Raw genomic sequence first — 57,282 nt, 5'->3', positions numbered from 1 at the left:
ATCCGGGCGATCATGATGTCCACGATCGAGAGGATCTCGCTCTGGCGCAGCTGGTGGAAGACGATGGTGTCGTCGATCCGGTTCAGGAACTCAGGCCGGAAGTGCTGCTTGAGCTCGTCGTTGACCTTCTGCTTCATCCGGTCGTAGTTCGACTCGGAGTCCTCAGAGGCCTGGAAGCCCAGCGACACCGCCTTGGCGACGTCACGGGTACCGAGGTTGGTGGTCAGGATGATGACCGTGTTCTTGAAGTCCACGATCCGACCCTGACCGTCGGTGAGCCGACCGTCCTCCAGGATCTGGAGCAGCGTGTTGAACACGTCCGGGTGGGCCTTCTCGATCTCGTCGAAGAGGACCACCGAGAACGGCCGACGCCGCACCTTCTCGGTCAGCTGACCACCCTCGTCGTACCCGACGTAGCCGGGAGGGGCACCCACCAGCCGGGAGACCGTGTAGCGGTCGTGGAACTCGGACATGTCCAGCTGGATGAGGGCGTCCTCGCTGCCGAACAGGAACTCGGCCAGCGCCTTGGAGAGCTCGGTCTTACCCACGCCGGACGGGCCGGCGAAGATGAACGAACCGGACGGACGCTTCGGGTCCTTCAGGCCGGCCCGGGTACGCCGGATCGCCTTCGAGACCGCCTTGACCGCGTCCTCCTGGCCGATGACGCGCTTGTGCAGCTCGTCCTCCATGCGCAGCAGGCGCGAGGTCTCCTCCTCGGTCAGCTTGTAGACCGGGATACCGGTCCAGTTGCCGAGCACCTCGGCGATCTGCTCGTCGTCCACCTCGCTGACGACGTCCAGGTCACCGGCCTTCCACTCCTTCTCCCGCTGCGCCTTCTGACCGAGGAGCTGCTTCTCCTTGTCACGCAGCTGGGCGGCGCGCTCGAAGTCCTGCGCGTCGATCGCGGACTCCTTGTCGCGGCGCACCTGGGCGATGCGCTCGTCGAAGTCGCGCAGGTCTGGCGGCGCGGTCATCCGACGGATCCGCATCCGGGCACCGGCCTCGTCGATCAGGTCGATCGCCTTGTCCGGCAGGAAGCGGTCCGAGATGTACCTATCGGCCAGGGTCGCGGCGGCCACCAGGGCGGCGTCGGTGATGCTCACCCGGTGGTGCGCCTCGTACCGGTCGCGCAGCCCCTTGAGGATCTCGATGGTGTGGGCCAGCGACGGCTCACCCACCTGGATCGGCTGGAAGCGGCGCTCGAGAGCGGCATCCTTCTCCAGGTGCTTGCGGTACTCGTCGAGAGTGGTCGCGCCGATGGTCTGCAGCTCGCCACGGGCCAGCATCGGCTTGAGGATGCTCGCCGCGTCGATCGCGCCCTCGGCGGCACCCGCACCCACCAGGGTGTGGATCTCGTCGATGAACAGGATGATGTCGCCGCGGGTGCGGATCTCCTTGAGCACCTTCTTGAGGCGCTCCTCGAAGTCACCGCGGTAGCGGGAACCGGCGACCAGGGCGCCGAGGTCCAGCGTGTAGAGCTGCTTGTCCTTGAGCGTCTCGGGCACCTCGCCCTTGATGATCTTCTGGGACAGCCCCTCCACCACGGCGGTCTTGCCGACGCCGGGCTCACCGATCAGGACCGGGTTGTTCTTGGTACGGCGGGAGAGCACCTGCATGACCCGCTCGATTTCCTTCTCGCGCCCGATCACCGGGTCGAGCTTGCCCTCGCGGGCGGCCTGGGTCAGGTTGCGGCCGAACTGGTCCAGCACGAGGCTGGTCGACGGCGCGGCCTCACCCGGCGCGGCGCCCGCCGCGGCCGGCTCCTTGCCCTGGTAGCCAGAGAGCAGCTGGATCACCTGCTGGCGGACCCGGTTGAGGTCCGCGCCGAGCTTGACCAGCACCTGGGCGGCGACGCCCTCACCCTCGCGGATCAGACCGAGCAGGATGTGCTCCGTGCCGATGTAGTTGTGGCCGAGCTGCAGCGCCTCGCGCAGCGACAGCTCCAGCACCTTCTTGGCCCGCGGCGTGAACGGGATGTGCCCGCTCGGCGCCTGCTGGCCCTGGCCGATGATCTCCTCGACCTGCTGGCGGACGCCCTCGAGGGAGATGCCGAGGCTCTCCAGGGCCTTTGCCGCGACGCCTTCACCCTCGTGGATGAGGCCCAGCAGGATGTGTTCCGTACCGATGTAGTTGTGGTTGAGCATCCGGGCCTCTTCTTGGGCCAGGACGACAACCCGTCGCGCTCGGTCGGTGAACCGCTCGAACATGCCCTCGTGCTCCTCACGTGCCGTGCGCCTTGATGTTCAAGATCTTGGCGGGGCCGGTGCGCGGACGTCCGGGACGGGCGTCCGTGCCTCCTTACTCTATCGCCGCCGACCGACTCCGCTGAGGTCGTGTGTCCCCGCGATGAGCCGTTCTGACGTCGTTTTGACCAACCATCCGCGCTCAGGAGGTGTTCCGGGACCCCGACCTGTACGCGCAGAGCGAAATTCGCCCCGGGTGCGGAAAGCTCCCCGGCGGACCGGTGGCTCGTCCACAGGTTGTGGACAGATCTTCCACCGCCTGTGGACAACGCCGCCCCCGGCGGGAATCTTCCCGCCGGCCCCGGCGCCGCCGCCCGGCGCCGCACGAGCAACTCCGGACCGCCGAGCCCCGTTCGTCACAGCGAGCACACTGACCCCACGGCAGTCACAGCGAGCACACCGGCCCCACCGCACCAAGGGCCGGGAAAACGGCGACGCCGGCCCGGAGTGGTGCTCCGGCCCGGCGTCGTGTCGCCCCTGGCGCTGGCGTCAGTGACCCGCCTTGGAGTGGTACTCGTCGACGATCTCCTGCGGGATGCGACCCCGGTCGGAGATCTCCTTGCCGGCCTTCTTGGCCCAGGCCCGGATCGCCTTGTTCTGCTCGCGGTCGGCCGTGGCGCCGCCCCGGCCCCGCGCCGCCCGGCCACCCACGACCACGCCGCCCCGACCGACCCGGGTGCCCGCCGCCACGTACGGCGCGAATACGTCGCGCAATTTCTCGGCGTTGGAGTTCGACAGGTCGATCTCGTACTGAACGCCGTCGAGGGCGAACTTGACGGTCTCGTCCGCGTCCCCGCCGTCCAGGTCATCGACCAGCTTGTGAATGATCTGCTTGGCCACGTCCCACATTCCTTTCGAGCAGGGTGCTCCTGCAATAGGAGCACAATAACCCGCGTGGCGCTCGACGCGTCAATAGGATGCGGTAACGAGCCGGAGAAGCTTCCGACTCACTCCGGGCGGACCAACGGGAAGAGGATGGTCTCCCGAATTCCGAGACCGGTCAGCGCCATCAGAAGCCGGTCGATTCCCATTCCCATACCGCCGGCCGGCGGCATTCCGTACTCCATCGCGCGCAGAAAGTCCTCGTCCAGCCGCATGGCCTCGTCGTCGCCGCGGGCGGCCAACTGCGCCTGGGCGACCAGCCGCTCCCGCTGCACCACCGGGTCCACCAGCTCGGAGTACGCGGTGCCCAGCTCGAAGCCGAGGACGTAGAGGTCCCACTTCTCGGCCAGCCCCGGCTCGCTGCGGTGCGCCCGGGTCAGCGGGCTGGTCTCCTCCGGGTAGTCGCGCACGAAGGTGGGGGCCTGCAGGCCCGGCACGACCAGCTCCTCGAACAGTTCCTCGGCCAGCTTGCCCGGGCCCCACTTCGGGTCCACGGCGAGCCCCACCTTGTCGGCGTAGTCGACCAGGCGGGACCGTTCGGTGCGAACCGTGACCTCCTCGCCGAGCGCCTCGGAAAGCACGCCGAACAGCGTCACCGAGCGCCACTCGCCACCCAGGTCGAACTCGCGGCCGTCGGCGTGGGTCACCACGGTCGAGCCGCTGACCGCGATCGCCGCCTGCTGCACCAGATTGCGGGTCAGCTCGGCCATCGTGTCGTAGTCGCCGTACGCCTGGTAGGTCTCCAGCATCGCGAACTCCGGCGAGTGCGAAGAGTCGACGCCCTCATTACGGAAGTTGCGGTTGATCTCGAAGACCCGGTCGACGCCGCCGACCACGGCCCGCTTGAGAAACAGTTCCGGCGCGATTCGCAGATACAGATCGGTGCTCAACGCATTGCTGTGGGTCACGAATGGGCGGGCCGCCGCCCCGCCGTGCAGCAACTGCAGCATCGGGGTCTCGACCTCGATGAATCCCTGCCCGTGCAGCGAATCGCGCAGGCTGCGCACCGCCGCCGCCCGGGTACGCACCATCTGCCGCGCCTGCGGGCGGACGACCAGGTCGACGTAGCGCTGGCGGACCCGGGCCTCCTCGCTCAGCGGCTTGTGCGCCACCGGCAGCGGGCGCAGCGCCTTGGCGGTGACCGCCCACTCCTGGGCCAGCACGGACAGCTCGCCCCGGCGGCTGGTGATCACCTCACCGGTCACCCCGACGTGGTCGCCGAGGTCGACCAGGCGCTTCCAGTCCTCCAGCCGCTCGGCGCCCACCCGGTCCAGGGAGAACATGGCCTGGAGCTCGGTGCCGTCGCCGTCGCGCAGCGTCGCGAAGCAGAGCTTGCCGGTGTTCCGTACGAAGATCACCCGGCCGGTGACCGAGACCTGGTCGCCGGTCGCGGTGTCGGTGGGCAGCTCGGCGTACTTCGCGCGGACCTCGGCCAGCGTGCTGGTCCGGGGGAAACCGACCGGGTACGGCTCGATGCCCTCGGCGAGCATCCGGTCCCGCTTCTCCCGGCGGACCTTCATCTGCTCGGGAAGGTCGTCGGCGGGATCCACTGGCACGGCGTTCTGCTCGGTCACGGCACTGTCCTCAGAAAGGAGATATCGGCGGGGTCAGCCCCCGAGCGTACTCAAGCGCCCAGGTCGCCGTTACGGGATAACCTGCCGCCCATGACCGACCCCACTCCCGCGCTGTCCTTCGGGGCGGCCGCCACCGACTACGACCGGTTCCGGCCCCGCTATCCGCAGGCCGCCGTCCGCTGGGCCCTGGCGAGCGTCGAGGCGCCGGCCCGGGTGGTCGACCTCGGCGCCGGCACCGGCATCCTCAGCCGCGCGATCCTCGACCTGGGCCACGAGGTGCTGCCGGTGGAGCCCGATCCGGGGATGCGGGCCCAGTTGGCCGCCGCCACGCCGGGCAGCACCGCCCTGGCCGGCAGCGCCGAGGCGGTGCCGCTGCCGGACGGGACGGCCGACGCGGTCCTGGTGGGGCAGGCCTACCACTGGTTCGACAAGGAGCGGGCGCACACCGAGATCGCCCGGGTGCTCCGGGCCGGCGGGACGTTCGCCCCGATCTGGAACACCCGGGACGGGAGCGTCGGCTGGGTGGCCGAGCTGGACCGGATCGCCGAGACCCACGACGACGCCGGCGACCTGACCGAGAAGATCACCGATTTCGGCCCGGCCTTCGGCCCGGTCGAGCTGGGCGAGTTCGCCCACCGGGCCACGCTGACCCCGGACGAGGTGGTCGGCATGCTGCGTACCCGCTCGCACTGGCTGACCGCCACGCCGCGGCAACGGCAGCGGGTCGACTCGGAGCTGCGGGAGCTGTTCGCCACCCACCCCGACCTGGCCGGGCGGGAGACGGTCGAGCTGCCGTACCGGACGCTCGTCTTCCGGGCCCGGCGGCGCTGAGCCCCGGGCGGCGCCTGACCCCGGCGGCCGGGGTCAGGTGTTGCGCTCGTAGACCATCCGCAGGCCGATCAGGGTGATCATCGGCTCGTGGTGGGTGATGGTGCGGCACTCGCCGATCACCACCGAGGCCAGCCCGCCGGTGGCGATCACCGCCTTCACCTCGCCCAGCTCCTCGGTCATCCGCTCGACGATCCGGTCGACCTGCCCGGCGAAGCCGAAGTAGAGGCCGGACTGGAGGCATTCGACGGTGTTCTTGCCGATCACCGACCGGGGCTTGGTCGCCTCCACCTTGCGCAGCTGGGCGGCCCGGGCGGCCAGGGCGTCGAACGAGATCTCGATGCCCGGGGCGAAGGCGCCGCCGAGGAACTCCCCCCGGCCGCTGATCACGTCGAAGTTCGTGGTGGTGCCGAAGTCGACCACGATCGACGGACCGCCGTAGAGGGTGTACGCGGCGAGGGTGTTGACCACCCGGTCCGAGCCGACCTCCTTGGGGTTGTCGATCGCGAGCTGGACGCCGGTGCGCACCCCCGGCTCGACGATCACGCTGGGCAGGTCGGCGTAGTAGCGGGCCAGCATGGACCGCAGCGAGCGCAGCGCCGCCGGAACCGTGGAGCAGGCCGCCACCCCGGTGATCTCCACCGCGTCACCGGCGAGCAGCCCGCGGAACATCAGACCCAGCTCGTCCGCCGTGGACCGGGCGTCGGTCTTGATCCGCCAGGAGTGCACCAGCTTGTCGCCGTCGAAGGTCGCCAGCACGGTGTTGGTGTTTCCGATGTCGATGCAGAGCAGCACACGCGCAGCCTAGACGCCGCCCGGCGGGTCGAACCCGCCGAGCCGCCGGCCGGCCGGCCCGGCCCGCCGCGCCGGACCCACCGCGCCCGGGCTCACCGCGTCCGCAGGTCCAGCGCGATGTCCAGGATCGGCGAGGAGTGGGTCAGCGCGCCCACCGACAGGAAGTCCACACCGGTGGCCGCGTACTCGGCCGCCACCGCGAGGGTGAGCCCGCCGGTCGCCTCCAGCTCCGCCCGGTCGCCCACCCGGGCGACCACCTCCCGCAGCGTCTCCGGGGTCATGTTGTCCAGCAGCAGGAAGTCCGCGCCGGCCTCGACCGCCTCCACCGCCTCGGCGACGGTGTCGACCTCCACCTGCACCGGCACGTCGGGGAACGCCTCCCGCACCCGGCGGAAGGCGGGCGCGATACCGCCCGCGGCGAACTTGTGGTTGTCCTTGATCATGGCGACGTCGTGCAGACCCATCCGCTTGTTCGTGCCGCCGCCGGCACGCACCGCGTACTTCTCCAGGGCGCGCAGGCCCGGGGTGGTCTTGCGGGTGTCCAGCACCATCGCCTTCGTACCGGCCAGGGCGTCGGCCCAGGCCCGGGTGTGGGTGGCCACCCCGGACATCCGGCTGAGCAGGTTGAGCGCCGTGCGCTCGGCGGTGAGCAGCAGCCGGGTCGGGCCGGTCACCGTGGCCAGCACGTCGCCGCGCGCCACCCGCTGCCCGTCCCGGGCCACCAGCGACACCTCGACGGTACGGCCCGCGCCGGTCACCTCGCCGACCAGCTCGAAGGCTGCGGCGGCCACGGCCAGCCCGGCCACCACCCCGTCGGCGCGGGCGACCACGTCGGCGGTGTCGGTCTGCGTGTCGGGGATGGTGGCCACGCTGGTCACGTCGAGGAACTCCGGCCCCAGGTCCTCGGCGAGCGCCCCCACGACGACCGCCCGCACCTGCGCCGGGTCCAGGCCACCGGCCCGCAACGCCTGCTGCGTCGACTCCCTCACGCGGCCACCTCACTCCTCGCGCTCATGCCAACTCCTCCCACCGGGACGTCAACCGACCCTGCGCACCGACCGCACCGAGCAGATGGCCCCGCCACCGCTCGTCGGCGGCCGGGAAGTCCTCCCGCCAGTGGCACCCCCGGGTCTCCTGCCGGGCGTACGCGGCGGCGACCAGGGTCGACGCCACGGTGAGCAGGTTCGTCGCCTCCCAGTCGGCGGTACGCGGAGTGCCCCGGCCCAGGCCCAGCTCGCCCAGAACGGCGGCGGTCCCGGTCAGCGTGGCGGCCGACCGCAGCACCCCGGCACCCCGGGTCATCGCCCGCTGGAGCGCCGACGTGCCCTCGGCCGGCACCACCCAGCCCTCGCCGCCCACCCACGCGCCCGTCTCCGCCGGCCGGGCCTGCTCGGGCAGCCCGGCGGCGATGTCCTCGGCGATCCGGCGGGAGAAGACCAGCCCTTCCAGCAGCGAGTTGCTGGCCAGCCGGTTGGCGCCGTGCACGCCGGTGCAGGCGACCTCGCCGCAGGCGTACAGGCCGGGGATGGAGGTGCGGCCGTGCAGGTCGGTACGGACGCCGCCGGAGGCGTAGTGGGCGGCCGGGGCTACCGGGATCAGGTCGGTGGCCGGGTCCACGCCGATGGCCAGGCAGGAGGCGACGATGGTGGGGAACCGCCCGGCCAGGAAGTCGCCGCCCAGGTGCCGGGCGTCCAGCCAGACGTGGTCCGCGCCGGTGGCCAGCAGCACCCGGTGGATGCCCTTGGCCACCACGTCCCGGGGGGCCAGTTCGGCCAGCTCGTGCTGGCCGACCATGAACCGCTTGCCGTCACCGTCGACCAGGTGGGCGCCCTCACCGCGCAGCGCCTCGGAGACCAACGGCTGCTGGGCGAGGCCGGCACCGGGCACCCGGGCCGCCTGCGGCACGATCAGCGCGGTCGGGTGGAACTGGACGAACTCCACGTCGGTGACCGCCGCGCCGGCCCGCATGGCCAGGGCCACCCCGTCGCCGGTGGAGACGGCCGGGTTGGTGGTCGCCGCGAAGACCTGTCCCATCCCGCCGGTGGCCAGCACCACCGCCCGGGCCAGCAGCGCGCCGACGCCGTCCTCGCTGCCCTCGCCGAGCACGTGCAGGGTGATGCCGCAGGCCGGGCCGAGGCCGTCCGGGCCGTCGCCGGGGGCGCGCAGCAGGTCCAGCACCAGGGCGTGCTCGACCAGACGGATCCACGGGTCGCGGCGGACCGCCGCGTGCAGCGCGCGCTGCACCTCGGCGCCGGTGGCGTCGCCGCCGGCGTGCACGATCCGGTCCGCCCGGTGCCCGCCCTCCCGGGTGAGCATCAGCGACCCGTCCGGGTTGCGGTCGAACTCCGCGCCGATGCGCATCAGCTCGCGGAGCCGGGTCGGCCCCTCCTCCACCAGCACCCGCACGGCCGCCGGGTCGCAGAGCCCGACGCCGGCGATCTCGGTGTCGTGGGCGTGCGCGCCCGGGGTGTCCGTCGGGTCGAGCACCGCCGCGATGCCGCCCTGCGCCCACCGGGTGGAGCCCTCGTCGATGTTGACCTTGGTGACCACCGTGACGTGCAGCCCGGCCTCGCGCAGGTGCAGCGCGGCGGTGAGCCCGGCGACCCCGGAACCGACCACGATCACGTCGGTGGTCTCCACCCAGCCGGGCGCGGGCGCGGCCAGCAGTCTGGGCAGGGCCGGCAGCTCGACGGTCGGAAGGTCCATGAGCACAGTCAACCCGAACGCCCCTCATCCCGGGCGGCGGGGGCACGACGAGTGGTTTGGACTACGGCGTCCGCTACTTCGTCCGGACGGGCAGCCCGGCCGGGCCGGCGCCCTTGAGCGAGGCGGTCACCGTCCGGTCGCTGAGCCACAGGTGGCAGCGCACACCCCGGTCACCCGCCCGCCAGCGGCCGGCCCCGGGCGGGCGGACCACCACGCCGCTGCGGAAGCGCAGGTCGGCGTCGTCCGGCACGCCGACGTACCGGGCGAGGACGCTCCGGCAGCCGGCGTAGAGCGGGAGCCAGTCGGCGTCCCGGGTCGGGTACGGCCGGTCGGGTGCCTTCCACACGCCGACGAACTCGGCGTCGTGGGCGGTGGCGCACTCCGCCGGGAGCAGCACCTGCACGCCCCGGCCGGTGCCGGTGCGGGTGCGCTGGCAGCCCAGGCGCAGCGCCGACGGGCCCTTCAGGGCGTCCCGCAGGCTGCCGGTACGGGTCACCACGGCGGCCGCCGCCTCGACGGTGGTCAACTCGCTGAGGTCGCAGCGGTACCAGCGGGAGCCGGCCGCCCAGCCGGGACGGGTGGGCAGCGCCACGGCCAGCCGCAGCCGGCCGGCGCGCCAGTCGTCGCCGACGTACCCGGTGGCACGCGCGTCGCACTCGGCGAAGGCGCCACGCAGGTCGGGCGAGCCGGTGGCGGGCGGGTCCGCCCGGCCGGCCGGGAAGGCCCCCACGTGCACCGTCTCCACCCGGTGCGCCGCGGCGCAGTCCACCGGCGCGTACGCGTCCAGCGCGACCGTGTCGGTGAAGTCGCCGACCTGGCAGACGCCGGCCTCGGGGGTGAACGGCCCGGCGGCCGCCGGGGCGGCCCAGTCGTCGGTGAGGTCCCCGTCGACCCCGGCGGTGGCGGCGCACCCGGTCAGCAGGGCCCCGGCGATCAACGCGGCGACCGGTCTCGTCATCGCACGGCGCATCGCGGCCTCCCCCGCCGACGACCGTCAAACCCGACGGTCCGCCCAGGGTAACCAACAATGACCTTCCGGTGACAGACCGGAAGTGCGCTCAGCCCACCACGGCCAGCGGGCTGGGGGTGGGGGCGCCGGCGGTGCCGGGAGCCACGGCGGCCGGGTCGGCGCCCAGGTCGACGACCTTGTTGTCGGCGTCGACGTGCACCACCCGGGGCCGGTACGAGCGCGCCTCGGCGTCGTCCATCTGACCGTACGAGATGAGGATGACCAGATCGCCGGGGTGCACCAGGTGCGCGGCCGCGCCGTTGATGCCGATCACCCCGCTGCCCCGCTCACCGGGGATGACGTACGTCTCCAGCCGGGCCCCGTTGGTCACGTCCACGATCGCCACCTGCTCGCCGGGGAGCAGGTCGGCGGCGTCGAGCAGATCCTGGTCCACGGTCACCGAGCCGACGTAGTGCAGGTCGGCCTGGGTCACCGTCGCCCGGTGGATCTTCGACTTGAGCATGGTCCGGAACATCGGTCGCCTCTCAGCGGGTGTGGTGGTCAGGTGGTCAGGAACGGCGGGGCGAGTCGGATCGCCAGGTTGTCGATCAGGCGGGTGTCGCCCACCCAGGCCGCGACCAGCAGCCGGGCCGGCCCGGCCACCGGACCCGGTTCCAGGTCCGGGTCGGTGAGCACCAGGTAGTCCAGCCGGGCGTCGGCGCCCACCGCGGCGAACGTCCGGTGCGCGGCGGCCAGCACCTCCCCGGCGTCCCGGCCCTGCTCGGCGGCGGTCGCCCCGGCCCGCAGCGCGGCCGACAGGCTCAGCGCGGTCTGCCGCTGCTCGGGCGAGAGGTAGCGGTTACGGCTGGACAGGGCCAGCCCGTCCGGTTCGCGGACGGTCGGCACGCCGACCACCTCCACCGGGACGTCCAGGTCGCGGGCCATCCGGCGGACCAGGGTGAGCTGCTGGTAGTCCTTCTCGCCGAAGAAGGCGAGATCGGGGCGGGTGAGCTGGAGCAGCTTCATGACCACGGTCAGCACCCCGTGGAAGAAGCCGGGTCGGCTCTGCCCCTCCAGGTCCTCGCCGAGCTGCCCCGGGTTCACCCGGACCACCGGCTGCCCGTCCGGGTACATGTCCGACACGGCGGGGGCGAACACCACGTCGGCCCCGGCCCGGCGGCAAATCTCCAGGTCGGCGTCGAGGGTGCGCGGGTAGCGGTCGAAGTCCTCGTTCGGCCCGAACTGCAGCGGGTTGACGAAGATCGTGACGAGCACGTGGTCCGCCCGCTCCCGGGCCGCCCGCAGCAGCGTCTCGTGCCCCGAGTGCAGGGCACCCATGGTCATCACCACGCCGACGGTGCCCTTGAGTCCGTCCCGCGCCTTCGCCAGCTCGGCCCGGCTGTGCACCAGCTCCGTCATGCCGCCACCTCCCGATGGATCCCGGCCAGCACGTCGAGCAGCGACTCGGCGTCCACCGGCCGCAGCCGACCGGCCGCGATCGCCCGATCCGCGCTCCGTCGTGCCAACGCCAGGTAGGGGGCCACCGATTCCGGGGCGGTCTCCGCCAGCCGGTCCAGGTGCCGCCGCACGGTGCCCGCGTCGCCCCGGGACACCGGGCCGGTCAGCGCGTCGTCGCCGAGCCGCAGCGCGTTCTCCAGGGCCGCCCGCAGCAGCGGGGCCAGCACCTTCTCGGGCTGGGCCACCCCGGCGTCGCGCAGCCGGTCGGCCGCCTCGTTGACCAGGGTCACCAGATGGTTCGCGCCGTGCGCCAGCGCCGCGTGGTAGAGCGCGCGGTCCGCCTCGCCGACCCACTCCGGCACCCCGCCCAGGTCAGCGACGAGCCGGGCGGCGAGCGGGCGCAGCTCCGCCGGGGCGGTCACCCCGTACGAGATGCCGGCCAGCCGGCCGAGGTCGTCGGGCGTACCGGTGAAGGTCATCGCCGGGTGCAGCGCCAGCGGGCGCGCGCCGACCGCGGCGGCCGGGGCCAGCACGGCCAGGCCGTGCGCGCCGGAGGTGTGGGCGACCACCTGGCCGGGGCGCAGCGCCCCGGTCTCGGCCAGCCCGGCGACCACGCCGGCCAGCGCGTCGTCCGGGACGGCGATCAGCAGCAGGTCGGTGGCGGCGCGGGCGACCGAGGTGGCGGAGCGGTTGCGGGTGCCGGGCAGCAGCAGCGCGATCCGGGCCTTCGCGGCCCCGGAGACGCCAGCGGCGGCGACCACCCGGTGGCCGGCGGCGGCGAGCGCCGCGCCCAGCACCGCACCGACCCGGCCGGCGCCGATGATGCCGACGGTCAGGGTGCGGGGGAAGACGAGCGGGGCGCCGGCAGGGGCGCCGCCCGCAGGAACGGCGGCCTCACGCGGGGCGGCCGGACGCGGGCGCAGCGGTGCGCTCATGGCAACGATCCAGTCCTCGAAGGGGGTACCGGTCGACCGCAAGTATGCGCTGGGGTTACGGAGCCCTAACAAGAGTGTGTGAAAACCTTCACCGGCCGGTGGGCGGGCGGTTTCCGGGCGGCGCGGACCACGCGCCGCGGTTACAGTGCCGCCCCGCCGGCCCGGCTCCCGGATGTCCGGTCCGTCCGGTACGGACCCGGCGGCGGACCGGGCCGCACGCCCCGACGGCGGCGGCGACCCGGTCCCGAGCCTCAGCCCAGGGCGCGCAGGAAACCGGCGTCGACGAACTTGAAGTCCGTGTCCGGGCGGGCCTCGCCGTCCGCGCCAATGGTCTCCGGGGTGTTGTTGCCGTCGTGCACCACCAGCAGGCCGCCGGGGAAGCCCGGCAGCGGGGTGGCGGTCACCGCCGCGCCGTCGCACTCCTGGGCCCCGTCCACCCCGCCGTCGACCACCGCGAACCGGCCCGTCGGGCGGTCGGTGCGCCGGTCGTAGGTGTAGAAGGTGTCGTCGCCCTGGCTGGAGACGACGAGGGTGCCGGTGAACCGGCCGGTCCGGTGGATGGTCAGCCCCTCCACGTCCTGGGCGATCCGGCCACCGAAGCCCGGGTCGGCCGCGTGATCGGTCACGCAGTCGTCCTCCTCGACGTCGAAGGCCGCCGGGACGCCGTACTCGCGGACCCGCTCGACCGGCGTCAGGCCGCCGGCGAACCGGCCGCCCACCAGTCGGGTCCGCCACAGCCCGACCTTCTCCTGGGCCAGGTGCACCACGCCGGTCGCCGGGTCGACGACCGTGCCCTCCACCTGGGGCCCGTCGCCCGGGTCGGTGCACGGCGACCAGCGCGCGCCGTTCGGCAGGGTGAACGTCGACGGCAGCGTCAGCCGGTCCACCCGCCGGTAGCTGACCGTGTCACCCCTGGCGACCAGCCGGAACAGCCCCACCTCCGGGGTGCTGCGCCGGCTGACGACCGCGTACGCGCTGCCGTCGACGTCGGTGAAGGTGCCCAGCCCGTACGCGGTGCGCTGCTCGTCGACCTCGGTCTGGTCGGCGCTGAAGGCGAACGGCACGTCCGCTGCGGTGACGTCGGTCAGCAGCCGGGTACCCGGGTCGATCCGGTAGAAGCGGAGCTGGTCCCGGCCCCGGTCGGTGACCACGGCGAGGTCGGTGCCGCGGCCGGCCAGCCGGAACCCGGAGACCAGGTCGACGTTGTTGAACCGGCCGGACTCGTGCTCCGGTCCGGGCGCCGGCGGGGTGGCGATGCGCTGCCGCTCCCGGGCGCGCAGGTCGTACACCCGCAGGCCGCCGTTCTTCGCGGTGGCCACCACCAGGCTGCCCGCCCGGTCCGTCGGGTGCACCCAGATCGCCGGGTCGTCGGCGTCGGCGTCCCCGCCGGCCTCGTCGTCGAAGAGGGAGGGGGTCTCGACCACCGCGCGGACCTCCCGGGGTCCGTGGGTCGGCGCGGCGCCGGCGGGGGCGGCGGCCAGCACCATCGGCACGACCGCCAGGGCGGGGATGAACAGTCGTCTCATACCGGCTGACCGTAGGGTCGGCACGGTGACGCACCCTGAACATGGAGTGAACTCGATGCGCTGGCGGGACGCCATGGACGCCGCCCTCTACGGCCCGGCCGGCTTCTTCGTCGCCGGCGCCGGACCCGCCGCCCACTTCCGCACCAGCGCGCACGCTCCCGATGTCCTCGCCACCGCCCTGTCCCGCCTGGTCGAACAGGTGGACGCCGCCCTCGGCCGGCCGGACCGGCTGGACGTGGTCGACGTGGGCGCCGGCCGGGGCGAACTGCTGCGCGCCCTCTCCCGGACCGTGGGTGCCGACGGGCGGTCGGCTTCCCCGGAAACCCCGACCGCCCCGGCCGCCGCCGCGCCGTCACCCGCCGCGCCGGTGCCGCTCGCCCACCGGGTACGGCTCACCGCCGTCGAGCGGGCGCCCCGCCCCGACGACCTGCCCGCCGGCATCGACTGGCGGGACGAGATCCCGGACGGAGTCACCGGCCTGCTGGTCGCCACCGAATGGCTGGACAACGTCCCGCTTGACGTCGCGGTGCAGGACGGGGACGGCTGGCGGTACCTGCTCGTCGACCCGGCGAGCGGGGCGGAGTCGGTGGGCGACCGGGTCGGCGCCGCCGACCTCGACTGGCTGCACCGCTGGTGGCCCGCCCCGGTGGCCGCCGGACGCGCCGAGATCGGCCGGACCAGGGACGACGCCTGGGCCGACGCGGTCGGCAGGCTCGACCGGGGACTCGCCCTGGCCGTCGACTACGGACACCTGCGGCAGGAGCGGCCGGTGGACGGGACGCTGACCGGGTACCGCGCCGGCCGGCAGGTGCCACCCGTACCCGACGGTTCCCGCGACGTCACCGCGCACGTCGCCGTGGACTCGGTCGCCGCCGCCGGCGCGGGGGTCGCCGGGTGCGCGTACACGCTGGTGTCGCAGCGGGAGGCGCTGCGGGCGCTCGGGGCCGACGGCGGCCGACCGCCGCTCACCCTGGCCGGCAGTGACCCGGCCGGCTACCTGCGGGCGCTGGCCGCCGCCTCGGCGGTGGCCGAGCTGACCGATCCGGCCGGCCTCGGCGGGCACTGGTGGCTGCGACAACCGGTCGGCGTCGACCCCGCGGCGTTCATGGCACGATGACCCACATGACCACGGACGCCGGCGACCTCCGCGAGCTGACCGTCGGCACCGGCGCGGGCGGGGAGCAACTGGGCACCGACATGGTGCTCAACATCGGCCCGCAGCACCCGTCCACGCACGGGGTGCTCCGGCTCAGGCTGGTGCTCGACGGCGAACGGGTCGTCGCGGCCGAACCGATCGTCGGCTACATGCACCGGGGTGCGGAGAAGCTCTTCGAGGTCCGCGACTACCGGCAGATCATCGTGCTGGCCAACCGGCACGACTGGCTGTCGGCGTTCTCCAACGAGCTGGGCGTGGTGCTCGCCGTCGAGCGGCTGATGGGCATGGAGGTGCCCGAGCGGGCCACCTGGCTGCGGATGGCCCTCGCCGAGCTGAACCGGGTGCTCAACCACCTGATGTTCCTCGGCTCGTACCCGCTGGAGATCGGCGCGATCACCCCGGTCTTCTACGCGTTCCGCGAGCGGGAGACCATCCAGGCGGTGATGGAGGAGGTCTCCGGCGGCCGGATCCACTACATGTTCAACCGGGTCGGCGGCCTCAAGGAGGAGGTGCCCGCCGGCTGGACCGGCCGGGCCCGCGCCGCGATCAGCGAGGTCCGCCGCCGGATGCCCGACCTGGACCGACTCATCCGGCGCAACGAGATCTTCCTGGCCCGTACCGTCGGGGTGGGGGTGCTCTCCGCCGCCGACGCCGCCGCGTTCGGCGCCTCCGGGCCGGTCGCCCGCGCCTCCGGCCTCGACCTGGACCTGCGCCGCGACGAGCCCTACCTGGCCTACGACCAGCTCGACGTGCCGGTGGTCACCCGCACCACCGGGGACTGCCACGCCCGCTTCGAGGTGCTGCTCGACCAGGTGTACGCCTCGCTCGACCTCGCCGAGCAGTGCCTGGACCGGGTCGACCGGCTGACCGGGCCGGTCAACACCCGACTGCCCAAGGTGGTCAAGGCGCCCGAGGGGCACACCTACGCCTGGACCGAGAACCCGCTCGGCATCAACGGCTACTACCTGGTGTCCCGGGGCGAGAAGACCCCGTGGCGGCTCAAGCTGCGCACCGCGTCGTACGCGAACGTGCAGGCACTGGCCAGCCTGCTCCCCGGCGCCCTGGTGCCGGACCTGATCGCCATCCTCGGCTCGATGTTCTTCGTGGTCGGCGACATCGACAAATGACCGGCGGCTGACCGGGGCGGGTCAGCGCCAGCGGCCACCGGCGCGCGGGGAGTCGTCCTGCGGCGGTTGGCCGTACCGCTGCTCGCCGCCCCACTGCTGGCGGGCGCGCGGCTCCGGCTCGGCGGCCCGCCAGGAGTCCACCGGCTCCCGCTGCGCGGGCGCTCGCCACTGGTCGGCCGACCGCTCGCCCCACGACTGCTCGGCGTGCTGCTGACCGCGCGCCTGCCCGCGCCACTCCTGCGGCACCGGCACCCCGCCGGCCGGCAGTGCCGGATGCTCCTCCGCCTCGACCCAACCGCCGCCGCCCCACTGCTCGGCGGGCCGGCGGGGCTCGTCGTGGCGTACCGACGCCCACCGGTCCTGCATCCGGAACTCGGCGCCGTCGGCGTGCACCTCCGCCCGGCGCTCACCGACCCGCACCTCGCGGCCCCGCCCGTCGTCGCGTACCTCGGCCCAGCGGTCGCCGGCCCGTACCCCGGACCAGTTCTCCTCCGCCGGGTACGACCCGCCCGCCCAGGACTGGTCGGCGCGGTCGTCGGCGGCACCCGACCAGGACCGCTCCTCGGGCTGACCGCCCGACCAGGGCCGGTCCTCCCGCTGGCCGCTCGACCGTTCGTCGCGTTGGCCCGCCCAGCCCCGCTCCGGCTCGGCCCGCTCCGACCAGGAGTTCTCCGGCTCCGCGCCGCTCCAGGACGACTCCTCCGGCGCGGGGGACCAGCGGCCGCCGTATCCGGCGTAGGCGTTGCCGACCGCCGGGTCCGCGCCGTCCACCACGGTGTGCCGGGTGGTCACGTGCACCGTCTCGGTGTGCCGCACCACGGGACGGCCGCCCGCCTCGGGGGCGGCGCCGCGCGGTTCGCGGGGAGCGCCGTACACCCCGGCCTGGCCGGCGGATCGCTCCGCGCCGTAGCGGCGCCCGGCCGGCTCCTCGTCGTCCCGATCGGTGGCGCGCCCCCAGGTGGACGGGGTCTCCTCCGGCGCGGCGGCCCACCGCCGCCCGCCCGACGCCTGTTCCTGCGGGGCGGACACCCGGGCCCGGCCGGCGCCGGCCGGTTCCTCGGCCACCGCCCCGGTGATCCCGGCGGCCGCGGCGATGCCGGCCGCCGCCGCGTCCAGCCGGCGGCGCAGCGCGCTGACCTGGTCCTCCACCCGCTGGGACTGGTCGAGCGCCTGGTTGCCGCGCTGGGCGGCGGCCACGATCTCGGCGCGCAGCTCTCGGCGAAGCTGCTCCAGCTCGTCGAGGAACTCCTCGCCGCGCGGCTGGCCGCCGTCGGCGCGCAGCGCGATCGACAGACCGATCAGGACCACGGCCATGATGGCCAGTACGGCGGCGAACCGGAGCGGACCGTTGCCGTCGGCGATCAGCAGGATCAGCGCCGCGACGGGCGCGATCGCCACACCGATCCAGAACAGGACGGTCAGCAGCTGCGGGTGGTGCTTCTCGGGCACGACCGGGGCGGGCATGGCTGTGGAGCCTACCGAGAGATGCCCTGCGTGGGAACGGTCCCGAGGACCGAATCGCGACGTCAGGGGGTGCGGGCCGGGCGCGGCCGGCGGGGTGCCGCCGCGCCCGGAACCCGTGGTCAGCCGGTGGCGAGCGCGCCGTCGGAGGAGAAGACCAGACCGACGCTGGCGGTGCCGGTCTTCAGCGCGTTCTTGGTCTGCGGGCCACCGGCGTCCAGCGAGCTGAACGAGCCGGCCTTGAAGTCGTAGACCTCCACCAGACCGGCCTGGCACTTCGGCCGCTGCGGGCACTCCGGCGGGCCGGCCAGCACGGTCGCCGAGCCGGAGCACTTGGCCGCCAGGTCGGAGATCGTCTGCACGCCGTACTTGTCGGCGAACGCCTTCGTCACGGCGAAGGCGTTCTGGTCCTGGGCGGCGGCGGGCGCGCCGAAGGTGATGCCCACCTTGTCGCCCGCGGCCTTCAGCGCGGTCACGGTCTTGTCCAGCTCCGGCGAGGAGACCGGGGTGGCGTTCTTGCCGTTGGCCTTGGTGTTGAGGAACTCCGCCATGGTCGCCGCGTACTCCGGGACGACCTGGATCTCGCCCTTCTCCAGGGCCGGCTCGTAGAGCTCGCGGTTGCCGATCTGCTGCACCTTGACCTGGTAGCCGGCCGCGGTGAGGACGATCTTGTAGAGCTCGGCCAGGGTCTGGCTCTCGCTGAAGTTGCCCGCGCCGACCACGATCTGCCCGCCGGGGCCCTTGGCGATGCCGGCGGTGAGGTTGTTCGCCGAGGCGAACCCCTCGGCGGCGGCCTTCGGGGTCTTCCGGTCGACGTCGACGGCCTTGTTGAGCGCGATCAGCTTCGGCGTGTCCAGCGCGGTGGAGACCTTGTCGAGCGCGGCGACCAGCTGCGGGTTGGCCGCGTCGACGTTGATCGCCGGGACGATGTTGTCGGTGTTCTGAAGCTTCTTGTCGTCGTTCAGGACGACCAGCTGGTCGCCGGCGACCGGGGCGCAGCCCGCCCCGCTCGCGCCCTGCTGGGGTGCGTCCGTGCCGGAGGACCCCTCGTCCCCGCAGCCGGTGAGCAGACCTGCCACGGTGAGCGCGCCCACCGCGCCCACCGCCAGCCGTGTCCGTACGCGCATGATCGCGCCCGCCTTCCGTGTCCCGGCGCGACCCGAGGTGGGCCGGCCGCGTGTCCGACGGGCGATCCGATCGGCCGCCCGCGACTCCAGCCAATATCCTCCGGCTCCGACCGACAAACTCCGAGCGGGGTTCGTCACCGGATCGTCACCGGTTCGCTCAGTTTCCGGTGACGGCGGCCGCCGCCCGCCGGTTCGCCCGGCCCCGGGCCCGCCGCAGCGGGCGCGGAGTGACCGCCCGCTCGACCAGCGCCAACACCCCCTCGACCAGCAGCGCCAGCCCGGCCACCAGCACGCCCCCGGCGATGATCTGGCCCCCGCCGGCCGCGATGTCCAGCCCGAAGCCCGCCCGGATGATCTGGCCGAGCCCACCGCCGTTGACGAACGAGGCGAGCGCGGCGGTCGCCACCACCTGCACCGCCGCGGTCCGGAACCCGGCTGCCAGGTACGGCACCGCCAGCGGCAGCTCCACCCGGCGCAGCACCTGCCCCCCGGACAGCCCCATCCCCCGCGCCGCATCCCGGGCCTCCGGATCGGCCTGCCGCACCCCCGTGTACGCGTTGGCCAGCAGCGGCGGCACCGCGAAGACGGCCAGCGCCACCACCACCGCCGGCCGGCCGAACCCGAGGAAGGTCAGCGGCAGGATGGTCAGCAGCGCCAGGGTGGGGATCGCCAGCGTGACGTTGGAGATCAGCAGGACCAGCCCGCCACCACGACCGCTGTGCCCGAGCCAGAGCCCGATCGGCCAGGCCACCAGGCAGCCGAGCAGCACCGCGGCGGCGGACATGCTCAGGTGCTCCCCGAGCCGGTCCAGGATGCCGCCCGGGTTGGTCCAGTTCAGCGGGTCGTTGAGCCAGACCACCGCCTGCTCGACCGGATTCGTGGCCGTCATCCGGTCCGCCCGCGCAGCCACGGCGTGAGCAGCCGGCCCACCCCGGCGAGGATCAGGTCCAGCACCAGGGCGAGCAGGACGCAGAGCAGCGTCCCGGTCATGATCTGGGCCTTGTAGAAGTTGTTCTGGAAGCCGGCGAAGATGAGCTGGCCGAGGCCGCCGCGACCGACCACGACCCCGACGGTGACCAGGGCGACCGTCGAGACGGTGGCGAGGCGTACCCCGGTGAGGATGCCGGGCAGGGCCAGCGGCAGGTCGATCCGGAACAGCCGCGCCCAGCGGCCGTACCCCATGCCCTCGGCCGCGTCGCGGACCTCGGGGGGCACCTGGTTCAGCCCGGCCACCGCGTTGCGCACGATCACCAGCAGCGCGTACAGCACCACCACGGTCAGCACGGTGATCGCGCCGATGCCGAGGTAGGGCGCGATGAAGGCGAACAGCGCCAGCGACGGGACGGTGTACAGCACGCCGGTGAGTGCGAGAATCGGCCCGGCGAGGGCGCGGAACCAGTACGCCGCCACCGCCAACGGCAGGGCCACCAGGGCGGCGATCAGCACCGCCCGGGCGGTCAGCGAGGCGTGCTCGCGCAGCGCGGCGAGGATGGTGTCAGAGTTGTCCCGCACGTACTGCCAGGAGAACCACGGGTTACCGGGGTCGGCCCGGTAGCTCAGGTGGAGGGACACACGTGGACGTTACCCCGGGACCCACCGGCGCGGCCGGGCACAGCGCGGCCTCGATCACCCTGGACGGCATCCGGAAGCGCTACCCGGACGGCACCGAGGCCGTGCGCGAGCTGAGCCTGGAGGTCAAGGCCGGCGAACTGGTGGTCCTGATCGGCCCCTCGGGCTGCGGGAAGTCCACCGTGCTGCGCATGGTCAACCGGCTGATCGAGCCGACCGGCGGCCGGATCCTGCTCGGCGACGAGGACATCACCCGGGTCGACCCGGTGAAGCTGCGCCGCCGGATCGGCTACGTGATCCAGAACGTCGGCCTCTTCCCGCACCAGACGGTGCACACCAACGTGGGCACGGTGCCCCGGCTGCTGGGCTGGCCGAAGGAGCGGATCCGCCGCCGCGCCGACGAGCTGCTGGAACTGGTCGGGCTCGACCCGGCGCAGTTCGGCCGCCGCTACCCGCACGAGCTCTCCGGTGGGCAGCGGCAGCGGGTCGGGGTGGCCCGGGCGCTCGCCGCCGACCCGGTGGTGCTGCTGATGGACGAGCCGTTCTCGGCGGTCGACCCGATCGTCCGGACCCGGTTGCAGGAGGAGTTCCTGCGGCTCCAGGCCGAGGTCCGCAAGACCATCGTGCTGGTCACCCACGACCTGGACGAGGCGGTCCGGCTCGGCGACCGGATCGCGGTGCTCTCCCAGGGGGGCCGGCTGGAGCAGTACGACACCCCGGCCGCCCTGCTCGGCGCCCCCGCCTCGCCGTTCGTCCGCGAGTTCGTCGGCGCGGACCGGGGCATCCGCCGGCTCGCCGTCACCCCGCTCACCCGGGACACGCTGGCCCCGCTCCCCGGCGCGACCGCCGACCTGCCGGCGGTGCCGCTGGGCGGTTCCGCGTACGACGCGCTGGCGGCGATGCTCACCACGGGCTCCGAGGCGGTCGTGGTCACCGCCGACGGCGAGCCGGTCGGCGCGCTCACCCGGGCCCGGGTGCTCGAACTCGGCCAGACCGGCGCCTGACCCGGCCCCGCCGGCCGACGACGTCGCGGCCGGCGCTTCCGGCGGCCAGGTCAGGCTCGGCCGCCGAGGCTGGCGGTGCCGATGATCCAGCCGGCGAAGAAGCCGTAGGTGGCACCCGTGCCGGTGGTCTGGAAGTCGGCGAGCAGCGGCCCGTCCGAGGTCAGCAGCGCCGCCAGCAGGGTCGCCGTCGCGGCGGCCAGGACGTACGCGGCCCAGCCGGAGAAGAATTGGCTCACCGATCCCTGCACGCGGGCCACCTGCGAGGTGGGCAGCAGGTAGAGGAAGGTCGCGGCGAACACCAGCAGCAGGATGGCCCGCAGGTCGGTGGCGAGCACCCCGTGCTCGCCACCGGCGGCCTCCAGCCGCCAGGCCGGCCAGGCGAGCAGCCGCAGGAACCAGCCGCCGGCCGAGTTGGGGTCGGTGTGCGCCTCGGCCCAGTCGACGTACCACGGGCTGCCGCAGACCCCGACCAGGATGAGCGCGGCCAGGGTGCCGGTGCCGGCGGCGGTGCCGTACCCGCTGACGGTCCGGGGACGGTTGGTGAGGGCCATGCGGCGGGAAGTTCCCGACCCACCCGGGCGGGCAAACCTGCGCCAGCCGGCGGTCCGACCGGTCAGTGCTTCACCAGGTAGTCGATGAACGCCGCGCGCAGCAGCGGCGCCGCCTCCTCGTACCCGTGGCCGGTCAGCTCCCGCCACAACGCCGAGGCCTCGTCGATGATCGGGCCGATCGAGTTCGGCGCCCCGTCCAGCACGGCGGCCTCGTCGGCGTTCGGCAGGTGCCGCAGCACCGACCAGAAGAAGCCCACGTCGCGGCGCTCCCGGGCCAGCGCGAACGCCCGCTCCCGCAGCTCCTCGGTGGAGAGCGCGTCGAGCTCGTCGAAGGTGCGGCCGGTACCGGCGGAAGGAGTCTCGCTCATGCCCGCGAGCCTAACCGGCGAGATCACCTACGGCCCGCCGGACGCGGGCACGGCCTCACCGGTCGTCGTCGTCCCAGCGGCGCGACCCGGTCTCCCAACGCGGGGCCTCCCACGGGTCCGGCGGGGTGGCGGTCGACTGGGCCGGTAGCGCGGGCGGCCAGTTGTCGACGGTGTTCGGCCGGGGCAGCGACCAGCCCGTGCTGATCGTGCCGTCGCCGGCGGGCGTCGTCTCGACCGGCTCGCCGGTCGAGGCGTGCGGGCGCCCGCACGCCTCGACCAGCCGGGTCACCACCAGCCCGACGCCCAGCGCCGCGCCGCCCACGGTCCACCGGGAGACCGTCCAGCCGTGCGCGGTCGCCCAGGCCAGGAAGACCACCACCACGCCCACCGCGAGCAGGGTGCCGAAGATCCCGCCGCGCCGGCCGTACGCGCTGGTGCCGCCGAGCATCGCCACGCCGACCGCCAGCACCGTCCAGTCCAGCCCCGACGCCGGTACGACCGGGCCGGCGGCGTTGGCGGCCAGCAGCACCCCGGCCAGCGTGGCGAGCACGGTGGAACCGACCAGCGCCGCGGCGGTGATCAGGGCCGCCAGCACGCCCCGGCGGCGGGCCGGGTCGACCACCGGCCGGAACCGGCCGACCACCCGCCGGACCGCCCGGATCGCACCGAAGATCCCGCCCAGCACGGCGACGGCCGCGAACCCGGCGAAGAGGTAGAAGGCCGTGCGGCGCGGGTCGTAGTCGGCCTGCACTCCGACCGCGCCGGAGCGCCGCTCGATGTAGACGATCACGCCCGCGGCGGCGGCGAGGCCGGCCGCCCAGCCGGGCACGTGCAGCACCACCACGGCCAGGGCCAGGGCGAGGCCACCGACGGCGGCAGCCACCAGGGCCGGGGTGAGCGCCGCCGTGACCCCCCGATCGCCCTGCTCGGCGAAGTGCAGCGCGGCGGCGACGGCGACCGGCCCGACCGCCAGGTTCACCGCCGCGGTCCGCAGGCTCAGCCCGGCGGCGAGGGCCAGCAGGCCGAGCGCGACCACGTCGACCAGGAGGGTGCGCAGCCCGTCGCCGCGCAGCGCGTCGGCGTCCTCGCGGCGCAGCAGCAGCACCACACCGACCAGACCGACCAGGAGGAGCGCCTCCCACACCAGGTGCACGCCGACCCGGTCCCGGCCCGGCTCACCGTGCGCGGGATCGTCGAAGACGTTCTCCAGCACGGCGGCGGGCACCCCCGGCGTGGGCTCCGCGAATCCGGCCCGGCCTGGTTCGTCGTACGCCATGCCGCGCGCCTCCCACGTGGCCGGCCGTCCTCGTTGACGGTCGTCTGCTCTCCGGTCGCCAGGGACGGTACCTGCGCACGCGGCCGCGCGTAACCCCCCTGATCAGCGGCGGGGCGGGCCGCCCTGCCGCTCGCCGGGCTCCCGGTCCTCGTCGTCCTCCTGCTCGGGGACCCGGCAGGCGCGTTCGAGCCAGAGCGCGGCGGCGGCCAGGGCGAGCGCGGCCAGCAGGCCGGCGCCGGCCGCCGGACGGTCGTCCATGGCGGCGTTGGTGTCCTCGATGAAGAGCCACGCGGTCAGCCCCGCGTAGAAGCCCGTGAAGATCGCCCCGGCCAGGGCGGACGCCTTGGCCAGCACCACGAACCGGGCGACCAGCAGCGGGTTGACCGGGTCGCGACCCGGCCGGCGCTCGATCCGGCTGCGGGTGTTGGCCGCCGCGTACCCCTCCAGCACCGCGAGCGCGGCCAGCGTGACCACCGGCAGCCAGGGCAGGTCCGGCGCGACGTCGTAGTAGAAGGTGCTGATCAGCAACCAGGCCACCGCCGCGGCGGCGAGGGCGGCGACGACCAGGGTGGAGATCCGGGTGGGGCCCATCCGGAAGCGGTCGGGCTCGCTTCCGCGCGGGGGCTGCGCCTGGGTCATGCCGGCCGGCTCCACTCGGTCATGGGGTCGACTCTAACGCCAGATCGGGCCGGGGGCTCAGTTCCAGCGCGTCGCCGGCCAACGGCTCGGCGTTGAGCAGGTCGGTCAGCCAGCCGTGCCCGGGCAGCCGCCCGTGCGGCTCGATGTCGATCCACGGCCGCAGCACGAACGCGCGCAGGTGGGCGCGGGGGTGCGGCAGGGTGAGTTCGGGGTCGTCGCTGAGCACCGGCTCGCCGGCCGCGTCCCAGACGGCGATGACGTCCACGTCCAGGGTGCGCGGTCCGAACCGGCGCTCAGGGTCGCGGACCCGGCCGGCCGCCCGCTCGGCGGCCCGGGCCCGCTCCAGCCAGTCGCGCGGGGTCGCCGCCGGGTCCGCGACCAGCACCGCCGCGTTCAGGTACGCCGGCTGTTCGGCGTCCCCCCACGGTGGAGTCTCGTAGACCCCGGAGACCACCAGGACCGCGTCGCCGAGCGCGGCGACCGCGGCGCGCAGGTGGGCGAGGCGGTCGCCCAGGTTGCTGCCGAGGGAGAGCACGGCCCGGGTCATCGGGTACGCCGCATCGTCACGGCGACGTCGGAGAAGGTGTGCGGGATCGGCGCCTCGGGCTTGTGCACGGTGACCGTGGCGGCGGCGACCAGCGGCTCGGCCAGGCAGACCGCGAGCAGCCGGTCGGCGAGCGTCTCGATCAGCGCGACCGGTTCGCCGGTGATGACGGCGACCAGCTTCTCGGCCAGCTCGCCGTAGTGCACCGTGTCGGTCACCTCGTCGGAGCGGGCCGCCGGGGCCAGGTCGAGTTCGAGCACCGCGTCGACGACGAACTCCTGCCCCTGGGCGCGTTCGAACTCGTAGACGCCGTGCCGACCGCGCGCCCGCAGGCCGGTCAGCTCGATCCGGTCGGTCATCGCTCTCCCTCGTCCCGGCCGACGTACGCGGCGGTCCCCAGCCCGGACGCGGTCACCACGCCGGCTCGCTCTCCTGGCGGCCGGCAGGCCCGGCCGCCCCCACCACGGGCACGCCGGCACCGCCCGGTTCCGTGCCGTCGTGGCCGGCGCGGTGTCCGGCCGGCTCGGCGACCAGGCGGGGGCGGCCGGTGGCCTGCCAGACGGCGAGCGCGTCGGCGGTGCCGCGCACGTCGTGCACGCGTACCCCCCAGGCGCCGGCGGCGACGGCCAGCAGGCTGGTGGCGGCGGTGGCCGCCTCCCGGTCGGCGGTGGGGCGCGGCTCGCCGTCGGCGTCGGCCAGCAGCCGGCCGAGGTACGACTTGCGGCTCGCCCCGAACAGCAGCGGGAAGCCGAGCGCGACCAGCTCGGGCAGGCGGGCGCTGAGCTCCCAGTTGTGCGCGGCGGTCTTGGCGAAGCCGAGGCCGGGGTCGACGATGATCCGGTCGGCGGCCACCCCGGCGGCCAGCGCCTCGTCGACCCGCCGGCCCAGCTCGGCGCGCACGTCGGCGACCACGTCGGTGTAGGTGGCCAGCTCGCGCATCCCCCGCGAGTGCCCGCGCCAGTGCATCAGCACCCAGGGACAGCCGGCGTCGCGCACCACCCGGGCCATGTCCGGGTCGGCGAGCCCGCCGGAGACGTCGTTGACGACGGTGGCCCCGGCGGTCAGGGCCGCCTCGGCCACCGAGGCCCGGCTGGTGTCGATGCTCACCGCCACGCCGGCCGCGGCCAGCTCCCGGATCACCGGCAGGACCCGGGCCGCCTCGGTCGCGGGGTCGACCCGGTCGGCGCCCGGTCGGGTGGACTCGCCACCGACGTCGATCAGGGCGGCGCCCTCCGCCCGCAGCCGTACGCCGTGCGCGACTGCGGCGTCGAGGTCGGCGTAGCGGCCACCGTCGGAGAAGGAGTCGGGCGTGACGTTGAGGACGCCCATCACCACCGGGGCCTGGGCCCGTACCAGATCGGTCACGACTAGACGGTACCGGTCGTCCATGCCCGCTCCGGCAACCCCCTGACATGCGCATTGGAACAGGTGTACGATCGGTCGTCCAGGTCGAATCGGGCCGAGTCTTCGCGGGTTGTCGCAAAGGAGGGCGGGCCGTACGCTGTGGAATTGCCCAGCATCGAGATGGCGAAGCCTGGAGGGAGGGCCGAAGCGGGAACAATCCCCCCAAAACTCACCACTCTTCGTGGTGGGTAACGAACGTAGCGTCGCCGACGCTGCGCTGAGTGAGCACATTTCCCGCCAGGCTTGCCTACTGCACCACCGCGGCACCGCCGGCCGCGACATGGGGAGGTTCCAGTGATCGCCTTCGAGCTCATGCAGACGGCGACGTCCGGCGTCGCGCAGGCCCTGCACACCCTGGCGACGACACCGCTCGCCGAAGAGGCTCCGAAGGGCATCGACACCAACGGCGTCGTCACCTTCTTCGCCAGCAAGATCGCGCCCATCCTGCTCGCCGTGCTCGGTGTCATCTTCATCGGCCGGGCCAGCCGGGGTGAGATCTCCAAGGTGCTCACCAGCTCGGCCATCGCGATCGTCGGCCTGGCCTTCATCGCCGGAGCGGCCACACTCTTCTTCGTCGGTGACTACCTGATCGACCTGATCTTCGAATAGGCCCGGGCGAGACATGCGGCTGCGCACCGACGACGACATCTACCGGGCTCGCCTGGTCTATCTCGGGCCGCCCGGCTACACCCTTCCCGTCCACCTGCCGTACGCCCAGTACGGCCTGTTCATGCTGCTCGTACCCCTCTACATGTTCATCCACTGGCTGTTCACGCTGCAGGTCGAGCTCTTCCCCGCCTGGGAGATCGCGCTCGCCATCGTGAGCACCTCGTTCATCTTCCGGTACGTCGACCCGGACCGGCCGGCACGGATGGTCATCCGCACCGCCCTGACCGACTGGCGACGCACCCGGGAGCCGGCCGCCGAACTGCGGGACCCCCGCCTGGTCGGCAGCCGGATCAGGATCCGGGAGGAACTGGCATGACCGGGCGTACGTCCATCGGGCAGTCGAACCACGCGGGTGAGGCGGTCGCATGAGTCGCTCTTCCACGCCGGGTTTCCCGGCCGGACGTCACAGCGCCCCGCACGGTAACCGTGCGCGGTCGCTCGACTACCCGGAGGAGGAGATCCAGGACGAGCAGCCGTCCGACCCGGCCCTGGTGACCAGTCCCGGGCAGGGTGGCGTCGGCGTCTTCCAGCCGCCGCGGCCGGCGAACGGCCGGGGCGTACCGCCGGTCGAGCCGAGCCCGCCGATGCTCGTCGGCGACGGCACCGACATCGACTCCCCGTTCCTCGACCTCTTCGGCGGCCCCGGCGCGCCGCCGCGCCCCGGCCCGCCGCCGCCGGTGTCGTCCCCGCGTCGCGGCCGCGAGCACCCGCCGATCCCGCACCAGCCGGCGGCGCCCCCGGCCTCGGCCCCGCCGCAGCCCGCCATCGCGGCGGAGACGCCGGCGGCGATCGAGGCGCCGGCCGCCGGCCGCCCCGCCCGCACCCGGGTCCCGCACCAGCCCGGCGACCGCCTGCCCGTGCTGCGCCCGCCGGCGGAGGCCGAGCCGGTCGCGGACCGACCGGTGGAGACCCCGGCGCCGCGCCTGCCGCGCGCGGTGCCCGCCGAGCCGCTGACCGCGCGCGAGGCCACCGAACGCAGCCGGCGGGAGGCCGTCGAACGGGCCCGGCGGGAGGCCGCCGCGCGGGCCCGCCGGGAGACCGTCGCACCGGTCCGTCCCGAGCCGGCCGAGCCGACCGAGCCGGATTGGCCGGAGCCGGAGGAGCTGCCCCGGTCGGCGCCCGCCGGGTCGTCGCGACGCGAGGTCGAGGAGCCGGCCCGGCACGCGATCACCGAACCGGGTCGGCGCGAGTTGGCCGAGCCCGGGCCGCAGGAGCCGGCGGAACGGGCGTCCCGGGAGCTGGCGCCGCCGCGCCAGCGCGCGGCCAGTCGGCGCACCCCCGCCAAGCCCGTCCGGGTACGCCCTCCGAAGATCAAGTTCGGTGACCGGGACCCGTCGATCGACCTGGCGATCACCGAGATCGCCGGCCACCTGACCTTCACTCCCAACACCGTCACCGCCTGGTACTGGCTGCCCGAGGTGCGCTGGGCGTTCCGCCCGGACGCCGAACGGGAGGCACTGCTCTCGGCGATCTCGGAGCAGTACGCCGGCCTCGCCGGGTTCCGGCTGCACCTGCGCCGCACCACCCGCCCCTTCCCGGCCGACGAGTGGGCCCGCACCATCGACGCGCACACGGCCGCGCCGCTGCCCGACGTCCCCGGCACCGCCGGCTGGGCCGACCACCTGGTCGCCGCCCAGCGGCACCTGATGTCGGTCAACCACGCCGAGGGGCAGACCTACCTCGGCGTCACCTTCGCCCGGCGCTCGCTCGGCGACTCGCTCACCGAGCGGCTGCTGCGCACCTTCGGCCGGGGCACCGCCGACGGCGAACGCCGCAAGCTCGGCCGCACCGTCGAGCAGTTCGACGAGGTGCTGGGCGCGTTCGGCATGCGCGGCCGCCGGGTGACCGCGCAGGAGCTGGAATGGCTGCTCTACCGCTCGGTCGCGCTCTGCATGGCACCGCCCGGCACGCTCTCCCCGGTGACCAACGGCCGGTGGGAGCGGGGTGACCTGCTCGCCCTCACCGAGCAGGTCGAGCGGTACCGCACCCCGTACGGCTCCACGGTGAAGCTGGTCAACCGGATGACCGGCGAGGAGCGGCACGTCGCCGTGCTCGCCGTCGGCCGGATGGAGCCGCTGGAGATCCCCGAGCGGCACGAGCCCTGGCTGCACTTCCACGAGCGGCTGCCCTGGCCGATGGAGATCTCCACCCGGGTCGACATCCTCGGCTCCGGCGACTCCTTCCGTAACCTTGAGCACCGGCTGCGGATGATCCGCTCGCAGCAGCTCGACTACGCCGAGCACGGCATCGACGCCCCGCCCGAGCTGGAACGACTGGCCAAGCGGGCGCTGGTGATCGGCGACGAGATGACCACCGGGCTGCCGGTGGACTCGGCCCGCGCGCACGGCTGGCACCGGATCGCCGTCGGCGGCCGGACCAGGGAGGAGTGCCTGGAACGGGCCCGCCGGCTCATCCAGCTCTACTCCCGCGAGCTGCGCATCTCCCTGCAACACCCGAAGAACCAGGACTGGCTGGCCCGCGAGTTCATCCCCGGCGAGCCGATCGCCAACACCGGCTATGTCCGGCGGATGCCGGTCAACCTGCTCGCCGCCGCGCTGCCGCAGGCCGCCTCCACCGTCGGCGACCGCCGGGGCGACCTGATCGGGCGTACCGCCGGCACCTGCCGCCGCCCGGTCTTCCTCGACCTGCACTTCCCGATGGAGGTCCGCGAACGCTCCGGCCTGGCGGTCTTCGTCGCCGAACCCGGTGGTGGCAAGTCGACCCTGCTCGGCGCCCTGGGCTACCTGGCCGCGCGGCGCGGGGTGCAGGTGACCCTGCTGGACCCGTCCGGCCCGCTGGCCCGGCTCTGCGCGATGCCGGAGCTGCGACCGTACGCACGGGTGCTCAACCTGACCGGGTCCGAGCACGGGACGTTGGCCCCGTACTCGCTCATCCCCACCCCGCTGCGCAGCGAGTTCGGCAGTGGCGCGGCCGGCGACCGGGAATTCGAGATCGCGGTCTCCAACGCCCGGGCCGAGCGCCGGATGCTCGTGCAGGACATCTGCATGATGCTGGTGCCGCCGCAGGTGGCCCGCGAGGCGTCCACCGCGACCCTGTTCCGGCACGCCGTACGCCAGGTGCCGGCGGAGGAGACCTCCACGCTGGACGACGTGGTCGCCTGCCTGCAGGGGATGGACGACGACGCCGGCCGGGAGCTGGCCAACCTGCTGCTCGACACCGCCGAGATGCCGCTGGCGATGCTCTTCTTCGGCCGCCCGCCGGAGGGGCTGCTCGGCGCCGACGCGGCGCTCACCGTGATCACCATGGCCGGCCTCCGGCTCCCCGACCTCAAGATCGAGCGGGAGTACTGGTCCGCCGAGGAGGCACTGGCCCTGCCGATGTTGCACACCGCGCACCGGCTCGCGGTGCGCCGCTGCTACGGCGGGTCGATGTCGTCGCGGAAGCTGGTCGGCCTGGACGAGGCGCACTTCATGGAGGGCTGGCGCTCCGGCCGGTCGTTCCTGGTCCGGCTGGCCCGGGACTCCCGCAAGTGGAACCTCGCCGCCCTGGTCGCCTCGCAGAACCCGAAGGACATCCTCGGCCTCGACGTGCAGAACCTCGTCTCCACCGTCTTCGTCGGGCGGATCGCCGAGGACGCGGAGATCGCCTCCGAGGCGCTGCGGCTGCTCCGGGTGCCGGTCGACGACGGGTACGAGGCCACCCTCGCCTCGCTCTCGGCCGTGGACGCCACCTCGGCGGACCGGCTCGGTTTCCGCGAGTTCGTGATGCGCGACGTGGACGGCCGGGTGCAGAAGGTCCGGGTCGACGTGTCGTACGTCGAAGGGCTGCTGGCGCACCTGGACACCACCCCTGCCGGGGTCGCCCAGGTTGCCGGGCAACTGCCGACCGTCCTGGCTGACCTGGAGGCGTGACATGGCGAGGGCCCGGGCACGGATCGCGGCGCTCCTCCTCGCGATCGGCGTACTCGCCGGTACCACGATCGCCTGGCCGGTGGTCGGGGCGACACCGGCCGCGGCGGCCCCGCCGGTGACGGCCCAGGCGGCGGCGGAACTGTGCAGCACCAAGGAGTGGCAGGCCGACTTCCGCGCCTGCGTCGCCAAGCTGCAGGACGTGACCAGCGCTCGCGCGGAGTGCCTCGATCCGCCCACACCGGGCGCTCCCGACGCCGGTCTGGCCGGATGGTTCGCGGGCGAGCCGCCCGCGTCCTCGACCGGAGGAGTCACCGGGCGGTACAGCCTCTACGGCTATGCCGGCTACAGCTACAACACGTATGACCTGGGCTGCGGATCCTCGGTGCTTCATGCGGACTACAAGTTCACCACGACGGTGGCCAACGGCGAGTTCATGTTCGCCACAGCCATCATCGGTGCCTCGAACGCCCTGCGGGAGCGGGCGTGGGACCCGCGCTCGATGTGGGGCTGGGCCGACCCGCTGGTGGAGAAGGCGACCAAGGCCGTCTACCAGAAGGTGTTCAGCGTCTTTGGCATCGTCACGCTCTGCGTGGTGGGCCTTTATCTGCTCTGGCGCTCGCGCCAGTCGGACATGAGCAACGCGATGACCACGGCCGGGTGGGCCCTGCTGGTGATGGTTGCGGTGACCGCCCTAGCCGCCTGGCCGGTCAAGTCCGCCAACATCGCCGACGGCACGCTCATCACCTCCCTCAGCGTGGTCCATGACGCGGTGGGCCCGCAGGCCAAGGAGCCGGCACCGGGACGCTGCATCGATCCCAATCCAGACCGGTGCAAGGACCTCCGCCCGCCTGCCGTTCGCGCCAGCGACACGGCAACCGAGACCATGCTCTACCGGAACTGGCTGCGGGGCGTGCTCGGCTCGGCGGACAGCGAGACCGCGAAGAAGTACGGCCCCGCGCTCTACGACGCCCGCTCACTGACCTGGGGAGAAGCCAAGTCGATCCGGGCGAATCCGGCGACCCGCGCTGCCACGATCAAAGCCAAGCAGCAGCAGTGGATGAAGGTCACCGAGCAGATCAGCAGGGAAGATCCGGAGGCGTACGAGTACCTCCAGGGCACCCGTGACATGGACCGCATCGGAGCGGGTTTCATCGCGGTGCTTGCCTCGCTGCTCTTCGCGATGTTCGACCTGACCGCGTCGCTGCTGGTGCTGCTCGGCTTCCTGATCTTCCGCTGGGCGGTCATCGCGGCACCGATCCTGGGCACGGTCGGCCTGCTGAGACCGGCCAGCGCCGGGCTGCGGCGCCTCGGCAACGCGGTCGTCGCGGCGGTGTTCAACATCGCCATCTTCGGCACCGGGGCCGCCATCTACCTCTTCGCGGTGGACCTGATCATGAGCACTCCCACCCTGCCGGGGTGGCTCCAGGTGGTGCTGGTCTGGCTCTGCGGCGTGGTCGGCTGGCTGCTGCTGCGCCCGTACCGGCGGATCACCCAGCTCGGCGGCAAGGACAGCAGCGAGGCGGTGAGTTCGGCCGGCTCCTGGCACCGTCGCTTCTTCCGCGACATGCGCATCGCCGCCCGGCTCGACGTGGTGGAGCCGGGGGGCACGGCCGAACCGGCCGTCGCCCGGCGGCGCGGACTGGCGCTGGAGCCGTCGAACCTGCGCCCGGAGGCCCGGCGGGAGGACCCGTCGCACTCCTCCACCACCCTCGCCGTGCGGGAGCGACCGGACGGCCGCGAGCGGGCGGACGAAGCCGAGCCACAGGAGGTTCGGTCCGGTGACGGCGAGCGGCGCACCGCACCGCGTCCGCGCCGTGGTCAGCCGGCGAGCTGGACGGAGCCGGACGTGCCGGAGGAATCGCCGTCCTTCGTGGTGTACCGACCCGACTCGGCCGAGCGTGCACCGGCCAACACCAGGCCCGGCCCTCGGGTCCGGTCCGAGGCACGGTGACGGCATGCGTCGAGGCATCGAGTTCCTGGTCACCCGGGTCCTGCGATCACGGATCGGCATTGCGCTCGCGATCGCCGTGCTGGTCTTCGGAGTGATCGGTACGGCCCGGCTGGTCAGCGGCCCGGCCGACTCGACCAGTGGGCTCAGCAGCCGGCCACGCGAACCCATCACGACGGTGGAGCCGGAGACGGGCGACGACGGCGTCATCGGCACGCCGCTGCCACAGTCGCCCGAAACGCGTGCCGGGGAGCTCACGCCCGAACAGACGGCGGATCGCTTCACCTCGGCCTGGCTCGGCGGACCCGCCACCACGACAGAGAAGTGGCAGGCAAGTTTGCGGCCACTGTCGACGGTATCGCTGACGGAGAAGTTGACCGGCGTGGACCCGACGGAGGTGCCGACGGTGAGGGTGATCGGTGAACCGACTGTTCGACCACGCACGGAAGCCTTCGTCGAGGTGCTGATTCCGCTTGATGCCGGGCGACTCCGTCTGGAACTGGTGGCACCGGACGGACGTTGGTTGGTCGATGCCGTGGATTGGGAGCGAGAGTGAGTGCCGACCTGGCGAGCGCGGACCAGCCGCCTCGCCGCCGGCTCCGCCTCGGTGTCCTGCTCACCGCACTCACCGCGACGCTCGCACTGCTCTGTTGCGGTGGCGGCACTGCGGCGTTCTTCCTCACCAACCTCGGTAACGAGCAGAAGAACCTGACTAGCGAGGAACTGAGCTGCGAAAAGGATCATCGGGTCAAGGTCACCGGTGACATGCCCCGACTGGCCAAGTACGGCCCGACCCAGATGCGCAACGCTGCTGTGATCATCAAGGTCGGCCAGGAGATGAAGGTGCCACCCCGCGGTTGGGTGATCGCCGTGGCGACCGCCATGCAGGAATCCGCGCTCCGCAACCTCGCCAACAGCACGGTCGCGGGTTCCGGCCGGTACTCGAACGAGGGCGTGGGAGCGGACCACGATTCGGTCGGCCTTTTTCAGCAGCGTGCCGGCTGGGGCAGCGTCGCGCAGCGGATGAGCCCGGACTACGCCGCCCGCAAGTTCTACGAGAAGCTGCTCAAGGTCGACGGTTGGGAGCGACTCCCGCTGACCCTCGCCGCGCAGCGGGTCCAGATCAGCGCGTACCCGGACGCATACGCCAAGCACGAGGACACCGCCAGCCGGATCGTGGACGCGCTGGCCCAGGGTGCCGCCCGGACGGTGCAGATCGCCGACAAGACCGTCTGCGACCGAGCCTCCGCCAAGACGATCGCCGCCTCCGGCTGGACGTCGCCCATCCCCGGCAGAGTGGGCTCGGGCTTCCGGACCGCGAGCCGCCCGCAGCACAACGGGGTGGACATCGGCGCGCCGAAGGGGACCACGCCGATCCATGCGGCGGCCACCGGGCGGGTGCTGGTGGCGCGCTGCGACCCCGACCACAAGGGCCGGCTCGACTGCGACGTGGACGGCTATCCCGGCAAGGGCGGCTGTGGTTGGTTCGTCGACATCCTGCACGCCGGCGGGTACATCACCCGCTACTGCCACATGGTGAAGAAGCCGCTGGTCGTCCCCGGTCAGGAGGTGCGGGCGGGCGAGATCATCGGACGGGTGGGCAGCAGCGGCAACTCCTCCGGTCCGCACCTGCACTTCGAGGTGCACCGGGATGGCGACCGCAGCTCCCTCGGTGCGATCGACCCGGTGCCGTTCATGCGACAGCGGGGTGCGCCCCTCAACGGCTCGAGCGTGAGGCAAGTAGAACGATGACCGGTCCGCTGCCGGATCCCTTCGCCGGCCAGCCCGACTGGGCGCCACTGACCCCCCGGCCGGTCGAGATCGTGCCCGCCACCGGGCGGGTCGAGCTGCGCGGCCGGCGGGTCCTGGTCGGGCTGCCGGGCCTGGGCTGGCGGGGTGACCTGCGGGCCGACGAACGGGTGGTGCAGGGCAGCCGCACCTACGTGCCGGTGATCCCCGAGCACGAGTGGTACCGGGCCGAGTCCGACCAGGTCGAGGTGTTCGCACCGTTGATCCCGGTGGAGCGGGTCTGGGTCGAGACGCTCGGCGAGCGCCCGTCGCCGGGGGCGGCCGCCCGCGAGCAGGGCATCCGGCTGGTCTCGTTGGACGAGCCGGCCAACCGGATACCGACGCCGGTCTTCGAGGCCGACACGGTCAGCGGCCGGCGGGTGGTGCACGTCGAGGATTCGGTCGAGCATCGGGATCTGCGCGCGGTGACCGAGACCTACTCCGGCGCCGACGGCGACATCTGCGTCCGGGTCACGCCGGAACTGGAGTGGTACCGGTGGGCCTGGCGCGGGCAGCCACCGACCACCCTGGAGGTGCCGGTGCACCTGTTGTGGGTCGAGTAAGGCATTAGGCGGAGGCAGCCGAGCAGACCCGCCATCCCTCCTGTTGGTCGGCGACTTCAAAGCGCCAGGTGTCCGTCAGACTCTGCTGGACGCCGTCGATCGTGGCGCTTCTCCTGATGACGGCGTTGACGACGGCAGATTTGTCGCCGGTCTTGGTCACGGCGACGTTCTCGATGTTGACGGAAAATACGGTGTCTAGCTGTTGCTCGCGGGCCGCCATCCGGTCTCGGAACTCGTCCACCGCCGGCAGCGGACCGCCACAGGTGAAAAGGTTGGCCTTGCTGTCGTCCCGCGCCACCAACACCGCCTGCAGGTAGTTGACGACGACCACGTCCGGCGCACTGCGGTCCGGCGCTGTCGCGCGGTCGTACAGCACGTAGCCGATCACCGCGCCGCTCACGCAGAGCAGCGCCAGCACCCCCGCCACCACGGTGAGGACGGTGCGGGTCCGGCGGGGCTGCTGCTGTGGCGCCGGCGGGGCGGCAGGGGGCGCCAACTGGTCCGGCGGGGTCCTCTGCGCCGGTACGCGGGAGACCTGGGAACCGGCGGGGGGCTGCACTGATTCCACCCCCTGAGGCTATCGGCTGAGCGCCCCGCACCCAATGCCCCAGATCCTGCGGATCGTGACAGGACGAACCCGTGACGTGAGAGTTCGCCACGCTTTGCGACAAGACGATCCCGCACCGCCGCGCTTCCCGGGCGAGCGGTCGGACCTGGGATACCGTCGGTGCTCGGGGAGGTTTCCAACCTCGGAAAGAGGGGTGGACACGGTGGCCGGTCCGAAGTCGCGTACGAACCGTGCCGCCGCCCTGCACCGGCGGGCCGCCGCCACCGCCGTGGCCGCCGCCGGGGTGCTCGACGAGACCCGCCCGGCCCCGGCTGACCAGCGCCGACAGTACGAGCTGGCGGACCGGCTGCGGACCGCGGCGGCGGTGCTCGCGCCGGGCTGGGCCGGCGCCCCGCTGGACACCCTGCCGCCGGACACCCCGGCCGGCGAGGAGAACCCGCCGTTCGTCCGGGTCGGCACCGCGGCCCCGTTGGACGACGCCCGTTTCCCCGCGCTGGTGCCGCTACTCGGCGCCGGCCACCTGACGCTCGACGTCGACGCCCGGGAGCCCCGGGCGGTCGGCCTGCTCCGGGCCGTACTGCTGCGGCTGCTGGCCGCGACGCCGGCCGGCTGCCTGCTGGTACGCGCGGTGGACGGCGCGAGCGCGGGCGACACCTTCGCGTCCTTCGCGCCGCTGGCCGACGCAGGCCTGCTGCCGCCGCCGGCGGTGGACGTGGCCGGCCTGCGGGCGGTGCTGACCGAGGCCGAGCAGTGGGTCTCCCCGGGCACCGGCCGGCCCCGCCGGCACGACCGCACGCTGCTGCTGGTGATCGCCGGGCTGCCGGAGCTGACCGGACCGAGCGACCTGGCCCGGATCGAGGCGCTGGCCGCCCAGGGCCGCCCCGCCGGCCTGCACCTGGTGGTCGCCGGCTGGCCCCCACCCGGCCCGTACGCGGCCCGCCTGCCGCTGCCGGAGGCCACCCGGCTGGAGCTGCGGACCGCGTACGCGCTGCTCGGTGATCCGCCCGGCAGCCCGTTCGGTGGGCCGGGCGGCGACGGGCCGGGCGGCCTGAACTCTCCGGTCTTCGTGGACGAGGACCCGGGGCCGGACCTGATCGGGCAGGTCTGCCGGCGGTTGGCCGCGCAGGTGGAGGAGGGGTCCCGGCTCTGCCTGGCGGAGCTGCTGCCGCCGCCGCAGGAGCCGCTCTGGCAGGCCGGCTCGACCGACGGGCTCTCCACCACGGTGGGCGACGCGAACGGGCGGCCGGTGACCGTCGGCTTCACCGAGCTGACGCCGCACTGGCTGGTCAGCGGTCGCTCCGACGCCGGGCGGTCGGCGTTCCTCACCAACGCGCTGCTCGGCCTCGCCGCGCGGTACGGCCCGGACGAGCTGGTGCTGCACCTGGTGGACCTCGGTGACGGCGAGTCCTTCGTGGAGTTCCTGCAGACCGAGCGGGACCGCTCGTGGGTGCCGCAGGTCCGCGCCGCCGCGATGGCCGCCGACCCGGAGTACGTGCGGGACCTGTTCGACCAGTTGGCGGCGGAGACCCGTCGGCGGGAGGAGGCGGGCGCCCGGGCCGGCGGGCAGCGCTACGCGCAGCTGCGGGAGCACCAGTCGCTGCCCCGGATCGTCTGTGTGATCGACAACTTCCCGTTGCTGCTGACGACCCGGGATCCGGTCGCCGCCGACGTGCTCGCCCGGCTGGACAACCTGGCCCGCGCCGGGCGCGCGTACGGCATCCACCTGGTGCTGGCCGGCGCGGGTGACCTGGGCATCGGGGCAGGGCCGGCGCCGCGCGACTCGGTGCTGGGCCAGTTCCCGGTGCGGGTGGCGCTCTCCGGTGGCGGCGCGGTGCTCGCGCCCACCAACGACGCGGCGGCGGGCCTGGCGGTGGGCAGCGCGGTGGTCAACACCGCGGGCGGGCTGGGCGGGCCGCGCGGTGCCACCCGGGGTCACGAGCGGCTGGTCCGCTTCCCCGACCCGCACGACGCCCCGGAGACAATCGAGCAGCTCCGGCACCGGCTCTTCGAGGCCCGCCCGGAGGGGACCATCCCGCCGGTGGTCTTCGCGGGCTGGGCCCGGCCGCTGCTGCGCAACGACCCCCGGTTGCGGGCCGCCCTGGCCGGCCGGGCCGGTGGGCCGGCCGCCCTGCTCGGCCGGGCGGTGGACGTGGCCCGGACGACGGTCGCCGTCCCGCTCGGCCCGGTGGCCGGCCGCAACCTCGCGGTCCTCGGGGCGGGTACGGGGGCGGCCGGGTTGCTGGCGAACGCCGCGCGGAGCACGGCTGCCCACCATCCGCCGGGTGCCGCCCGGTTCGTGCTCGCGCCGCTGGCCGAGGGGTCCGCCGCGCTGGCGGCCGGGTTGGCGACCGAGCTGGCGCAGCGGCAGCGGGTGGAGACGGTCGACGCGGCGGGCCTGCTGGCGGCGATGGACGGCGACGGGCCGGCGTACCTGGTGGTGTTCGGGGTGGACCTGGCGACGGCGGAGGAGCTGCCGGTGGACCGGTTGCGCACGCTGCTGCGCGAGGGTCCGCCCACCGGTATCCACCTGCTGGGCTGGTGGCGGACGGTGCCGCCGTTCGCGGCGCTGCTGGAGCCGGACGGCGAGGTCGACAAGCTGGCCGCGGTCGCCGCGGTGGACGTGCCGGGGGCGATGCTCGGCGCGGTCTTCGGCCGACCGGTGGAGTGGCGGCCCCGCCCCGGCCGGGTGGTGCTCTGGGACGGTCCGGGTGAGCGGGGCACGGTGCTGGTGCCCTTCGCCGACGGGGAGGAGCCGGCGTGAGCGGGCGCGACGAGCGGGCCGGCGCGGCGGGCGTCGACGAGGCGTCCCCGGCGGCGCCGGTCCGGCAGCGGATCGGGACCGAGCCGGTCGGCGCGGTGGCCGCCGCCTGGACGGACTACCTGGCCGCCGCGCGGCAGCTGGACGGGGTACGCCGCGCCGCCGCCACCGCCGCCGCCGAGCAGGCCCGGGCGGTGGAGGCGGCCCGGGAGGAGCTGGCCGGGCTGCATGCCCGGTTGGCGCCGCAGCAGGCCGGGCTGCGCGAGCTGGGCGTACCGGCGATCACGTTGACCCCGACGCCGCCGGAGCTGACCGAGGCGGCCCGGTCGATGGTCGGTGGCCCGGCCGCCGTGCTGGCGGCGTTGCGGGTGGCCCGCGGCTGGGCGGACGCGGCCGACGCGACGCTGGCCGCGCGGGGTCCGCTGCGGCCGGCGGCCTGGCCGCCCCGGGCCCGCAACCTGCTGGTGTACGGCCCGTTGGCGCTGCTGGTGCCGATGGTCCAGCTGATCGTCCTCGCGGTCGCCGGGGCGGGCGTGGCGAGCCTGGTGGCGCTGGTCGTCGGGCTGCCGATGCCGGCGGTCGCGTTCGGGGCGGGCTGGGTGGCGGTGGGTCGGCTCTTCCCGCCGCGCGCGGGTGAGCGGCTGGACCGGACGCCCCGGCTGGGTGCGCTGACCTGCCTGCTCCCGGCGGTGGTGACGGCGAGCGTGATCATGCTGGCGCTGCTGGCCGGCTGAGACGGACCGGCCGCCCCGCCCCCACGAGGGAGCGACGCGGCCGGTCGGGGTGCTACGGGTCAGCGCGGGATGATCAGGGCCATCGCCTCGGCCCGCGACTTCGCGTCGTGCTGGAGGGTGCCCCGCACCGCGGAGGTGATGGTCTTGGCGCCACTCTTCTGGATGCCGCGCATCGCCATGCACATGTGCTCGCACTCGAGCACCACGACGACGCCGCGCGGCGCCAGCTTGCTCATCAGCAGGTCGGCGATCTGCGAGGTGAGCCGCTCCTGGACCTGCGGGCGGCGGGCGAAGACCTCGACCAGCCGGGCCAGCTTGGACAGGCCGGTGATCCGGCCGTCCGGCCCGGGGATGTAGCCGATGTGTGCGCTGCCCCGGAACGGCAGCAGGTGGTGCTCGCAGAGGCTCATCACGTCGATGTCCCGGACGAGCACCAGCTCCTGGTGGTTGGCCTCGAAGGTGGTGCTGAGCACCTGGGCCGGGTCGACCCGGAGACCGGCGAAGAGTTCCGCGTACGCCCGGGCCACCCGGGCCGGGGTCTGCTGGAGCCCGTCCCGGTCGGGGTCCTCCCCGACCGCGATGAGGATCTCGCGGACGGCCTTCTCGATCCGGCCGAGGTCCATGGTGTCCTCGATCGGGCGGCCGGTCAGCTTGCCGCTGATCAGCCGGGCCGCGACGTAGTCCAGGGCCTCGTCGCCGTCGGGCTCGGTCGACGAGGCGGCCAGCCCCGAGTTCTCAGGGCTGGCCGCGGCGTCCGTGTTCAGTGGGAACCGTCCGAGTTGTTCGAGCCGCCGACCGAGGCGCCGTCGGCCTGCGCCTGGGCCTTGAGCTTGTCCTTCTCGGCCGGGGTGAGCACCGGGGGCTCGGTGGAGGGCTGACGCTTGCCGAAGCCGTTGTAGGGGGCCATCGGCGGGCGCTTCGCCACCCGGGCGCAGATCCGGGCCATGTCGGCGGTGGAGAGGGTCTCCTTCTCCATCAGCTCCAGGACGATGTTGTCCAGGACGTCCCGGTATTCCACCAGGATCTCCCAGGCCTCGTCGTGGGCCAGCTCGATCAGGGCCCGCATCTCGCCGTCGATCTCGGCCGCCACCACGTCGGAGTAGTCCCGCTCGTGGCCCATGTTGCGGCCGAGGAACGGCTCGTCGCCGCTGGTGCCGTACTTGATCGCACCGAGCTTGGAGCTCATGCCGTACTGGGTGATCATCGCGCGGGCCAGCTGGGTGGCCTTCTCGATGTCGTTGCCGGCGCCGGTGGTCGGCTCGTGGAAGACCAGTTCCTCGGCGGCCCGGCCACCCAGCGCGTACGCCAGGGTGTCGACCATCTCGGCGCGGGTCTGGGTGTACTTGTCCTCGGTCGGCAGGACCAGGGTGTGGCCCAGCGAGCGGCCACGGGACAGGATGGTCACCTTGTGCACCGGCGCCGCGTGCGGCAACGCCCAGGCGACCAGCGCGTGGCCACCCTCGTGGTACGCGGTGATCTTCTTCTCCTGGTCGCTCATCACCCGGGTCCGGCGCTGCGGACCGGCGATCACCCGGTCGATCGACTCCTCCAGGGAGTCGTTGGTGATCGCCCGCTGGTCCTTGCGGGCGGTGAGCAGTGCCGACTCGTTGATCACGTTGGCGAGGTCGGCGCCGCTGAAGCCCGGGGTACGCCGGGCCACCGAGTCGAGGTCGACGTCGGGGGTGAACGGCTTGCCCTTGGCGTGCACCCGCAGGATCGCCTTGCGGCCCTCCATGTCGGGGGCGTCCACCGGGATCTGCCGGTCGAAGCGGCCCGGGCGCAGCAGCGCCGGGTCGAGGATGTCCGGCCGGTTGGTGGCGGCGATCAGGATGACCCCGCCCTTGGTGTCGAAGCCGTCCATCTCGACGAGCAGCTGGTTGAGGGTCTGCTCGCGCTCGTCGTGGCCGCCGCCCATGCCGGCGCCACGGTGCCGGCCGACGGCGTCGATCTCGTCGACGAAGACGATCGCCGGGGCGTTCGCCTTGGCCTGCTCGAAGAGGTCGCGGACCCGGCTGGCGCCGACACCGACGAACATCTCCACGAAGTCGGAACCGGAGATCGAGTAGAACGGCACGCCGGCCTCGCCGGCCACCGCGCGGGCGAGCAGCGTCTTACCGGTACCGGGCGGGCCGAAGAGCAGCACGCCCTTGGGGATCTTGGCGCCCAGGGCCTGGTACTTCGCCGGGTTCTGCAGGAAGTCCTTGATCTCGTGCAGCTCCTCGACGGCCTCCTCGGCCCCCGCCACGTCCGCGAACGTGGTCTTCGGCGTGTCCTTGGTGATCATCTTCGCCTTGGACTTGCCGAAGTTGAGCACCCGGGAGCCGCCGCCCTGCATCTGCGACATGAAGAAGATCAGCAGGAGCACCAGCAGGGCGATCGGGAGCAGGTTGACCAGCAGGCTCACCCAGATGCTGTCGGACGACACCTTGGCGTCGGCCGGGCCGGTGACCCGGTTGGCCGCCTTCGCCGCGAGGACGTCGTTCCAGACCTCGTCGCCGACCTCGTACGGGAACTGGGCCTCGATACGGTCGGTCGTGGTGTCGCCGAACTTGGTCTTCTCGGCCAGGTTGAGCTGGAGCGTCTGCTCCTTGTCCTGGAAGACGACCTTGTTGATCTTGGCAGTGTGGAGCTGGTCGAGCGCAACGGAAGTGTCCACGCGGTGGTAGCTGGGACCAGCGGTGAACAGCTGACTGAGCACAACGGCGCCGAGGATGACCAGGATGATCCAGACCACCGGTCGGCGGAAGAAACGCGTACGTTCCATGCTGTTGTCGAGCGCCGAGACGCCCGCATCCTCCTGATCGACGTCCTGACCGTCTGAATGGTGTCGCCGCGTTGGCGGCGCCGAGCCGCCGTGCGGGCCGGCCTCGACCCCGAGGCGCGAACTGCCGCGCCGCGGTCATTCGACGGTACACCGTGTGCGCCAGGAGTGAGCTTCTGAGCCCAGCACTTACGCGGACGGCGAACCGGGGTTCAGCCGGCGTGGCGGGAGCTCCGCACCCGGCCACCCGACCGCCGGTCACACACCAGTCGAGGGGTCGGGGGTGGAGATTGCCTCCACGCCACCGGCACCTACCGTAGTCCGATTTGCTGAGAGCCCGCTGAACGTCCGCTCGATGGACACCGATACGAGCAGCTCTCAGCCGACCGGGCGGGACCACCGCCGGGCCGGCGGCGGGCGCGGACCCGGCCGGCGACGGGCTCAGGCCCGGGCGTAGACCTCCGGCTTGAGCACGCCGACGTAGGGCAGCTCGCGGTAACGCTCGCCGAAGTCGAGGCCGTAGCCGACCACGAACTCGGTCGGGATGTCGAAGCCGACGTACTTCACCGGGACCTGGACCTTCACCGCGTCCGGCTTGCGGAACAGGGCGACCACCTCGACGCTGGCCGCGGAGCGGGACTCCAGGTAGCGCAGCAGCCAGGAGAGGGTCAGCCCGGAGTCGACGATGTCCTCGACCACGACCACGTGCCGGCCGGCGATGTCCCGGTCCAGGTCCTTGAGGATGCGGACCACGCCCGAGGAGGTGGTGCCCTGGCCGTACGAGGAGACGGCCATGAACTCCAGCTCGGCCGGGGGGCCGTGCCGGCCCAGCGCCCGGGCGAAGTCGGCCATGAACATGACCGCGCCCTTGAGCACGCAGACGAGCAGGAGTCCGTCCTCGACGCCGGCGTAGTCCGCCGAGACCTGCTTGGCCAGTTCCGCGGTCTTCTCGCGGATCTGCGCCTCGGAGATGATCACGTGATCGATGTCGGCGTCGTACCAGGAGCCGTCAGCCATGACTCCTAGCCTGCCGTACGCCGGCTGGCCTCCGTCGGCGGGGCCGCCCCTTTTGGAGCGGTCCCGCCAGGGATTTTTTCGGCAATCCGGACCAATCACCTCAGCAGGTGCGGGACTGCCAGCGGCGGCCCTGGTCGGTCGGCTTCCAGTCGGCCGAGTCGTGGCTGTCCGCGGTGAGGCCGACGGCCGAGGCGACGGCCAGACCGACGAGGAAGAGCACAAGCAGCAGGAGTTCCATGGCGGCGCTCGCTTTCGCGTTGTTTGGACTGTTATCGCCGCCGGTGCGCACCGGACTGGTACCAGTTTCCGCCCGCCACCCGGAACCGGACAGTGGCAGGAATGCCATTGCCCCTCGATTTCCTGCCATCACCAGGGTTACCCTCGTCACATGCTCCGATCCGTCGCCGTCCTCGCGCTCGACCAGGTCGCCCCGTTCGAGCTCGGCGTGCTCGCCGAGGTCTTCGGCACCGACCGCACGGCGGACGGGTTCCCCGGCTACCGGTTCACCGTCTGCACCGCCGACGGCGGCCCCGTCCGCACCTCCTCCGGCTTCGGGCTGACCCCGCACGCCGACCTCGGCCCGGTCGAGGAGGCCGACCTGGTCGCCGTGCCGGCGCACAGCCAGGGCGGCCCGGTGCCCGAGCCGGTGCTGGACGCGCTGCGCCGGGCCGCCGACCGGGGGGCGTACCTGCTCAGCGTCTGCTCGGGCGCGTTCGTGCTGGGCGCGGCCGGGCTGCTCGACGGCCGCGAGTGCACCACCCACTGGCGGTACGTGGACGAGCTGCAACGCCGGCACCCGGCGGCCCGGGTCCGGTGCAACTCGCTCTACGTCGCCGACGGGCGGGTGCTCACCAGCGCCGGCACCGCCGCCGGCATCGACGCCTGCCTGCACCTCGTTCGCGAGGAGCACGGCTCCGCCACCGCCACCCGGCTGGCCCGCCGAATGGTCGTCCCCCCGCACCGCGACGGCGGCCAGTCCCAGTACGTCGAGGCGCCGATCCCGGTCACGCCGGAGGCCCCCACGTTGGAGCCGGTGCTGAGCTGGCTGATCGGGCACCTGGACCGGCCGACCACGGTGGACGAGCTGGCCGCCCGGGCCGGCATGTCGGCGCGGACCTTCGCCCGCCGGTTCCGGGCCGAGACCGGCACCACCCCGCACGACTGGCTCACCAACCAGCGGGTGCTACTGGCCCGCCGGCTGCTGGAGGAAACCAAGCTCAGCGTCGACACCGTCGCCGACCGGGCCGGCTTCGGCGACGCCGCCGCGCTACGCCACCACTTCACCCGCCGCGTCGGCACCACCCCCCACGCCTACCGCACCACCTTCCGCGACCGGGTAACCACCACCTGACCCAGCCCGGCCCGCCACCAAGCCAGCACCGGCCGATCACGCGCCGACGACCGGGCGAAGGAACCCGGGCATTCGGCGCCACCGCCACCACCACAGATGACCCCACCCACCGACGCGGACCACCCAGCCCGACCCGCACGGGTTTCGCCGGAGCCCGACCCGCGCAGGGATCAAGCCTGACCGCCCGGAGCGGGTCGGGCTCCGGCGAAACCCACCCCGCGCCCCACGAACCGGAAGAGTCAGAACCCGACAGCAGCCCCGTCCACCCGAGACTCCGACCCCACCACGTACCCACCGGACGAAGCGCGCCACAGCGCCTGCCCGTACCCGAAGACCGAAGGCTCCTCCGCGACGGTGACCTCGTGCCCCCGCGAGCGCAACCCCGCGACCAGGCCGGGCACCGCCGCCAGCGTCGGCTCGACCAGCAGGGTCCGGCCGGCGTGCCAGTACCAGCGGGGAGCGTCCAGCGCGGCCTGCGGGTCGAGGCCGGCGTCCAGGGTGGCGGAGACCAGCTGGACGTGCCCCTGCGGCTGCATGTGCCCGCCCATCACGCCGAACGGTCCGACCGGCGCGCCGTCGCGGGTCAGGAAGCCCGGGATGATGGTGTGGAAGGGCCGCTTGGCCGGCCCGACCACGTTCGGGTGCGCCGGGTCGAGACGGAACCCGATGCCCCGGTTCTGCAACGCGAAGCCGTGGCCGGGCAGCACCACCCGGGAGCCGAACGCCAGGTAGGTGGACTGGATCAGGCTGACCATCATCCCGCCCGCGTCGGCGGTGCACAGATAGACGGTGCCGCCGCGCTCCGGGTCGCCTGCCACCGGGTCGCCGGCCCGGTCGGTGACCAGGGCCCGCCGGGCCGCCGCGTAGCCGGGGTCGAGCAGGGCGGCGGTGGGCACCGAGGCCCGCTCCGGGTCGGCCACGTGCGCGTGGGCGTCGGCGAAGCCGAGCTTGACCGCCTCGATCTGGCGGTGCAGCCGCTCCCCGGCGTCGAGCGCGGCGACATCCGTGCCGGCCAGGATGTTCAGCGCGAGCAGGGCGGCGATCCCCTGCCCGTTGGGCGGCAGCTCCCAGACCTCGTGCCCCCGGTAGCGGGCGCTGACCGGGTCCACCCAGGTAGAAACGTGCCGGGTCAGGTCGTCACCGGTGAGCAGGCCACCCGTGCGGGCCGCGTGCCCGTCGAGCGCGGCGGCGATGTCACCCCGGTAGAAGTCCTCCGCGCCGGTTTCGGCGATGCGGCGCAGGGTGCGGGCGGCGTCCGGGTTGCGCCACCGCTCGCCGGGGCGGGGCGCCCGCCCGTCGATGGTGAACACCCGGTCGAACTCGGCGTACTCCTCGCCGCCCGGCTCGACCCGCGCGGCCAGCGCCCGGTCCCAGGTGGCGGCGGTCCCGGTGGCGACCGGGTAGCCGTGCTCGGCGTAGGAGATCGCGTCGGTGAAGAGCTCCGCGAAGGGCAGCGACCCGAACCGGTCGTGCAGGTCCCGCCAGCCGGCCGGCGCGCCGGGCACGGTCACCGGCAGCCAGCCCCGGGCCGGCATCGCCGGACCGCGCGCCTGCGCGCCGCCGAGCGCGTCCACCGCCGCCGGCGCGCGCCCTGCGGTCGCGGTGAGCACCACCTCCCGGGTCAGCGCGGCCGGGGATCGGCCGGAGGCGTTCAACCCGTGCAGCCGCTCGCCGTCCCAGACGATCGCGAACAGGTCACCGCCGATGTCGTTGGAGGGCGGCTGCACCACGGTGAGCGCGATCGCCGTGGCCAGCGCGGCGTCGACGGCGTTGCCGCCGCGCCGCAGCACGGCCAGACCCGCGGCCGCCGCGAGCGGCTGGCTGGTCGCGACGGCACCGTTCGGGGCGAAGAGCGGCTGTCGGGGGTACGCCATCCGCCATGTCTACCGCCTCCGGCGGCTCCCGGGCAGCGTCGGCGTCGCCCCGTCATGATCGGAAAGCAGAAACCGACACGACACGCCGTCAGATCCGCCGGAGAACGTCACCCGATCATGGATCCGACTCAACCGGCGACGACGCGTTTCAGCCGGGCCCTCCGCCGAGCGGGAGCAGTCGGCCGGCCCTGCGAGCCACCCGCAGCCCACCCGGCAGGTGCGTCGCGCCTTGCCCATGCCAGTCGGTGACCAGCGCTTCCAGCGCGGCCACGTGCCGGTGCGACAGGGCGGCCGGCGACGCGCCCAGTTCACGAGCCCAGGCGTGCAGCACCCGGGTTCGCACCGCCGTCGGCAAGGCGGCCAGGGCCGCCACGGAGAGCCCTCCGCCGACAGCCCGCACGCCGACGACCACCCCACCACCGACGGGCCCGTCCCCGGGCGACGCTTCCCGGGCCGGGGCGGCGAGCGCGGCGGCGGCCAGGTCGTCCAGGGCGGCGGTGTCGGCGGCCACCAGGCGGGCGGTCCGCGCCAGGTTGTCCAGCACCCCCGGACCGAGCGCCCGCAGCAGCACCGGCAGCACGTCGGCGCGCACCCGGGCGCGGGCGTACGAGGGGTCGGCGTTGTGCGGGTCCTCCCACGGGGTCAGCCCGAGCGCGGCGCACGCCTTGCGGGTGTCGTCCCGGGTGACGTCGAGCAGCGGGCGCAGCAGCGGCACCCCGTCCAGGTCGCGGCGCTCGGGCATGCCGGCCAGCCCGCGCGGTCCGGCGCCCCGGGCCAGCGCGAGCAGCACCGTCTCGGCCTGGTCGTCGCGGGTGTGCCCGACCAGCAGCGCCGCCGCGCGGTGTCGCCGGGCGGCGTCGACCAGCGCCTGGTAGCGGGCCTCGCGGGCGGCCGCCTCCGGGCCGCCGGGGCGCCCGGCCACGGTCACCGGCACCGCCTCGACCGGGTCGAGGCCGGCCTCGACGGCCCAGCAGGCCACCGCCTCGGCCCGCCCGGCGGAGCCCTCCTGCAACCCGTGGTCCACGGTCACCAGACCGGCCCGCCGGCCGAGCCGGGGCGCCACGAAGGCGGTCGCGGCGGCCAGGGCGAGCGAGTCGGCCCCGCCGGAGCAGGCCACCAGCACCGGCCCGTCGGCCGGCAGCGCGGTCAGCGCGCGGCGGACGGCGATCCGGATCGCGGCGACCGGCGGGGCGAGGGCGGCCACGGCCGTCCGCTCAGCCGGCGGTCGGGGTGGCGCCGGCCGGCCCGTGCACCCGGGCCACCCAGGCGTCCGGGTCGCCCAGCTCGTTCAGCCGGGGCAGCGTCAGCGGGGAGCTGAAGATCTTGTTGAAGCCGTCCATGCCGACCCGGTCGACCACGCCGTGCACGAACTTCCGGCCCTCGGCGTACTGACGCATCTTGACGTCGACGCCGAGCAGCCGGCGGATCGCCTTCTCCAGCGGGTTGCCGGCCTCACGGCGGCGGTTGAACCCCGCCCGGATCCGCTCCACGCTGGGGATGACCTGCGGCCCGACGCCGTCCATCACGAACTCGGCGTGCCCCTCCAGCAGGGTCATCAGCGCGGTGAGCCGGTCTAGCACGGCCCGCTGGGCCGGGGTCTGTACGATGTCCAGCACGCTGGTGCGGCTCTCCGGGTCCTTGATCGCGTCGGAGAGGGTGGCGACGCCCCGGCGCAGCCGCTCCAGCAGGTGCTCGTTGCCCTGCGCGGCGTCGACGAAGGCGTTGACCTCGCCGAGGAAGTACGCCCGCATCCAGGGCACCGAGGTGAACTGGGTGCGGTGGGTGACCTCGTGCAGGCAGACCCAGAGCCGGAAGTCGCGCGGGTTCGCCTCCAGCTTCCGCTCCACCTCGACGATGTTCGGCGCGACCAGCAGCAGCTGCCCCGGGTCGGCGGAGAACACCTCGTACTGGCCGAGGACCCGGCCGGAGAGGTAGGCGAGCACCGTGCCGGCCTGCATCCCGGTCAGCCGGGAGCCGATCGCCTCGGTGAGCGGCCCGGGACGCTTGTCGCCGGAGAGCCGGTTGACCAGCGGGGTGATCACCTCACGCAGGCCGGCGATGTTGGCGGCCGCCCAGTCCCGGCGGTCCACCACCCGTACCGGCGGGTGCGTCACCTGCGAGCGCAACCCGGTGTAGTCGGCGACGTGCCCGGCCGCCTCCTCGGTGAGCCGTCGCAGGTCGACGACCACGTCGGTGGCCTCGGCGTACGACACCCGGGGGCCCGACTTGCCCAGCGCCCCCGCGGTCGCGGCGGCCAGATCCCAGTCCACGAACTGCGCCATGCACCCACCGTACCCGCGCCGGAACACCCCGGCCCGGCGTGCGAGCTGGGGCTCCGGCGGTCGGGGTCAGCGGCAGCCGCAGCCGGCCAGGGCGCCGGCGATCCGGTCGAGGGCCTGACGGCTGACGTCCGAGTCACCGGCCGGGGCCCGGTCGGTGAGGACCGCGAAGGTGAGCAGCCGCCCCTCGGCCGTGGTGACCAGCCCGGCGATGGCGTGCACCCCGGTCAGCGTGCCGGTCTTGGCCCGGACCACCCCGGCACCGGCTTCGGTCGCGTCGACCCGGTAGCGGTCACCCAGGGTGCCGGACCAGGCGCCGACCGGCAGGCCGCCGAAGATGGCGCCCAGTTCCGGGTGGTCGCCCTTGCCGGCGAGCGCGATCAGGTCGGTGAGCAGGGACGGGCTGATCCGGTTGTTCCGGGACAGCCCGCTGCCGTCGGAGAGGCTGATCTCGCCGGCCGGCAGGCCCAGCTCGCCGATGACCTCGTCCATCGCCGCCGCCCCGCCGACGAAGCTCGCCGGCTGGTTGCGGGCCAGCGCCACCTGCCGGGCCAGCGCCTCGGCGATCACGTTGTCGCTGTCGCTGATCATGATGTCGACCAGGCGGATCATCGGCAGCGACTCGACCTTGCCCAGCTCGGTGCCGGGCGCCGGGGCGCCGGTGGCCGCGGCGCCGCCGGCCGGCGGGGCGGTGCCCGGGGTGACCTGGGCGTCCCCGCCGAGGCCGAGGAGCCGGGCGAAGGAGCGGCCAGCGGTCAGGTCGGGCCGCGGGACCCGCTCGGCCGCGCCGTGGGTGTCATCGAAGGTCTTCCGGGCCGCCTCGGGGTCGCTGCGCGCGCCGTCGGTCATCAACGCGGTGATCGAGGCGCCGTAGCCGCCGGTCGGGATGTCGTCGTCCCAGCCGGGGCCGTGCACCGGGCCGGGGAAGAGCGAGGAGTCGACGACGACCTTGGTCGGAGCGGTGCCGCCGAGCGCCTGCTTCACCTGCTTGGCCAGCGTGTCGAGGCGGGCCGCGCCGGGGTAGAAGCCCTTGCCGTCCACGGCGAGGGTCGGGTCGCCGCCGCCGACGAGCACCACCTCGCCCGGGTTCGCCCCGGCCACCGCCCGGGTGGGGATGCGGTACCCGGGGCCGCGGGCCTCCAGCACTGTCACGCCGGTCGCCAGCTTGGTCACCGAGGCGGGCACCGTGCCGTCGTCGCCGCCCCGGGCGTAGATCGACTGCCCGGTGGTCAGGTCGGCCACCGAGATGTTCACCCGGCTGCCGAGGGCGGCGGCCCCGAGCAGCGGCTCCACGGCGGCGCGTACCCCGGCGGCGGTGGGCAGCGGGGCGTTGGCGTCGGGGCCGGCGAGCACTGGCGACGGGTCGGGCTCCGGCACCTGGGCGGCGGCGGCCGGCCCGGCGGCGTCGTCGCCCAGCCACCCGGCGACCGGCCCGGGGCGGAGCACCACGGCGACCCCGGCCAGCACGAGCAGCAGCACGGTGGCGAGCACCGCGACCGGCAGCAACCGGCGCCGCCGACGCGGCGCGGGGGGCGGCGGAGCCAGCGGCCCGGCACCCGCCGGCGGCGGGGAGACGGGCACGGAGCCGGCGGCCGGGAAGACCGGACCGGCCGAGGGCGAGACCGGCGCGGCGCCGTAGACGTGGCCCTGGCCGGCGCGGTGGACCTGGCCGGGCCCGGTGCCCGGGGCGTCCCAGGACGGCGGCGGGACCCGGGCCGACCCGGCGGCCGGCGGCGGACCGGACGGCACGCGGGCGGAGCCGGCGGCGGGACGGCCGGGCGGGTTCACGTCGGGGAACCGGCCGGTGTTGCGGGGATCGCCCGGCCAGGCCGGCGGAACCGGCCCCGACGGCGGCTGCCCGGCGCCGGGCCCGGGCGGGGCAGAACGGTCGGACGGGTGCGCACCGGGCACCGGAACGCGTCCGCTCGTGGATCCACCGGACCCGCGCCCGTCAACCCCCTCCGGGCGGTAGTGTGAATCTTCCCTCCCCACGACCCCCTCCTCCCGCCTCCGGAACCAGCCTGGGTGACACTACTTCGGTCCGAAGACTATGCGGCGTCCGGAGCCGGTGGGTGGCCAATCACCCGTACCGGGGGCGTCTGTGGTTCCGTTCAGCCAGCGTGGGCAGACGAGGGAGCGTGGGAGATGGATTTCGACGTCACGGTTGAGATCCCGAAGGGTCACCGAAACAAGTACGAGGTGGACCACGTGACCGGCCGGATCCGGCTGGACCGCACCCTCTTCACGTCGACCCAGTACCCGGCCGACTACGGCTTCATCGAGGGCACCCTCGGCGAGGACGGCGACCCGCTGGACGCGCTGGTGCTCGTCCCCGAGCCGACCTTCCCGGGCTGCCTGATCCGCTGCCGCACGATCGGCATGTTCCGGATGACGGACGAGAAGGGCGGCGACGACAAGGTCCTCTGCGTGCCCTACGAGGACCCGCGCCAGGAGCACCTGCGCGACATCCACCACCTGGGCGAGTTCGACCGGCTGGAGATCCAGCACTTCTTCGAGGTCTACAAGGACCTGGAGCCGGGCAAGTCGGTCGAGGGTGCCACCTGGGTGGGCCGGGTCGAGGCCGAGGCCGAGATCCGCGCGTCGTACCAGCGGGCCAAGGATGCCGAGGAGCGCGGCGACACCGCGCACTGACCAGTACCGCCACGTCGGGCCCGGGCTCACGCCCGGGCCCTTCGTCGTCCGCTCAGCCGAGCAGGCCGCGCGCGGCGTCGTAGAGGCCCAGCACGGCACAGGCCACCGGCACGACGGAGACCACCAGCGCGGTGTCGGTCAGGTCGGCCACCCGACCGACGTACGGCGACACCGGCCGCCGGGCGTACGTGGTGCCGGCTGCCACGGCGGTGAGCGCCACCAGCAGCCCGCCCACGGTCAGCGCCAGCACCCCGGCATCGCCGGCTTCGGCGGCCAGCACCACGCCGAGGACCGCGAACCCGGCCAGCCCGGCCAGCACGGGCGGCACCCGGTGGCGGACCGCCACGAAGAGCCGGGAGCGCAGCAGCAGCACCGCCGAGACGACGGCCACCAGCAGCCGCCCGGCCAGCCCGCCGGTGACGCCGAGCACCAGCGCCGCGGCGAGTGCCAGCGCGCCGTGCCCGATCAGCATCCCGGTCAGCATCTCCTCGGTCCGGGCCACCGCCGCGTGCACCCGCGCCCGGTCGGGCAGGTCCCGCACGCCGTCCGGGCCGCCGGTCGGGCCGGTGGGCAGGGTGATCGGCGGCAGCGGCATCTTGCCCAGCCGGATCGCCAGCAGCGGCAGCCCGCCGAGGGCGAAGACGAGCACGCTGAGCAGCACCGCGGCGGTCTCGGCCGGCCCGAGCAGGAGCCCGCCGAGGGCGGCCGCCGCGCCGACCGCGCCGAGGGTCGCGCCGGCCACGAAGACCCGCAGCCGGGTGGCGGTGCCGAGCAGGCCGAGCACCGACACCAGCAGCAGCGCCACCGCGCCGGCCAGCAGCTCGGGGGCGCCCAGCCAGGGCAGCGGCCGGAACGCACCGACCGGGTCGCCGGAGCTGACCGCGAGGGCGCCGGCCGCCGCGGCGTACGGCAGCGCGTACCCGCCGAGGGTGGCGCCGGTCGGGCCGTCCCCGTACGCCCGGGAGGCGACCGTGCCGGCGAGCGCGAGCAGCAACGCGACGGTGACCGCCAGCGGCCAGCCGGCCCGGTGCTGCGGCCCGCCGGCCAGGACGGCGACCAGCCCGACGGCCAGCGGCACGCCGGCGCCGGCGAGCGCGGCGGCCCGGGTGGCGGCCGGGGACCAGGCGCTGCCGCGCCGGCGGGCGCCGTCGGCGATCGCCTCCACCACGTCGTCGTACTCCAGCTCGGGCCACTCGGCGTGGGCCGGCACGAGGTGCAGCACCTCGCCGTCACGCACCCCCTGCGGGAGCAGCGCCTGCGCGGTCGCCAGCACCGCCCCGTCGGTGCGGCGCAGCACCCAGCCGCCGTGCCGTTCGCCGTCGTCGGCCAGCCCTTCGCCGGCGTGCCGCAGCACCTCGGGCAGCAGCTCGGCGAGGGGCACCTGCTCCGGCAGGGCCACGTCGACGCGTCGTTGCGGAGCGCTGATGGTGACCCTTGCCAGCCCGGTAGTCATCGACTGATCTCCATATCGAGCGGGAGCGGTGGCTGACGGACGACAGGACTTTACCTACCATGAGCCAGGCTCGGGTTACCGAGCGCCACCTTGGAGGGTCAGTGTCCACTGTCGTCATCAAGCGACCGCCGCGCCGTCCGGCGCCGGAGATACCGGTGGGTGAGCTGCCCGTCGAGGCGCCACCGGAGATCCCCGCGGTGACCGGCGGCCGCTGGCAGCAGGCACTGATGGTGCTGCCCATGCTGGGCGGCACGGTGGCGATGGCGATGATGTTCGGCCGGGGCGGCGGTGCCTACTCGTACGTGGTGGGGGGCATGTTCGGGCTCTCGTCGGTGGCGATGCTGGTGACCTCGTGGGGCAGCGCCTCCGGCACCCCGAAGAAGTCGGAGATGATGGCCGCCCGACGCGAGTACCTGCGGCACCTGGCGGCGCTGCGCCGCCGGGTCCGGCAGACGGCCGGGCAGCAGCGGGCCGGGCTCTTCTACCGGCACCCGGATCCGGGCCGGCTCTGGTCGACCGTCGACAGCCACCGGGTCTGGGAGCGCCGGCCGGGTGACCCGGACTTCGCCGTGGTCCGGGTGGCCGTCGGCCCGCAGACCCTGGCCACGCCCCTGGTCCCCCCGGTCACCCGGCCGCTGGAGGAGCTGGAACCGATGACCGCGGGAGCGCTGCGGCGCTTCCTCGACGCGTACTCGGTGGTGCCGGACCTGCCGGTGGCGCTGTCGATGCGCAGCTTCGCCCGGGTCTTCGTCCGCGGTGAGGCGGGGGACCCGCGTGGCGGCACCGGCTCGCCCGGGGCGCAGGCGCTGGCCCGGGCCATGCTCACCCAGCTCGCCGTCTTCCACGCCCCGGACGAACTGCTCATCGCGGTCTGCGCCGGGCCGGAACGGCGGGCGCTCTGGGAGTGGGTCAAGTGGCTGCCGCACGCCCACCATCCCGGCCGCACCGACGCGCTCGGCCCGGTCCGGCTGGTCACCAGCTCCGCCGCCGAACTGGAACGGTTGCTCGACGAGGTGCTGGCCAGCCGGTCCCGGTTCAGCCCGGCCGGCCCGGCCACCGACGGGCCGCACGTGGTGGTGCTGCTCGACGGCGCCGACCTGACCGGGGCGACCGAGCTGGCCGGGGACGGCGGCATCGACGCGGTCACCGTCATCGACCTGGACACCCCGCCGCCGCGGCTGCTCGACCGCTTCGCCCTCCTGCTGGAGCTGCGCGGCGACCGGTTGCACTCCCGGTCGGCCGAGGGGCACGCCGAGGTGGGCACCGCCGACCGGCTCGAGGTCGCCGACGCCGAGGCGGTGGCCCGCCGGCTCGCGCCGCTGCGGCTGGCCACCACCGTACGCGGGGGCGAGACCGCGCCCGGGGCCGAGTTGGGCCTGCCCGACCTGCTCGGCATCGGCGACCCGGAGGGCTTCACCGCCGGGCAGGGCTGGGCGCCCCGCTCGGGGCGGGACCGGCTGCGGGTGCCGATCGGGGTCGGTGCCGACGGCGGCGCGATCGAGCTGGACCTGAAGGAGTCGGCGCAGGACGGCATGGGTCCGCACGGCCTGCTGATCGGCGCGACCGGTTCCGGCAAGTCGGAGCTGCTGCGCACCCTGGTGCTCGGGCTGGCCGCCACGCACAGCTCGGAACAGCTCAACTTCGTACTGGTCGACTTCAAGGGCGGCGCCACCTTCGCCTCCTTCGACCGGTTGCCGCACACCGCCGCCGTGATCACCAACCTGGCCGACGCGCTGCCGCTGGTGGACCGGATGGTGGACGCCATCAACGGCGAGCTGATGCGCCGCCAGGAGCTGCTGCGCCGGGCCGGCAACTTCGCCAGCCTGCGCGACTACGAGCGGGCCCGGGCCGCCGGCACCCCGCTGGCCCCGCTGCCCTCGCTGCTGCTGATCTGCGACGAGTTCTCCGAGCTGCTCTCCGCCAAGCCGGACTTCATCGACCTGTTCGTCCAGATCGGACGGCTGGGCCGGTCGCTCGGGGTGCATCTGCTGCTGGCCAGCCAACGCCTGGAGGAGGGGCGGCTGCGGGGCCTCGACACCCACCTGTCGTACCGGATCGGGTTGCGCACCTTCTCGGCGCTGGAGTCCCGGACGGTGCTCGGGGTGCCGGACGCGCACGAGCTGCCCCGCTCGCCCGGGCACGGCTACCTGCGGGCCGGCACCGACCCGCTGGTCCGGTTCAAGGCCGCGTACGTCTCCGGACCGGTCCGCCGGCGCGGCGTGGCGGGCGGCGGCGGCGCGGGCGGCGGCACCCGGCTGCTCACCTTCTCCACCCACCTGGTGCCGGTGCCGGAGCCGGCCACTGCGGCGCTGCCCGCCGTCGAGGAGGAGACGGAGAACCTGCTCGACGTGCTGGTCGGTCGGCTGGCCGGGCAGGGCCCGCCGGCGCACCAGGTCTGGCTGCCCCCGCTCGACACCGCACCCGCCCTGGACGAGCTGCTCGGGCCGGCCGCCGTCGACCCGCAGCGCGGCCTCACCGTGGCCAACCCGGAGCTGCACGGCGCGCTCCAGGTGCCGGTGGCCGTGGTGGACAAGCCCTTCGAGCAGCGCCGCGACCTGCTCTGGCTGGCGCTGGACGGCGCGGCCGGGCACGTGGCGGTGGTCGGCGGGCCGCAGAGCGGCAAGTCGCACCTGCTCCGCACGCTGATCTGCGCGCTGGCGCTCACCCACACGCCGGCCGAGGCGCAGGTCTACTGCCTGGACTTCGGCGGTGGCGGGCTCGCCGCGCTGCGCGACCTGCCGCACGTCGGCCAGGTGGCGGGGCGGTCCGACCCGACGGTGGTACGCCGGACCATCGGCGAGATCGCCACCCTGCTCGCCGAGCGGGAGCGCCGCTTCGCCGAGCTGGGCGTCGAGTCGATGGCGGCCTGGCGGCAGCGCCGGTCCGGGTTGGCGGGGGCCGGCCAGCCGACCGTCGACCCGTTCGGCGACGTCTTCCTGGTGGTCGACGGCTGGGCCACCCTGCGCGGCGAGTACGACGACCTGGAACCGCTGGTCACCGACCTGGCCACCCGCGGCCTGTCGTACGGGGTGCACGTGGTGGCGAGCGCGGTCCGCTGGATGGACTTCCGGCCGGCCATCCGGGACCTGTTCGGCTCCCGGCTGGAGCTGCGCCTCGGCGACCCGTCGGACTCGGCGGTGAAGCGGGTCGCCGCGGCGAGCGTGCCGGAGAAGTCACCCGGCCGGGGCATCACCGCGCAGAGCCTGCACTTCCTCACCGCGCTGCCCCAGCTGGCCGGGACGGAGCCGGCCGACCTGGTGAAGGCGGTCGCCGGAGCCTGGTCCGGTCCGCCCGCCCCGCGGGTGCGACTGCTGCCGCCGGTGCTCCCGTACGCCGACCTCGACACCTCCGCCGCCACCGGGCTGGCCTTTCCGATCGGCGTGGCCGAGGCGGACCTGCGCCCGGTGGCGGTGGACTTCGCCAGCGAGCCGCACTTCGTCGTCTTCGGCGACGCGGAGTGCGGCAAGTCCTCGTTCCTGCGCGCGCTGGCCACCTCGATCATCGACCGGTTCACCCCGGAGCAGGCCCGGATCATCCTGGTCGACTACCGGCGCAGCCTGTACAGCCTGATCGACGACCCGCACGTGATCGGGTACGGCAGCGCGGCGGCGCACACCGCCGAACTGGTCGAGTCGGTCGCCGGCTACATGCAGGCCCGGCTGCCCGGGCCGGACGTGACCCCGGCGCAGCTGCGGGAGCGGTCCTGGTGGTCCGGGCCGGAGCTGTTCGTGCTGGTCGACGACTACGACCTGGTGTCCAGCGGCCCGGCAAACCCGCTGCGCGGCCTGGAGGAGCACCTGCCGCAGGCCCGCGACATCGGGCTGCACCTGGTGCTGGTCCGCCGTTCCGGCGGCGCCGCCCGGGCCCAGTACGAGCCCATCGTGCAGCGCCTCCGCGAGCTCTCCACCGCCGGGCTGGTGATGAGCGGCAGCCCCGACGAGGGGCCGCTGGTCGGTCAGGTCCGTCCCGGGCCGCTGCCGCCCGGACGGGGCCGGCTGGTCACCCGGCGTGAGGGCGTACGCCTGGTCCAGTTGGCACATCTGCCCCCACCGTGAGCGTGTCCGGCGGAACGTCCCGCCAGGGAGGGGAAAACCGGTAATCTGCCGAGCAGCACGTGTCATGGACGATGAATGGCGGAGGATGTGACCAGGGTTCGGCACGGCTCCCCGACCGCGCTCCACCGGTTCGCCGGCCGGGCGTTGCTCGGTGTCGCGGCGACCGCCGTGACGGTCGTCGGCGTGGTGCCGCCACCGGCGTCGGCCGCCCCGTCCCGACCGGTCACCGTCGCCGCGCGGGCCGCCGGCGCGCCGCTGGCCGAGCCGGGTTTCGTCCCGCTGAAGACCACGGCCCGGGCCGACCGGGTCCGCGACGACCAGTGGCAGCTCGAGGAGTTGCGGGCCAGCACCGCGTGGAGCGCCTCCACCGGCCGGGGGGTCACCGTCGCGGTGATCGACTCCGGGGTGGACGCCTCCCACCCGGATCTGGCCGGCCAGGTGCTGCCCGGCATCGACCTGGTCTCCCCCGCCGGCGCCGACGAGCCGGACCCGGTGGGCCACGGCACCACGGTGGCCAGCCTGATCGCCGGGCGCAACGACGACCGGAAGGGCGTGGCCGGGCTGGCCCCGGGCGCCCGCATCCTGCCGGTCCGGGTGCTCGACGACGAGAACCGCTACGACGACGCGATGATCGTCGCCAAGGGAGTGCGTTGGGCGGTCGACAACGGCGCCCGCGTGATCAACCTGTCCCTGGGCGGCAGTGGCGACAGCCCGGCACTGGCCGCCGCGCTCGACTACGCCTTCGCCCGGGACGTGGTCGTGGTCGCCTGCACCGGCAACCTCGCCACCTCGTCCAGCCCCAAGGTCTGGTACCCGGC

The 57,282-nt window shown here is 74.1% G+C and carries 49 protein-coding genes (2 of these 49 running past the window's edge); 17 read left to right on the top strand and 32 right to left on the bottom strand.

Annotated elements, in window-relative coordinates:
• From FHX75_RS18485 to lysS, 3 genes are all read right to left on the bottom strand, one after another.
• Positions 1-2,207, bottom strand: the 5' portion of a protein-coding gene (locus FHX75_RS18485; protein ID WP_154941388.1) for an ATP-dependent Clp protease ATP-binding subunit. The gene continues 325 nt to the left of window position 1, outside the view; only the first 2,207 of its 2,532 coding nucleotides appear in the window; it begins with the start codon at positions 2,205-2,207; the stop codon falls past the left edge of the window.
• Between the two features lie 525 nt (positions 2,208-2,732).
• Complete coding sequence (locus tag FHX75_RS18480) at positions 2,733-3,083, bottom strand: histone-like nucleoid-structuring protein Lsr2 (RefSeq protein WP_170285401.1); 351 nt, start codon at positions 3,081-3,083, stop codon at positions 2,733-2,735.
• 107 nt (positions 3,084-3,190) lie between these two features.
• Positions 3,191-4,699: a lysine--tRNA ligase gene (gene lysS / locus FHX75_RS18475; RefSeq protein ID WP_154941386.1), complete on the bottom strand. Its 1,509-nt coding sequence runs from the start codon at positions 4,697-4,699 to the stop codon at positions 3,191-3,193.
• A 90-nt stretch (positions 4,700-4,789) separates the two neighbouring features.
• Here lysS and FHX75_RS18470 point away from each other — a divergent pair, with 90 nt between their 5' ends.
• The gene (locus FHX75_RS18470) at positions 4,790-5,530 is read left to right on the top strand and encodes a class I SAM-dependent methyltransferase (RefSeq protein WP_154941385.1); all 741 of its coding nucleotides are present in this window, start codon (positions 4,790-4,792) and stop codon (positions 5,528-5,530) included.
• A gap of 33 nt (positions 5,531-5,563) precedes the next feature.
• On the opposite strand, the gene FHX75_RS18465 is transcribed toward FHX75_RS18470, so the two are convergent.
• The 8 genes from FHX75_RS18465 to FHX75_RS18430 all read right to left on the bottom strand — a co-directional run bounded on the left by FHX75_RS18465 (position 5,564) and on the right by FHX75_RS18430 (position 13,896).
• Complete coding sequence (locus FHX75_RS18465) at positions 5,564-6,322, bottom strand: type III pantothenate kinase (RefSeq protein ID WP_154941384.1); 759 nt, start codon at positions 6,320-6,322, stop codon at positions 5,564-5,566.
• A gap of 92 nt (positions 6,323-6,414) precedes the next feature.
• Positions 6,415-7,311, bottom strand: a complete 897-nt coding sequence (nadC, locus tag FHX75_RS18460; RefSeq protein ID WP_154941383.1) for a carboxylating nicotinate-nucleotide diphosphorylase — start codon at positions 7,309-7,311, stop codon at positions 6,415-6,417.
• Positions 7,312-7,333: 22 nt separating this feature from the next.
• On the bottom strand, positions 7,334-9,028 hold the full coding sequence (locus FHX75_RS18455) for an L-aspartate oxidase (RefSeq protein ID WP_154941382.1): 1,695 nt from the start codon (positions 9,026-9,028) through the stop codon (positions 7,334-7,336).
• A gap of 73 nt (positions 9,029-9,101) precedes the next feature.
• Entirely contained in the window at positions 9,102-9,998 is an 897-nt protein-coding gene (locus tag FHX75_RS18450) for a septum formation family protein (protein ID WP_154941381.1), read from the bottom strand.
• Between the two features lie 88 nt (positions 9,999-10,086).
• Positions 10,087-10,512, bottom strand: coding sequence for an aspartate 1-decarboxylase (gene panD / locus FHX75_RS18445; RefSeq protein WP_154941380.1), 426 nt, complete (start codon positions 10,510-10,512; stop codon positions 10,087-10,089).
• 26 nt (positions 10,513-10,538) lie between these two features.
• The gene (panC, locus tag FHX75_RS18440; protein ID WP_154941379.1) at positions 10,539-11,396 is read right to left on the bottom strand and encodes a pantoate--beta-alanine ligase; all 858 of its coding nucleotides are present in this window, start codon (positions 11,394-11,396) and stop codon (positions 10,539-10,541) included.
• Positions 11,393-12,370, bottom strand: coding sequence for a Rossmann-like and DUF2520 domain-containing protein (locus tag FHX75_RS18435; protein WP_154941378.1), 978 nt, complete (start codon positions 12,368-12,370; stop codon positions 11,393-11,395). The genes panC and FHX75_RS18435 overlap by 4 nt, the downstream gene beginning before the upstream one ends.
• Before the next feature lie 251 nt (positions 12,371-12,621).
• Positions 12,622-13,896, bottom strand: coding sequence for a phytase (locus FHX75_RS18430; protein WP_154941377.1), 1,275 nt, complete (start codon positions 13,894-13,896; stop codon positions 12,622-12,624).
• A gap of 55 nt (positions 13,897-13,951) precedes the next feature.
• Here FHX75_RS18430 and FHX75_RS18425 point away from each other — a divergent pair, with 55 nt between their 5' ends.
• Together FHX75_RS18425 and FHX75_RS18420 are read left to right on the top strand one after the other, a co-directional pair.
• Entirely contained in the window at positions 13,952-15,013 is a 1,062-nt protein-coding gene (locus FHX75_RS18425; RefSeq protein ID WP_154942033.1) for an SAM-dependent methyltransferase, read from the top strand.
• Positions 15,010-16,179, top strand: a complete 1,170-nt coding sequence (locus tag FHX75_RS18420; protein ID WP_211364495.1) for an NADH-quinone oxidoreductase subunit D — start codon at positions 15,010-15,012, stop codon at positions 16,177-16,179. Before FHX75_RS18425 ends, FHX75_RS18420 begins: the two co-directional genes overlap by 4 nt.
• Before the next feature lie 21 nt (positions 16,180-16,200).
• Here the strand turns inward: FHX75_RS18420 and FHX75_RS18415 are convergent, their stop codons facing one another.
• From FHX75_RS18415 to FHX75_RS18400, 4 genes are all read right to left on the bottom strand, one after another.
• Positions 16,201-17,643 (bottom strand): hypothetical protein, encoded by a 1,443-nt coding sequence (locus FHX75_RS18415; RefSeq protein WP_154941375.1) that lies wholly within the window; start codon positions 17,641-17,643, stop codon positions 16,201-16,203.
• A 119-nt stretch (positions 17,644-17,762) separates the two neighbouring features.
• Positions 17,763-18,767 carry a glycine betaine ABC transporter substrate-binding protein gene (locus tag FHX75_RS18410; protein ID WP_154941374.1) on the bottom strand — a complete coding sequence of 335 codons (1,005 nt, stop codon included), beginning with the start codon at positions 18,765-18,767 and terminating at the stop codon, positions 17,763-17,765.
• 157 nt (positions 18,768-18,924) lie between these two features.
• Positions 18,925-19,656: an ABC transporter permease gene (locus FHX75_RS18405; RefSeq protein ID WP_154941373.1), complete on the bottom strand. Its 732-nt coding sequence runs from the start codon at positions 19,654-19,656 to the stop codon at positions 18,925-18,927.
• Entirely contained in the window at positions 19,653-20,339 is a 687-nt protein-coding gene (locus tag FHX75_RS18400) for an ABC transporter permease (protein WP_154941372.1), read from the bottom strand. Before FHX75_RS18400 ends, FHX75_RS18405 begins: the two co-directional genes overlap by 4 nt.
• 2 nt (positions 20,340-20,341) lie before the next feature.
• On the opposite strand from FHX75_RS18400, the gene FHX75_RS18395 reads away from it, so the two are divergent.
• The gene (locus FHX75_RS18395; RefSeq protein ID WP_154941371.1) at positions 20,342-21,340 is read left to right on the top strand and encodes an ABC transporter ATP-binding protein; all 999 of its coding nucleotides are present in this window, start codon (positions 20,342-20,344) and stop codon (positions 21,338-21,340) included.
• A 50-nt stretch (positions 21,341-21,390) separates the two neighbouring features.
• Here FHX75_RS18395 and FHX75_RS18390 read toward each other — a convergent pair whose 3' ends face one another.
• The 7 genes from FHX75_RS18390 to folP form a co-directional block, all read right to left on the bottom strand.
• The gene (locus FHX75_RS18390) at positions 21,391-21,891 is read right to left on the bottom strand and encodes a hypothetical protein (RefSeq protein ID WP_154941370.1); all 501 of its coding nucleotides are present in this window, start codon (positions 21,889-21,891) and stop codon (positions 21,391-21,393) included.
• Positions 21,892-21,953: 62 nt separating this feature from the next.
• Entirely contained in the window at positions 21,954-22,259 is a 306-nt protein-coding gene (locus tag FHX75_RS18385) for a hypothetical protein (RefSeq protein WP_154941369.1), read from the bottom strand.
• Positions 22,260-22,314: 55 nt separating this feature from the next.
• Positions 22,315-23,535, bottom strand: a complete 1,221-nt coding sequence (locus FHX75_RS18380; RefSeq protein ID WP_154941368.1) for an ABC transporter permease — start codon at positions 23,533-23,535, stop codon at positions 22,315-22,317.
• A gap of 102 nt (positions 23,536-23,637) precedes the next feature.
• Positions 23,638-24,174 carry a DUF3180 domain-containing protein gene (locus FHX75_RS18375; protein WP_154941367.1) on the bottom strand — a complete coding sequence of 179 codons (537 nt, stop codon included), beginning with the start codon at positions 24,172-24,174 and terminating at the stop codon, positions 23,638-23,640.
• 19 nt (positions 24,175-24,193) lie between these two features.
• Positions 24,194-24,721: a 2-amino-4-hydroxy-6-hydroxymethyldihydropteridine diphosphokinase gene (folK, locus tag FHX75_RS18370; RefSeq protein WP_154941366.1), complete on the bottom strand. Its 528-nt coding sequence runs from the start codon at positions 24,719-24,721 to the stop codon at positions 24,194-24,196.
• Positions 24,718-25,077 carry a dihydroneopterin aldolase gene (folB, locus tag FHX75_RS18365; RefSeq protein ID WP_154941365.1) on the bottom strand — a complete coding sequence of 120 codons (360 nt, stop codon included), beginning with the start codon at positions 25,075-25,077 and terminating at the stop codon, positions 24,718-24,720. Before folB ends, folK begins: the two co-directional genes overlap by 4 nt.
• A gap of 52 nt (positions 25,078-25,129) precedes the next feature.
• The gene (gene folP / locus FHX75_RS18360; RefSeq protein ID WP_154941364.1) at positions 25,130-26,083 is read right to left on the bottom strand and encodes a dihydropteroate synthase; all 954 of its coding nucleotides are present in this window, start codon (positions 26,081-26,083) and stop codon (positions 25,130-25,132) included.
• A gap of 333 nt (positions 26,084-26,416) precedes the next feature.
• On the opposite strand from folP, the gene FHX75_RS18355 reads away from it, so the two are divergent.
• From FHX75_RS18355 to FHX75_RS18325, 7 genes are read left to right on the top strand one after another with little or no spacing between them, the layout of a single operon-like run.
• Entirely contained in the window at positions 26,417-26,731 is a 315-nt protein-coding gene (locus tag FHX75_RS18355; RefSeq protein WP_088959938.1) for a hypothetical protein, read from the top strand.
• 13 nt (positions 26,732-26,744) lie between these two features.
• Positions 26,745-27,107 (top strand): hypothetical protein, encoded by a 363-nt coding sequence (locus tag FHX75_RS18350; protein ID WP_067302246.1) that lies wholly within the window; start codon positions 26,745-26,747, stop codon positions 27,105-27,107.
• Between the two features lie 49 nt (positions 27,108-27,156).
• A complete protein-coding gene (locus FHX75_RS18345; protein ID WP_154941363.1) occupies positions 27,157-30,663 on the top strand; it encodes an ATP-binding protein in 3,507 nt (1,168 codons plus the stop codon).
• 1 nt (position 30,664) lies between these two features.
• Positions 30,665-32,614: an MraY family glycosyltransferase gene (locus tag FHX75_RS18340; protein ID WP_154941362.1), complete on the top strand. Its 1,950-nt coding sequence runs from the start codon at positions 30,665-30,667 to the stop codon at positions 32,612-32,614.
• A gap of 4 nt (positions 32,615-32,618) precedes the next feature.
• Positions 32,619-33,167, top strand: coding sequence for a hypothetical protein (locus FHX75_RS18335; RefSeq protein WP_154941361.1), 549 nt, complete (start codon positions 32,619-32,621; stop codon positions 33,165-33,167).
• Positions 33,168-33,175: 8 nt separating this feature from the next.
• Positions 33,176-34,363 carry a M23 family metallopeptidase gene (locus FHX75_RS18330; RefSeq protein WP_154942032.1) on the top strand — a complete coding sequence of 396 codons (1,188 nt, stop codon included), beginning with the start codon at positions 33,176-33,178 and terminating at the stop codon, positions 34,361-34,363.
• Positions 34,360-34,962: a hypothetical protein gene (locus tag FHX75_RS18325; protein WP_154941360.1), complete on the top strand. Its 603-nt coding sequence runs from the start codon at positions 34,360-34,362 to the stop codon at positions 34,960-34,962. Before FHX75_RS18330 ends, FHX75_RS18325 begins: the two co-directional genes overlap by 4 nt.
• A 4-nt stretch (positions 34,963-34,966) precedes the next feature.
• On the opposite strand, the gene FHX75_RS18320 is transcribed toward FHX75_RS18325, so the two are convergent.
• Positions 34,967-35,521: a hypothetical protein gene (locus FHX75_RS18320; RefSeq protein ID WP_154942031.1), complete on the bottom strand. Its 555-nt coding sequence runs from the start codon at positions 35,519-35,521 to the stop codon at positions 34,967-34,969.
• Between the two features lie 202 nt (positions 35,522-35,723).
• Between FHX75_RS18320 and FHX75_RS18315 the strand changes: the two genes are divergently transcribed.
• The gene (locus FHX75_RS18315) at positions 35,724-38,291 is read left to right on the top strand and encodes an FtsK/SpoIIIE domain-containing protein (protein WP_154941359.1); all 2,568 of its coding nucleotides are present in this window, start codon (positions 35,724-35,726) and stop codon (positions 38,289-38,291) included.
• A complete protein-coding gene (locus tag FHX75_RS18310) occupies positions 38,288-39,022 on the top strand; it encodes a hypothetical protein (RefSeq protein WP_425463498.1) in 735 nt (244 codons plus the stop codon). The genes FHX75_RS18315 and FHX75_RS18310 overlap by 4 nt, the downstream gene beginning before the upstream one ends.
• Positions 39,023-39,081: 59 nt before the next feature.
• Here FHX75_RS18310 and folE read toward each other — a convergent pair whose 3' ends face one another.
• From folE to FHX75_RS30875, 4 genes are all read right to left on the bottom strand, one after another.
• Positions 39,082-39,747: a GTP cyclohydrolase I FolE gene (gene folE / locus FHX75_RS18305; RefSeq protein WP_154941358.1), complete on the bottom strand. Its 666-nt coding sequence runs from the start codon at positions 39,745-39,747 to the stop codon at positions 39,082-39,084.
• A gap of 35 nt (positions 39,748-39,782) precedes the next feature.
• Complete coding sequence (gene ftsH / locus FHX75_RS18300; RefSeq protein WP_154941357.1) at positions 39,783-41,786, bottom strand: ATP-dependent zinc metalloprotease FtsH; 2,004 nt, start codon at positions 41,784-41,786, stop codon at positions 39,783-39,785.
• A gap of 438 nt (positions 41,787-42,224) precedes the next feature.
• On the bottom strand, positions 42,225-42,800 hold the full coding sequence (gene hpt, locus FHX75_RS18295; protein WP_154941356.1) for a hypoxanthine phosphoribosyltransferase: 576 nt from the start codon (positions 42,798-42,800) through the stop codon (positions 42,225-42,227).
• 100 nt (positions 42,801-42,900) lie between these two features.
• Positions 42,901-43,038, bottom strand: a complete 138-nt coding sequence (locus tag FHX75_RS30875; protein WP_170285400.1) for a hypothetical protein — start codon at positions 43,036-43,038, stop codon at positions 42,901-42,903.
• Positions 43,039-43,188: 150 nt separating this feature from the next.
• On the opposite strand from FHX75_RS30875, the gene FHX75_RS18290 reads away from it, so the two are divergent.
• Entirely contained in the window at positions 43,189-44,151 is a 963-nt protein-coding gene (locus tag FHX75_RS18290; RefSeq protein ID WP_154941355.1) for a GlxA family transcriptional regulator, read from the top strand.
• A 239-nt stretch (positions 44,152-44,390) separates the two neighbouring features.
• Here the strand turns inward: FHX75_RS18290 and FHX75_RS18285 are convergent, their stop codons facing one another.
• The 4 genes from FHX75_RS18285 to dacB all read right to left on the bottom strand — a co-directional run bounded on the left by FHX75_RS18285 (position 44,391) and on the right by dacB (position 49,849).
• On the bottom strand, positions 44,391-46,025 hold the full coding sequence (locus tag FHX75_RS18285) for a gamma-glutamyltransferase family protein (RefSeq protein ID WP_154941354.1): 1,635 nt from the start codon (positions 46,023-46,025) through the stop codon (positions 44,391-44,393).
• A gap of 148 nt (positions 46,026-46,173) precedes the next feature.
• Positions 46,174-47,229, bottom strand: a complete 1,056-nt coding sequence (gene tilS, locus FHX75_RS18280) for a tRNA lysidine(34) synthetase TilS (protein WP_154941353.1) — start codon at positions 47,227-47,229, stop codon at positions 46,174-46,176.
• A gap of 10 nt (positions 47,230-47,239) precedes the next feature.
• Complete coding sequence (locus tag FHX75_RS18275; protein ID WP_154941352.1) at positions 47,240-48,307, bottom strand: zinc-dependent metalloprotease; 1,068 nt, start codon at positions 48,305-48,307, stop codon at positions 47,240-47,242.
• A gap of 66 nt (positions 48,308-48,373) precedes the next feature.
• A complete protein-coding gene (gene dacB / locus FHX75_RS18270) occupies positions 48,374-49,849 on the bottom strand; it encodes a D-alanyl-D-alanine carboxypeptidase/D-alanyl-D-alanine endopeptidase (RefSeq protein WP_342799360.1) in 1,476 nt (491 codons plus the stop codon).
• A 600-nt stretch (positions 49,850-50,449) separates the two neighbouring features.
• Here dacB and FHX75_RS18265 point away from each other — a divergent pair.
• Complete coding sequence (locus FHX75_RS18265) at positions 50,450-50,956, top strand: inorganic diphosphatase (protein ID WP_154941350.1); 507 nt, start codon at positions 50,450-50,452, stop codon at positions 50,954-50,956.
• Between the two features lie 52 nt (positions 50,957-51,008).
• On the opposite strand, the gene eccD is transcribed toward FHX75_RS18265, so the two are convergent.
• Positions 51,009-52,409, bottom strand: coding sequence for a type VII secretion integral membrane protein EccD (eccD, locus tag FHX75_RS18260; protein WP_154941349.1), 1,401 nt, complete (start codon positions 52,407-52,409; stop codon positions 51,009-51,011).
• Positions 52,410-52,510: 101 nt separating this feature from the next.
• On the opposite strand from eccD, the gene eccCa reads away from it, so the two are divergent.
• Both eccCa and mycP read left to right on the top strand, forming a co-directional pair.
• The gene (gene eccCa / locus FHX75_RS18255) at positions 52,511-56,464 is read left to right on the top strand and encodes a type VII secretion protein EccCa (protein WP_154941348.1); all 3,954 of its coding nucleotides are present in this window, start codon (positions 52,511-52,513) and stop codon (positions 56,462-56,464) included.
• Positions 56,465-56,539: 75 nt separating this feature from the next.
• On the top strand, positions 56,540-57,282 hold the 5' portion of the coding sequence (mycP, locus tag FHX75_RS18250) for a type VII secretion-associated serine protease mycosin (protein WP_154941347.1). The gene runs 619 nt beyond the window's last position; the window shows 743 of its 1,362 coding nt (coding positions 1-743); its start codon is at positions 56,540-56,542; its stop codon lies off the right edge, out of view.

This window comes from Micromonospora palomenae, from assembly GCF_007829925.1.
In the GTDB taxonomy this organism is placed as follows: Bacteria; Actinomycetota; Actinomycetes; order Mycobacteriales; family Micromonosporaceae; genus Micromonospora; species Micromonospora purpureochromogenes.
This window is presented reverse-complemented; position numbering and strand designations above follow the sequence as displayed.

What these genes read in the sequence shown, in the direction of transcription:
- FHX75_RS18470 (WP_154941385.1), top strand. Translation starts at nt 4,790, where the DNA reads ATGACCGACCCCACTCCCGCGCTGTCCTTCGGGGCGGCCGCCACCGAC.
- FHX75_RS18455 (WP_154941382.1), bottom strand. Translation starts at nt 9,028, where the DNA reads ATGGACCTTCCGACCGTCGAGCTGCCGGCCCTGCCCAGACTGCTGGCC.
- FHX75_RS18450 (WP_154941381.1), bottom strand. Translation starts at nt 9,998, where the DNA reads ATGCGCCGTGCGATGACGAGACCGGTCGCCGCGTTGATCGCCGGGGCC.
- panD (WP_154941380.1), bottom strand. Translation starts at nt 10,512, where the DNA reads ATGTTCCGGACCATGCTCAAGTCGAAGATCCACCGGGCGACGGTGACC.
- panC (WP_154941379.1), bottom strand. Translation starts at nt 11,396, where the DNA reads ATGACGGAGCTGGTGCACAGCCGGGCCGAGCTGGCGAAGGCGCGGGAC.
- FHX75_RS18435 (WP_154941378.1), bottom strand. Translation starts at nt 12,370, where the DNA reads ATGAGCGCACCGCTGCGCCCGCGTCCGGCCGCCCCGCGTGAGGCCGCC.
- FHX75_RS18430 (WP_154941377.1), bottom strand. Translation starts at nt 13,896, where the DNA reads ATGAGACGACTGTTCATCCCCGCCCTGGCGGTCGTGCCGATGGTGCTG.
- FHX75_RS18425 (WP_154942033.1), top strand. Translation starts at nt 13,952, where the DNA reads ATGCGCTGGCGGGACGCCATGGACGCCGCCCTCTACGGCCCGGCCGGC.
- FHX75_RS18420 (WP_211364495.1), top strand. Translation starts at nt 15,010, where the DNA reads ATGACCCACATGACCACGGACGCCGGCGACCTCCGCGAGCTGACCGTC.
- FHX75_RS18415 (WP_154941375.1), bottom strand. Translation starts at nt 17,643, where the DNA reads ATGCCCGCCCCGGTCGTGCCCGAGAAGCACCACCCGCAGCTGCTGACC.
- FHX75_RS18410 (WP_154941374.1), bottom strand. Translation starts at nt 18,767, where the DNA reads ATGCGCGTACGGACACGGCTGGCGGTGGGCGCGGTGGGCGCGCTCACC.
- FHX75_RS18405 (WP_154941373.1), bottom strand. Translation starts at nt 19,656, where the DNA reads ATGACGGCCACGAATCCGGTCGAGCAGGCGGTGGTCTGGCTCAACGAC.
- FHX75_RS18390 (WP_154941370.1), bottom strand. Translation starts at nt 21,891, where the DNA reads ATGGCCCTCACCAACCGTCCCCGGACCGTCAGCGGGTACGGCACCGCC.
- FHX75_RS18385 (WP_154941369.1), bottom strand. Translation starts at nt 22,259, where the DNA reads ATGAGCGAGACTCCTTCCGCCGGTACCGGCCGCACCTTCGACGAGCTC.
- FHX75_RS18380 (WP_154941368.1), bottom strand. Translation starts at nt 23,535, where the DNA reads ATGGCGTACGACGAACCAGGCCGGGCCGGATTCGCGGAGCCCACGCCG.
- FHX75_RS18375 (WP_154941367.1), bottom strand. Translation starts at nt 24,174, where the DNA reads ATGACCCAGGCGCAGCCCCCGCGCGGAAGCGAGCCCGACCGCTTCCGG.
- folK (WP_154941366.1), bottom strand. Translation starts at nt 24,721, where the DNA reads ATGACCCGGGCCGTGCTCTCCCTCGGCAGCAACCTGGGCGACCGCCTC.
- folB (WP_154941365.1), bottom strand. Translation starts at nt 25,077, where the DNA reads ATGACCGACCGGATCGAGCTGACCGGCCTGCGGGCGCGCGGTCGGCAC.
- FHX75_RS18350 (WP_067302246.1), top strand. Translation starts at nt 26,745, where the DNA reads ATGCGGCTGCGCACCGACGACGACATCTACCGGGCTCGCCTGGTCTAT.
- FHX75_RS18345 (WP_154941363.1), top strand. Translation starts at nt 27,157, where the DNA reads ATGAGTCGCTCTTCCACGCCGGGTTTCCCGGCCGGACGTCACAGCGCC.
- FHX75_RS18340 (WP_154941362.1), top strand. Translation starts at nt 30,665, where the DNA reads ATGGCGAGGGCCCGGGCACGGATCGCGGCGCTCCTCCTCGCGATCGGC.
- FHX75_RS18335 (WP_154941361.1), top strand. Translation starts at nt 32,619, where the DNA reads ATGCGTCGAGGCATCGAGTTCCTGGTCACCCGGGTCCTGCGATCACGG.
- FHX75_RS18325 (WP_154941360.1), top strand. Translation starts at nt 34,360, where the DNA reads ATGACCGGTCCGCTGCCGGATCCCTTCGCCGGCCAGCCCGACTGGGCG.
- ftsH (WP_154941357.1), bottom strand. Translation starts at nt 41,786, where the DNA reads ATGGAACGTACGCGTTTCTTCCGCCGACCGGTGGTCTGGATCATCCTG.
- hpt (WP_154941356.1), bottom strand. Translation starts at nt 42,800, where the DNA reads ATGGCTGACGGCTCCTGGTACGACGCCGACATCGATCACGTGATCATC.
- FHX75_RS30875 (WP_170285400.1), bottom strand. Translation starts at nt 43,038, where the DNA reads ATGGAACTCCTGCTGCTTGTGCTCTTCCTCGTCGGTCTGGCCGTCGCC.
- FHX75_RS18290 (WP_154941355.1), top strand. Translation starts at nt 43,189, where the DNA reads ATGCTCCGATCCGTCGCCGTCCTCGCGCTCGACCAGGTCGCCCCGTTC.
- FHX75_RS18285 (WP_154941354.1), bottom strand. Translation starts at nt 46,025, where the DNA reads ATGGCGTACCCCCGACAGCCGCTCTTCGCCCCGAACGGTGCCGTCGCG.
- FHX75_RS18275 (WP_154941352.1), bottom strand. Translation starts at nt 48,307, where the DNA reads ATGGCGCAGTTCGTGGACTGGGATCTGGCCGCCGCGACCGCGGGGGCG.
- FHX75_RS18265 (WP_154941350.1), top strand. Translation starts at nt 50,450, where the DNA reads ATGGATTTCGACGTCACGGTTGAGATCCCGAAGGGTCACCGAAACAAG.
- eccD (WP_154941349.1), bottom strand. Translation starts at nt 52,409, where the DNA reads ATGACTACCGGGCTGGCAAGGGTCACCATCAGCGCTCCGCAACGACGC.